Annotated in this window: 33 protein-coding genes and 4 pseudogenes; 18 read left to right on the top strand and 19 right to left on the bottom strand. The window is 69.0% G+C overall.

The window, feature by feature from the left end; all coding sequences use genetic code 11:
- Positions 1-61 precede the first annotated feature (61 nt).
- Positions 62-322 (bottom strand): hypothetical protein, encoded by a 261-nt coding sequence (locus tag ACFVVO_RS37385; RefSeq protein ID WP_390061183.1) that lies wholly within the window; start codon positions 320-322, stop codon positions 62-64.
- A 250-nt stretch (positions 323-572) separates the two neighbouring features.
- Between ACFVVO_RS37385 and ACFVVO_RS37380 the strand changes: the two genes are divergently transcribed.
- Entirely contained in the window at positions 573-1,160 is a 588-nt protein-coding gene (locus ACFVVO_RS37380) for a hypothetical protein (RefSeq protein WP_390061182.1), read from the top strand.
- Positions 1,161-1,551: 391 nt separating this feature from the next.
- Entirely contained in the window at positions 1,552-1,848 is a 297-nt protein-coding gene (locus ACFVVO_RS37375) for a hypothetical protein (protein ID WP_390061181.1), read from the top strand.
- 137 nt (positions 1,849-1,985) lie between these two features.
- On the opposite strand, the gene ACFVVO_RS37370 is transcribed toward ACFVVO_RS37375, so the two are convergent.
- On the bottom strand, positions 1,986-2,354 hold the full coding sequence (locus ACFVVO_RS37370) for a nuclear transport factor 2 family protein (protein WP_390061179.1): 369 nt from the start codon (positions 2,352-2,354) through the stop codon (positions 1,986-1,988).
- A 471-nt stretch (positions 2,355-2,825) separates the two neighbouring features.
- Here ACFVVO_RS37370 and ACFVVO_RS37365 point away from each other — a divergent pair, with 471 nt between their 5' ends.
- Positions 2,826-3,242, top strand: a complete 417-nt coding sequence (locus ACFVVO_RS37365; protein ID WP_390061178.1) for a hypothetical protein — start codon at positions 2,826-2,828, stop codon at positions 3,240-3,242.
- A gap of 226 nt (positions 3,243-3,468) precedes the next feature.
- Positions 3,469-4,155 (top strand): hypothetical protein, encoded by a 687-nt coding sequence (locus ACFVVO_RS37360; protein ID WP_390061176.1) that lies wholly within the window; start codon positions 3,469-3,471, stop codon positions 4,153-4,155.
- Positions 4,156-4,203: 48 nt separating this feature from the next.
- On the opposite strand, the pseudogene ACFVVO_RS37355 reads toward ACFVVO_RS37360, so the two are convergent.
- The 10 genes and pseudogenes from ACFVVO_RS37355 to ACFVVO_RS37310 all read right to left on the bottom strand — a co-directional run.
- Positions 4,204-4,728, bottom strand: a pseudogene (locus tag ACFVVO_RS37355) (transposase); the annotation flags it as partial.
- A gap of 51 nt (positions 4,729-4,779) precedes the next feature.
- On the bottom strand, positions 4,780-6,360 hold the full coding sequence (locus tag ACFVVO_RS37350; RefSeq protein ID WP_390061174.1) for an ISL3 family transposase: 1,581 nt from the start codon (positions 6,358-6,360) through the stop codon (positions 4,780-4,782).
- A gap of 50 nt (positions 6,361-6,410) precedes the next feature.
- Positions 6,411-6,971 carry a winged helix-turn-helix domain-containing protein gene (locus ACFVVO_RS37345; protein WP_390061173.1) on the bottom strand — a complete coding sequence of 187 codons (561 nt, stop codon included), beginning with the start codon at positions 6,969-6,971 and terminating at the stop codon, positions 6,411-6,413.
- Between the two features lie 178 nt (positions 6,972-7,149).
- Positions 7,150-7,914: a methyltransferase gene (locus ACFVVO_RS37340; protein ID WP_390061171.1), complete on the bottom strand. Its 765-nt coding sequence runs from the start codon at positions 7,912-7,914 to the stop codon at positions 7,150-7,152.
- Positions 7,915-8,232: 318 nt separating this feature from the next.
- Positions 8,233-8,937, bottom strand: a complete 705-nt coding sequence (locus ACFVVO_RS37335) for a hypothetical protein (protein ID WP_390061169.1) — start codon at positions 8,935-8,937, stop codon at positions 8,233-8,235.
- A gap of 280 nt (positions 8,938-9,217) precedes the next feature.
- On the bottom strand, positions 9,218-10,012 hold the full coding sequence (locus ACFVVO_RS37330) for an IS4 family transposase (RefSeq protein WP_390061186.1): 795 nt from the start codon (positions 10,010-10,012) through the stop codon (positions 9,218-9,220).
- 260 nt (positions 10,013-10,272) lie between these two features.
- Positions 10,273-10,437, bottom strand: coding sequence for a hypothetical protein (locus ACFVVO_RS37325; RefSeq protein WP_390061168.1), 165 nt, complete (start codon positions 10,435-10,437; stop codon positions 10,273-10,275).
- 255 nt (positions 10,438-10,692) lie between these two features.
- On the bottom strand, positions 10,693-11,862 hold the full coding sequence (locus ACFVVO_RS37320) for a hypothetical protein (protein ID WP_390061167.1): 1,170 nt from the start codon (positions 11,860-11,862) through the stop codon (positions 10,693-10,695).
- Positions 11,863-11,892: 30 nt separating this feature from the next.
- On the bottom strand, positions 11,893-13,575 hold the full coding sequence (locus ACFVVO_RS37315) for a DnaB-like helicase N-terminal domain-containing protein (RefSeq protein ID WP_390061166.1): 1,683 nt from the start codon (positions 13,573-13,575) through the stop codon (positions 11,893-11,895).
- A complete protein-coding gene (locus ACFVVO_RS37310; protein ID WP_390061165.1) occupies positions 13,572-13,940 on the bottom strand; it encodes a hypothetical protein in 369 nt (122 codons plus the stop codon). Before ACFVVO_RS37310 ends, ACFVVO_RS37315 begins: the two co-directional genes overlap by 4 nt.
- A 585-nt stretch (positions 13,941-14,525) precedes the next feature.
- On the opposite strand from ACFVVO_RS37310, the gene ACFVVO_RS37305 reads away from it, so the two are divergent.
- Entirely contained in the window at positions 14,526-14,978 is a 453-nt protein-coding gene (locus ACFVVO_RS37305; protein WP_390061164.1) for a hypothetical protein, read from the top strand.
- Positions 14,979-15,267: 289 nt separating this feature from the next.
- Positions 15,268-15,420: pseudogene (locus ACFVVO_RS37300) on the top strand (sterol-binding protein); the annotation flags it as partial.
- 61 nt (positions 15,421-15,481) lie between these two features.
- Here the strand turns inward: ACFVVO_RS37300 and ACFVVO_RS37295 are convergent.
- The 3 genes from ACFVVO_RS37295 to ACFVVO_RS37285 form a co-directional block, all read right to left on the bottom strand.
- A complete protein-coding gene (locus ACFVVO_RS37295; RefSeq protein ID WP_390061163.1) occupies positions 15,482-16,018 on the bottom strand; it encodes a hypothetical protein in 537 nt (178 codons plus the stop codon).
- Between the two features lie 373 nt (positions 16,019-16,391).
- Positions 16,392-17,108: a hypothetical protein gene (locus tag ACFVVO_RS37290; RefSeq protein ID WP_390061162.1), complete on the bottom strand. Its 717-nt coding sequence runs from the start codon at positions 17,106-17,108 to the stop codon at positions 16,392-16,394.
- A 47-nt stretch (positions 17,109-17,155) separates the two neighbouring features.
- Positions 17,156-18,253, bottom strand: coding sequence for a M23 family metallopeptidase (locus ACFVVO_RS37285; RefSeq protein WP_390061160.1), 1,098 nt, complete (start codon positions 18,251-18,253; stop codon positions 17,156-17,158).
- A 383-nt stretch (positions 18,254-18,636) separates the two neighbouring features.
- On the opposite strand from ACFVVO_RS37285, the gene ACFVVO_RS37280 reads away from it, so the two are divergent.
- The 8 genes from ACFVVO_RS37280 to ACFVVO_RS37245 all read left to right on the top strand — a co-directional run bounded on the left by ACFVVO_RS37280 (position 18,637) and on the right by ACFVVO_RS37245 (position 26,979).
- Complete coding sequence (locus tag ACFVVO_RS37280) at positions 18,637-18,939, top strand: hypothetical protein (RefSeq protein ID WP_390061184.1); 303 nt, start codon at positions 18,637-18,639, stop codon at positions 18,937-18,939.
- A 92-nt stretch (positions 18,940-19,031) separates the two neighbouring features.
- Positions 19,032-19,739 carry a hypothetical protein gene (locus ACFVVO_RS37275; RefSeq protein WP_390061158.1) on the top strand — a complete coding sequence of 236 codons (708 nt, stop codon included), beginning with the start codon at positions 19,032-19,034 and terminating at the stop codon, positions 19,737-19,739.
- A complete protein-coding gene (locus ACFVVO_RS37270) occupies positions 19,729-20,100 on the top strand; it encodes a hypothetical protein (protein ID WP_390061156.1) in 372 nt (123 codons plus the stop codon). Before ACFVVO_RS37275 ends, ACFVVO_RS37270 begins: the two co-directional genes overlap by 11 nt.
- Positions 20,101-20,102: 2 nt before the next feature.
- Positions 20,103-21,365, top strand: a complete 1,263-nt coding sequence (locus tag ACFVVO_RS37265; protein WP_390061155.1) for a hypothetical protein — start codon at positions 20,103-20,105, stop codon at positions 21,363-21,365.
- A 46-nt stretch (positions 21,366-21,411) separates the two neighbouring features.
- The gene (locus tag ACFVVO_RS37260; protein ID WP_390061154.1) at positions 21,412-22,902 is read left to right on the top strand and encodes an SCO6880 family protein; all 1,491 of its coding nucleotides are present in this window, start codon (positions 21,412-21,414) and stop codon (positions 22,900-22,902) included.
- 6 nt (positions 22,903-22,908) lie between these two features.
- Complete coding sequence (locus ACFVVO_RS37255; RefSeq protein WP_390061153.1) at positions 22,909-24,267, top strand: ATP/GTP-binding protein; 1,359 nt, start codon at positions 22,909-22,911, stop codon at positions 24,265-24,267.
- Between the two features lie 163 nt (positions 24,268-24,430).
- Entirely contained in the window at positions 24,431-26,293 is a 1,863-nt protein-coding gene (locus ACFVVO_RS37250) for a type IV secretory system conjugative DNA transfer family protein (RefSeq protein ID WP_390061151.1), read from the top strand.
- Between the two features lie 110 nt (positions 26,294-26,403).
- Positions 26,404-26,979 carry a hypothetical protein gene (locus ACFVVO_RS37245; RefSeq protein WP_390061150.1) on the top strand — a complete coding sequence of 192 codons (576 nt, stop codon included), beginning with the start codon at positions 26,404-26,406 and terminating at the stop codon, positions 26,977-26,979.
- Positions 26,980-27,370: 391 nt separating this feature from the next.
- On the opposite strand, the gene ACFVVO_RS37240 is transcribed toward ACFVVO_RS37245, so the two are convergent.
- Both ACFVVO_RS37240 and ACFVVO_RS37235 read right to left on the bottom strand, forming a co-directional pair.
- Positions 27,371-27,877 (bottom strand): 2'-5' RNA ligase family protein, encoded by a 507-nt coding sequence (locus tag ACFVVO_RS37240; protein WP_390061149.1) that lies wholly within the window; start codon positions 27,875-27,877, stop codon positions 27,371-27,373.
- Between the two features lie 390 nt (positions 27,878-28,267).
- Positions 28,268-28,644, bottom strand: a pseudogene (locus tag ACFVVO_RS37235) (fic family toxin-antitoxin system, toxin component).
- A 1,025-nt stretch (positions 28,645-29,669) separates the two neighbouring features.
- Between ACFVVO_RS37235 and ACFVVO_RS37230 the strand changes: the two are divergent.
- The 4 genes and pseudogenes from ACFVVO_RS37230 to ACFVVO_RS37215 all read left to right on the top strand — a co-directional run bounded on the left by ACFVVO_RS37230 (position 29,670) and on the right by ACFVVO_RS37215 (position 41,101).
- Positions 29,670-33,170 (top strand): hypothetical protein, encoded by a 3,501-nt coding sequence (locus ACFVVO_RS37230; protein ID WP_390061147.1) that lies wholly within the window; start codon positions 29,670-29,672, stop codon positions 33,168-33,170.
- Entirely contained in the window at positions 33,167-39,028 is a 5,862-nt protein-coding gene (locus ACFVVO_RS37225) for a toxin TcdB middle/N-terminal domain-containing protein (RefSeq protein WP_390061146.1), read from the top strand. The genes ACFVVO_RS37230 and ACFVVO_RS37225 overlap by 4 nt, the downstream gene beginning before the upstream one ends.
- A gap of 229 nt (positions 39,029-39,257) precedes the next feature.
- A pseudogene (locus ACFVVO_RS37220) lies at positions 39,258-40,496 on the top strand (IS4 family transposase).
- Positions 40,497-40,999: 503 nt separating this feature from the next.
- A complete protein-coding gene (locus ACFVVO_RS37215) occupies positions 41,000-41,101 on the top strand; it encodes a transposase family protein (RefSeq protein ID WP_390061144.1) in 102 nt (33 codons plus the stop codon).
- A gap of 405 nt (positions 41,102-41,506) precedes the next feature.
- On the opposite strand, the gene ACFVVO_RS37210 is transcribed toward ACFVVO_RS37215, so the two are convergent.
- Positions 41,507-41,986 (bottom strand): hypothetical protein, encoded by a 480-nt coding sequence (locus ACFVVO_RS37210; RefSeq protein ID WP_390061143.1) that lies wholly within the window; start codon positions 41,984-41,986, stop codon positions 41,507-41,509.
- Positions 41,983-42,291, bottom strand: a complete 309-nt coding sequence (locus tag ACFVVO_RS37205) for a transposase (protein ID WP_390061141.1) — start codon at positions 42,289-42,291, stop codon at positions 41,983-41,985. The genes ACFVVO_RS37210 and ACFVVO_RS37205 overlap by 4 nt, the downstream gene beginning before the upstream one ends.
- Positions 42,292-42,509: the final 218 nt, after the last annotated feature.

Genomic DNA, 42,509 nt, shown 5'->3' with positions numbered 1-42,509 from the left:
CGCCTCACCGGTGAGAACACCATCTCCTGGCGCGACCCGACATCACCGGAACAAGCCCGCATCACGGGATAAAACACCGGGATAAAACGACCTCTAAAGCGGTGGCGGGCAAGCCGGAGAGGTTCTCAAGTGCCTGGCGGGTGGCGGATTTGGGCCATCGGACCCGGCCCGCCTTCCAGTCCCGGACGGAGGAGCCGTCCAGTCCGCCGGGCCGCCCGGTCAAGCGTCCCAGGGCGTTGTTCACCGCTTCGGCCAGGCTGTTGGAGCTGTAGCCGTGTTCATCCATCCACGCCTCGAGCGCCTCGTTACGCGTGGCCGTCATAGGCGCACCGTAACGAGATGCCGACCATCCGTCACGTAAAGCGAGTGTCAAATCACCCTAGGGGGGTCTGCGAAGTCCGTGCTCGATCGCCCTAACCAGGCAGCAACGGAATGGAGTTACCTGGCTACTGGCCAGCCGTTCCCGTGCGGTCGACCGCCGACCCCGCTCGATCCCTCACCTGTGGGAGCGAGCGGGGCGTCGAGGCGACCGCCTGCGTGCCCGATCGAGCACCAACACCAGGGAGTCACCTGTGAAGCCGCCAGAGCAGAAGCGCACCGTCCCGGTGAGCCAGCCGAGATTCCTCGCGCCGATGCCGACCGGAGAGGCCCGGATCCGCCGGGCGCAGGCAGAGCAGTGGATGCTCCAGGCCACCGACACACCTAACACGGCGGCCATGGAGTGGACCACGCACCAGGTGGCCCTGCTGACCGCAGGCCGGGCATGGGACACCGTCCGCTTGCCATACGCCCTCCTGCATCCCGCATTCGAGCGGGGCACCCGCCCGGAGGAGCTGCGCCGCCGCGTGGCCGAGCTTCAGGTGGAAGGGGCCATGTTCTGCGACCCCTACCGGCCGTTCCTGTACGTCCTGGTGCCACCGGGCAGAGACCGCCACTGGCCGGACGACCTGACCCCGGCCGGCGTGGAATGCATGGGCGGCACCGCCCCCTACATCCGGCACGTGGGTGTGCCGCGCCTGGACCGGTTAGCCCCGCCCGGCCTGTTCTGGCTGGCGCCCCCGGACGGCGGCGGCCGCCGCCTGGCCGACCCGCAGCACCTGTACGAGGTGCTGCGGGCATGCGCGCCCGAGTTGAGCCGGCCCACGCCACGCACCCCCTGACTGGCGCCGGCTGGGCACGTCTCCCCTGTCGTGCCCGGCTGGCGTCTCCCCCCTTCACCCCACGTGTCCCGCTCTCGGTGCCGGCGAGCCCAGGCAGTCCAGTTCCGAGTCCGAAGCGATCACAATTCTGAGCCAGTCGGGCGCGGGCAGAACCACCGTCGGCAGCAGGGCACCCGGCGTGCTGGAGCGCCAGCTGAACAACCAGGTGCGGGCCGCGAGCACACGTCGCAGTCGCGTCTATTCGGCACTGCCGAGTGAGACAGCGGGGTGCGAAACCACAACAGTGTTCCCGGCTCAGCTATGTCCGGGAACAGGCCATCGTCGCAGGCGCCGGCAACCCTGAGGCCGCCCGGCTGCGTCCGTGACTGCACAGTGAGAGGGGAGCGGAGCCATGTCGGATGGCTTAACGGACAAGGACAAGCCCCAAGTGGTGCCGTTCATGGCATATCTGTGGGCGACGGTGATGATAGGCGGCGGCGCGTTCGCCCTGGTCTATGACAGCACGGGCTGGCATCGCTGGATCTACGTGCTGAGCCTTTTCGGGGGTCTGACCGGGGTTGGCGAGTGCACGAAGAGGGCCCGCCAGGCCCGTGCCGCGCGATTGCCCCAGCCATGGCTGCCGCCGGCGCTTCTGGTCGCGTACGCGGCGGCCGTGGTGGTGGTCCTGGTCGTGCTGGCGGTGCGCTAGCGGTGCGTGTGGGAGGCGGCGTGCCTAGGACTGCCTCGCACAGTGGGTCCTCGCCGGGCTGTGGCGTGAGGCCGAAATCGGCGTGGTGGCGGTCTTGCCCCGGCTTCTGTGAGCCAGGGGGGCGGGGTCTTCGGGTGTCAGGCTTGCGGGAGCCGGTCGAGGAAGCCGAGGACGGCGGTGATCCGGCCGTTCTCGGTCAGGGTGACCACGTCCGAGCCGGCGACCGGCGCCGAGCCGTCGGCGGTGGACACCAGTTCCCAGCTGAAGCGGGCGATGTGGTGGTTGCCGTCCACGTCGCCGGTCAGCTTGAGTTCGAAGCCGGGGAACTGTTCGTGTGCCGCCTGGATGACCGCGGCGATCTGCTCGTGGCCGCGGACGTCGGCCAGCGGGTCGGTGTAGGTGCCGTCCTCGGACCACGCGGCGGCGACCGCCTTGGCGAGCGTGTCGGTGTCCGAGGCGTTCCACGCCTCGAAGTAGCGGGCGACGGCGGCAGCGTAGTTCGACATGGTGGGACTCCCGTTCCGATGAAGTGACTCGTCTTTCAGGCCATGGAGCCGGGTTCGGGCCGGAGTGCGCCGGCCCGAGCCCGATGGCTCCCATTGGCTCCCATCAATGTGCCGTGCCGGCAGGCTGCCGCTCGCGGTACGAGGACAGTCGTCCCGCCTGGTGGCCTGCGGACCGCGTGCAGCGTCCCGTGTCGCGGAGCCTTGCCATGCCCGGGCGATCTGGGAGCAGGAAGTGGCCGACGTCCACGCCTGCTACCGGCCGGGCCCTCCCCCGCCCGGTGCCCGCAGGTCACGGCACAGATCGGCCGTCAGCCCAGTGACGCTAGAGCGCCAAGGGCGGCTGGTGAGCGGGACCGCCCATCCACCCGGTCACCGCGCGGCAGAAGGAGTGGCCAGGGCAGCACCTCGGCCCGGCAGCAGACCACCGATACACTATTGCGATCAGCGCAATCTTCTGCGATCGTCGTAACCATGCATTCGATTGAGGAACTGGCCGCTCTGCGCAACCCGATGCCCGAACCGGGCGCCGTCGCCCCCGAGGACTGCTACGCCGACGCCTGCGACCAGGTACTGGAGCAGCGCAAGAACGACGCCCTGGGCTTGGAGGCCGCGGGCGAGGAACTGGGGACGGATCCGCTGCTGCTGGCACTCGAGGACCTGAAGGCGAAGAAGGAGGCTGTCGACGCACAGATCCGGCAACTGCTGGCCTGGGGCCGGGAGTTCCACGGCAACCGCCCCTACGGACTCGAAGAACTCGCAGGCCGCGCCGGCTACAGCATCTCGGGTGTGCGCACCGCCTACGGCCACACCGAGATCAGGCAGGTCGCCGAACAGATCGGCCGCCAGCCCAACCGGCCGCGACGCGAGAGCGCGAAGGGCGGCCGGTGAGCGGGACCGTCCATCCACCCACCTGCCGCCGCACCGCAACGGCTGCATGCCGTCTACTGACCTTCAAAGCGTGGTGTCGTGAGGGGGCGGCGGGGCGTGATCTCGGTGGTCTGTTCCAACCCAGGCGGTAGGAACTCGATCGCTCTGGCTGTGGTCGGTGCGCTAGAAAGGGCCGGTGACCTTGACTGTTGAGCGAACAGACGCACGCACATGGCCTGATGAGCACATGCAGGAGCTCTTCAGTGAGGGCTTCCCGGAGTTCATCTCAGCCGATCGGCTGGCCAAGCAGTACATCGGCAGGATCAGGGAGTGGTTCGCCGACCTTGATCTCATGCTGGTGGACGACCGCGGTGTGCCTGTCGCGGCCGGCTGGGGTATCCCGATCCGGTGGGACGGGCGAACGGAGACACTCCCCACTGGCTACACCCAAGCCACGATTCGCGCTGTGGAGGGCCGAGAACAAGGCATCGAACCCGACACCCTGGTGATCTGCGGGGCAATCGTCACCCCGTCGCGCAAGGGACGCGGCCTGGCCGGGGAGACCCTCAAGGCACTGCGCCAGCTCGCCGAGGATGCAGGATGGCCGCGCGTTATAGCGCCGGTGCGCCCGACGTTGAAAGCCCGCTACCCGCTGACGTCCATCGATGCCTTCATGAGGTGGACCCGCGAGGACGGTATGGCCCTGGATCCATGGATCCGGACGCATCAGCGTCTGGGCGCCCGCGTTCTCGCAGCGGCTCCCGAGTCGCAGACTATGACCGGCACGATCGCTGAGTGGGAGCGTTGGACCGGCATGGTGTTTCCCGAAACGGGTGGCTACGTCATCCCTGAAGGGCTGAGCTTGCTACAGCTCGACCGTTCTGCTGATCTGGGCACCTACGTAGAGCCCAATATCTGGATGCAGCACGTCTGAGTCCCGAAAGCGCTCGCTTACCACGGCGTTGAGGGCGTGATGTCGTCCTGGTGGCCGGCGTTGCAGGCCGGTGCCGGTGAAGCAGCCGTCGAGGACGTCGTGGCGATACTGGAGCCGGCGCAAGCCGCGCCGGACGGCGGTGATCAAATCATCGGGATCGGCGAACGCACGGTTGGCTGTGGTGGTGCGTCGCAGGACGGACCAGATGCCCTCGACCGGGTTGAGGTCGGGCGAGTAGGGAGGCAGTTGGAAGACGGTGAGCCAGTCGCGGTCGGCGATGTAGCGGCGCATGCCGGCCGTCAGGTGGGTGTTGAGGTTGTCCCAGACCAGCACGATCGAACCACCGAGCTGCTGGTGGGCGCTCTGGATCAGGTCGCGGTAATCCTTCCAGGAGAAGCTCTTGCGCCCATCGGGCCGGGCGTCCGGGCAGGGCCTGTAGATCAGCCGAGGTCGCTCGCCAGTCTTGTAGCAAGCCAGGGCCGCCACCGATAAGCGGCGGCGCGAGCGGCCCCGTACGCGGACCACGGGGGTGTGGCCGCGGCGGGACCAGGTGCGAGTGGTCGACGGCGTCATCGAGAGGCTCAGTCAAGATTTCCGTGACGGGGTTACGGAGCGTGACTTGAGTCAGGAGAGGAGGACTCGTTTGCGGAGTAGCGCGAAACCGGCTCTCCCATACATCTGTCGCTTCAGCATCTTGATCCGGTTGACGTGGCCTTCGACAGGGCCGGAACTCCAGGGCAGCGTAAGTCCCGCGGTGACAGCCTGGTGATCACGCTGGAGACCGTCGGCGAAGGCGTGCAGGGCGGGCAGGTCATCGGCGTGGACGGCGTCTGTCCATGCTGGCAGGCTGTTTCCACCGAGGTCGCAGACCATCCGCGCGAAGGCATGCACGTGGCTGCGGGCGGCAGTCAACTCCGGGCACCGGCCGAGTACTTCACCCAGTTGGCGCTCTTCGTCGTTGCGCAGGTGCTGGGGGTTCCACATGATCCAGTTGGTGACCTGCTGCGGTTTGATCACCGGGGCCGGCGACCGGATGGAGCCGAGGCCGGTGCGAAGCGGCCGGAGATAGCGTCGCACCGCTTGCGGGGTTCGTCCCGGGTAGCCCTGGGTCTGGATCTCCCGGAAGAGGCGGGCAGCATCGGTGCATCCTTCGTTCCATCGCCGGATCAGGTACGGCTTGTAGTCGTCCAGGCGGGTGGTGCGAAGGGCGCCTTCGATGAGGCCGTCGAGGTTCTTGCAGTGGGCATAGCGTTCCGCGGTGTGCCGGGCAAGGCCCAGCTCCCGCGCGATGGCGCTGATCGTCCATCCGCGGGCCAGCAGTCGGTGAACTGCCTTGTGTCGCTCCCGTGTTCGGGTGACCAGCCATTTTTCCGTGCCGGTGTCCGGATTGAGGGTCGAGGGCGGAGCAGCGGCCATGCGCCGGGCCGACGGGGTGCTCACCTCAGGTTCTTGCAGACAGGGCCGGTGAGCGATCACGGTGCGTTCGACAGCGGTGGTCAGGTTGTCCCATAAATGCCATCGGTCGGCGACCTGCAGCGCTCCCGGAGCGCCTGCGCGGGCCGCCTCGGCATAGGCGCCGGCCCGGTCCCGGCAGATCACCTCGATCCCCGGGTGTCCGGCCAGCCAGACAGCCACAGGTTCCTTCTCTCTGCCGGGCAGCAGGTCGAGGACGGCATGGGACTCGACGTCGACCAGTACCGTCCCGTATCTGCGCCCACGTCGGGTGGCGAAGTCATCCACCCCGAGCACCCGTGGTGAGGGAGGGCACGGGTCGGGCAGCGCCATCAGCACATTCAGCAGCGTCATCCGGCTGACGACGATGTGCAGCATGGCGGCGAGCCGCGCACCGGCACGGCCGGCCAGCGCCAGGGCAATGGCCTGGATCAGGGTAGCCAGCACGACAGTGCGGCGTCCGTACCGGATGGTGAGTCCTTCGACCTGCTCAACGAAGGTGCGACGCGCACAACTGGCGACATCGCAGAACAACCGCCGCACCGACAGGTCGATGGCCACGGGACGCCCGCCCACGGCGGCATCCGCCAGACACCGTCGATACCAACTGTGGACCCGGACCGAGGAAACGCCGCAGTCGGGACACGCAAGAGAACCGTCGCGGGTGCGGGCTTGGACCCGCACCACGCCGTCTTCCACGCGCACTTGCTCCACCAGCACCTTCTCCAGGTGCGGAAACACGATGTCCAGCAAGTCGTCACACACTGCGGACCATGCCACCGAAGTGACGGTCGGTCACCCCATCACGGAAATCTTGACTGAGCCCATCGAGAAGCCGGCCTCGTCCTCGAAGACGAGCCAGGCATCGAGCGCCGCCACGGTCCTTCCACCTGGGGCCAGGTCTCCTTCGCCCAGCCGTCCACCAGGGTCTCGTCCCGCTCGATCGCCCGCCGGGCCGGCACCTGGCAGCTCCAGCCGTGCCGCTTGAGCAAGGCGGCCACCCCTTGCGCGGTGTAGCTCTTGTGGAAGCGGCGCCCGATCAGCGTCTTGATCCGTGACAGGGTCCAGGTCTGGTCCGGCCAGCCGTGTGCCACCGATCCCTTGGCCAGCTCACGCTCCAGCACGGCGAACAGTTCGTCGCTGAGCATCGGCAGCGATGCCGGACCCTTCGAGGCCAGGGCTCTCGTACCACCCTGCGACCAGGCCTGGCGCCAACGCTGTACCGACCGAACGCTGACCCGCAGGTCGTGACCGATGACCGTGTTCTCGTCGCCCTGGCTGAACCGCTCGGCCGCCTCCCAACGCAATTTCTCGCGGAAGGACCGCCGTTCGTCGGTCAGCCCACCCCCTTGCGGATACCTCATGCAGTCGGCGTACCGCAGGGATCACGAAACGTCAGCCCCTACGACACCACGCTTTGAAGGTCAGTAACGGTACGGTCGGCCGCGCTACCGCCTCCCGGGCCGGTGTCGCGGACCGTGGCCGTGCGCGGGGCAAGGGCCGCAACCAGCGCGGCGTGCCGACCCGGGGCCGGCCGGTGGGTCAGGCGGCGTTCGGGGTGCGCAGGCCTGGGTGGTGGAAGTCGGCGGACACGACGGTCACCCTTGGAGTGGGGCCGCCCCACTGGTCGCGCCATGCGTCGGCATCCATCCAGGTGGTCTTCAGCTCGATACCGGTCTCGCGGGTGAAGCGCAGGCAGCTGGTGGTGCGTTGGGAGGGGTGCTCTTCGTGGACCGAGGTGCGGGGGACGATGAAGATTCCGCGCCGGGCGACGCGGGCCGCGGTAGCGATGGCGTGGTACTCGAACTGCCGGGGGCGGTAGGCGGCGCTGTCGCGGCTGCGGCTGATGGCGCCGAACGGCGGGTTGGAGATCGCGCAGTCAAAGAGGCCGAGGTCCATGTCGGCGGCGTCGAGCAGGTCGTGGCACAACCACGTCGCCTCGGGCAGTACGCGGCGGCCCACGCGCACGTATTCCGGGTTCTTCTCGACGCAGACCATCTCGCCGAGCGGCAGGTCCTCCCTGTCACGCCAGTCGGCGTGGACGGCTTCGAAGGCGAGGCGGCCGATGCCCGCGCCCAGGTCGATGATCCGTTCGCCCGGCCGGTCGCCGCCGATGTCGTAGGTGGCGAGCTCGCGTGCCATCTCGCGGGGGGTGAAAAACGCGCCGTCGAGAGCCTGCGTGGTGGACGCCGACGGCTGGTAATGATCGAGAACGAACTCCTTCTCCTTGCGGGTCAGGTCCCGGTCGGCAGCGACCAGGTCCATCGCTTTGTGGTGGTTGCGGGCCTGCTCACGAGTGAGGGGCACAGTCGTCTCCAAGCGCTGGGGTATGCGAAGGGGCGGCCCGAGAACGTGGGGTGGTGGTCACCGCTCAGCCCGGGTCGTCGCGGACACTGGCGCGGTGGCTGGCAAGCGGCGCAACCCTGCACCGCCTACGCCAGGCCGGGTGCGGGGCAGCTTCAGACTCTTGTGAGGGCGGAGATCGGGGGCCTGGAAGGCGCGGGGAGGGTGAGGGAGCGGCCTTCGGCACGATGCGACGTACTGGCCCGGCCCGGGGTAGAGAGCGGCCCCCGGCACCGCGACGGGCGGCGCCGGGGGCCATGAGGTCAGGCGGGGTGACGGTGTTCAGCCTGCGCTGTGGCCGCGGCATTCCGGCTCGCTGCCCGCGTGGGCGTCCAACCAGCATGCGGTGGCCGTGCCGGGTGCGCCGGCAGCGCGAAGCAGACCGACCAGCGCGTCGATCTCGGTGCACGGCAAGGCAGCCGCCACCTCGCACGCGGTGTCCTGGAGACTGAACACGGCGGCGAACCGGGCGGCGGCCTCCTCGAGCGGTGCGCAGGCGCCGGTTTGGACCATCGGCTGCTCGGCGGGGCCGTGATGGCACACGCCGGTCTCGTCGTGGTCGATCGCGGCGCCCCTGCAGTACTGTGCCCCATCCTCCGCCGCGTGTTGCTCGCGCTCGGCGCCCTCGGCTTCGGCTCTCAGTGCGCGAGCTACTTCGGGGAGGCGGCCGGTGAGCACGACGACCGGCACCGTGCCGGCCGGCTCGTCATCTTGGCGCGAGTCACGTACGAAGGTGAACCGGGTCCAGTCGTCCGCGGTCTCGACGCTGAGCGTGTTGCCGACCACGTCGACGAACTCGTACCGGTCCCGCCGGTCGAGGTGGTCGGCCAGGGCGCGCGCCTTGACCGCGGGCAGGAGCACGGTGACGGTGTCGCCGCCCCGGGCGAGGTTCTCCGCCTCGCAGGACACGTAGGGCCCGCGAGGACGGGTGGTGGCGCGAAGCTCCACGCGATGGCTCTGTGGGTCGGTGTAGCTGTACGAGGACACAGGTGCTCCTGTTAACGGTGGGATGGTCCAGGGGTGCGGCCGGGCCGGAGCCGACCAGGCTGTGACGGCACAGTGGTCTGTGGGGGGTGTCATGGTTGGTGAACCCGCGTGGTTCTTCCTGAGGCGGGATCCCGTCAGTCGGTGTGCTGGGCGGGGCTGCTCCGCGGAGGGGCGGGGCTGCGGAGTGGACCGTGCGCGGGGTGTGGCTTAGCTGCGCAACCTGCGCTGTGCTGACCGGGATGCAGCGGATCGGGCGCGGCAACGCGCTCGGCCCCGTCCCTCAACGGGGGCGGGACCGAGTGGCAGTAAGCGTGACTGAGGCAGGGACGGGCAGGGCCGGTTCAGGTGGCGGCTGGGGCCGCCGCGCTGTCGGAGACGGCCGCGGGCTTGGTGGTGGTCTGCTGTTGGCCGCGGTGAAGGCCCGCCACAACGGCACGCCGAGGAACTCGCGGTCCGCCAGGACCAGTTCGCCGGGCCCGCAGGAGCGGGGCAGGCGGCTGACCAGGGTGACTTCGCCGGTGCGGCAACCGGCCAGTTCGGCATCCAGGACGAGGTGGGTGCCCGCCTCGACCAAACAGGCCATCCGCACCTGGGGAAAGCTGGACTTGTCCTGACCGCGGCTGTTTCCGGGACGGCCGAAGGCGGCCTCGTTCGCCGGGCTGTCGGCGACGTCCCAGCAGGTGCCGTCCACTGCCAGCAGCCGCAGCCCGCGCCAGAAGCACCCCGGTGTGGCCTCGGTGCCCATCGGTTTTACGGTCGTGGCAAACAGCACCCGCAGCGGCTCCGAGCCCAGGCGCTGGCGGGCCCGGAACAGGGACGATTTCGCCGGGATGTGCCACTCGCCCAGCAGCCCCTGGCCCCGCAAGCCCTCGACCAGGTGCCGCATCACCTCCAGATACGGCGCCGGCGAGAACAGGGCAAGGGCGAGCACGAAGTACACAACCAGCCGGGCCGGCAGCAGACGTCTGCGCTGCTCACCACGACCACAGGCAGCCACCACACGATCCACCAACCCGGGCCGATACACCCAGGTCAGCAGCCCTAACCCCGATAACTCGCCGATATCCGCAGACACCCGCACCACCCCCGGGAAGCACTACGCAGCAGCGTACGCCCGCGGACTAAAACAACGGCATTGGCCTTAAGCGGGGTCATGCCGTCGACCTGCTCAATTGCTTGACAAGGGCAGATAATCCCTCAGGAGCCGCGAGGAGTGCATCAGCGAGTTGCTGCCGGGTTCCGAAGGGGCTGGGGCGGTGCTCGCTGATCAGATCGCGGAGCCAGCCCGGCCAGCTCCCCGGGTCTTTGAGATCGGCCTGGCTGACGTACGCGACCTCACCGTCGCAGGCGGTGAGCCGGACGCCCGAGAATGGTGTCGGTGAACGCGAGAGTAACTTGGGCGATGGGCCGCTGCTCGCCGAGCATGTCGATGAAGGGCTGGTTGCTCGGGAGATCCACAGTGATCCGTCGTCGTTCATTCGAGACAACTGAGTTGATCATGAAGTAGGTGCTCCTTGTCCGCTGCGGAGCGGCCTGTCCTCGGCCGCTCGCCGAACGTCGTGGACGGAGCAGTTAGGTGGGCAACTACGTGGGCGAGAGGTCGGCGGTCAGCACTGTGCCGAATGAGGACGAGTCCCGTAACTCGGGGCTACTTGCCGCTGGGGCGTGACGTGGTCACGGTCACGACGGCCCGCGCCCTACTGAAAGGTCACGCTGCACGAGCCGTCCTTCCGCAGCGCCGGAGCCGGCCGACATTCAGGGCGCGGCTCTGGGCGTGGCGCCTCCGGGGTTCTGGCCAGGGGTGGGCGGCTGCTGGCGTTGAGGGCGTTGCGGGGTGGGCTGCTTATGTGATGTCGCAAGAGTGCTGGCCGAACGCAGAACCCTGCTCATGTTGGCGGACAACTGACCGAACGCATTGACGACTTTGGCGACGCGCTGGGGATCCAGCGCGGTGAAGGGGGACGGGCCCTGGGCCGGGTCGAGCGTGGCCAGCGTCTCGCTGAGCTCGAGCAGGGTGCGGGTCCCGGGCGCCGCGGCTTCCACAGTTCTGGTCCGATCTGGCGCGGCCGCGCCGTCTGCTGCGACCCACTCCTGTACCGCTCGTGCCCGGGCGGCCGCAGTGGCGGCGGTGGCGAGCCGGCCTTGCCGGGCGAGCTCTACCAGGCGTGCCTGGTCGCCTTCGGGATCGGGGTGACTGCGGCTGGGGATCACCGCGGCGACGGAGACCAGGAGTGGCTGAGCGCGGATGACGCTGGCGTAGATCTGCGCGGCGTGCTGCGCGGTGGCTTCCATCCAGTCGTGGTCGCCGGTGCCGGTGACTCGAGCGGTGAGCAGTTCCAGCACGTCCTGGGCACGTTCGGCAGCCGCGGGGAGGCCGGGGCCGCAGGCTACGAGCCGGTTCCAGTCGTCGATAAGGACCTCGTCCGGAGCGTTGTCGTACGGGTAGAGCAGGTCGGCCCGGCTGTAGGCGGTGCTGGTGCTCCGGGCCTGGTTACGGATCTCCTCGGCCGCGCGCATGGAGATCCCGGTGTGCTCACTCACTTCGGCGAGTACGGCCTGGTCGGGCAGGACATCGGTGTGGAAGGTGATCAGAATTCCCCAGGCCCGGCCGGCTTGTTGTGCGCTGTCCAGGGAGGGTGGTTGGTGGTGGCTCGGCATCTGCCGGATGAGCCACTCGGCCTGCGCACGGGCGAGAGCCTGGGACTGCTCGGAGACACGGCCGTCCAGGAGTTCGTTGATCTGAACGTCGAAGCGTGCCGATTCGAGAAGCCGTCCTGGAGCGACCGCGCCGTCGGGGTGCTCGATGCTCTGGCGGGTGCGGGAACGGTCTTCCGTGAACCACGCGATGGCGTTGTGGACGTTGTCCCCCGAGGGGCCGGCGGCGTCTCCGCTTGCCCCTGGGTTTTGGGGCTCCTCAGCAGCCACGGGACGCTCCGTTGGTTGCGGCAGTCGGGATCACGCGACGTTCGCCTGCTGCGCGTTGGAGGGGGTGGGCTCCGGCACAGACCGCTCGTGGTACCGCAGCGCCTCGCGGGTGGCCTGCTGGAACTGCGCGCGGCTCTGGTCGATGAGGGCGCGCGGGTCGAGGGTCTCTCGCGCCGCCGCCTCGACCGCGGTGCTGGCGTCGCGCGCAGTACGACGGACCGTCATGGTGACGAGATGACTGGCGCCCTGGTCGGCGGGGGCCACCTGCAAGGTACGAGCGGCGAAAGCGATGTTGCTGAGCTCTTGGGCGTCCAGCGCGGGCGCCCCGTCATAGCGGGCCAGCTGATGGGCCTGGTTGGTCAGCAGCCAGGGGTCTTGGGCGGCATGGGGAGGTAGGGACTGGATGGCTTTGAAGATGTAGGCGTGCTCGGGCTGCGTGAAGTCTTGCGCAGCCAGAGCCCTGGTCGGGCCACTGTGCAGCTGGCTTGGGTCCTGCATGAGCGAGATGAGGACGCGGCGCTCGACTGGGCGAGAGGTGTAGCTCGGCTGTCCTTCGGTTGGCTCGGGCGCAACCGTTGGCGCCTGCTGTTGTCCGTAGCCGGCGAGAGTACGGGGCGAAGCGTCGAGGCGCTCGGCGAGCTGGTCCAGGGCGTATTCGTTGGTGCTGAGTTCGATGGCGACCTGGTCCAGGGACACGTCGGCCAGTCCGTAGTCGCGGACGCGGCCGGCCAGGTACTCGACGGCGGCGGGGATGCTCGGCTCGAGGACGAAGGAGACCGCGTACTGGGCCGCGTTGTCGGGGTTCGGACTGTAGTCCGGTGCACTCGCTCGCACCAGGTAGGCGGCGATGACCTGGTTGGCGTTGGCAGCACGGCGGGCCCTGGCTGCCTCGTCGCCGATGGAGCGGTGGTAGTCGTTGTAGTCCAGCCGCAGAGTGATGTGCTGGATCACGGCTGCGGCACGCTGTTCCGGCGTGAGGACGGGGTCTGTCGCTGCCGGGAGCGCGATCGCAGGGTCGGGCCCGGTGACCAGCGCGTCCCAGATCTCGGCGGTCGAGGGGTCCGCAAAGTCCTGGGGCTGGAGCCAGTAGGGCGATGCGTCGGGAGAAGACGGGGTGTACCGGAACTGCCGCGAGCGGGCCGGGTCGTTGAGGACGGCTCCGATGACCGCCAGCTCCTTCAGGAGGGCGTCGTGGTCCACGCCCCGTGGGCGGCTCAGCTCGAACGGAACGTTCTTGGTAGTGGAGGGGTGCTGGGCTGCGCGGGCGGTGACGTAGGCGTCGTGCCGGGCGTGCTCTGGGGTGGCCGGCCAGGTGGACCGCGCCATCTCGCGGATGGCGCCGTGGAGGCCTGCCCAGAAATCCGACTGGGTGTAGTACGCCTGGTTGACGGCCCACTGAGCGTTGGCATCGCCCGCCGCGGCGCGCTGTTGGTAGAGGGTCATCATCCTGGCGGTGACAGCGTCTGCTGTGGCCTGAGCTCGGTCGGCACCGGGGTAGGCCTGCAGCCGCTGCTCGATTTCGTCGAGCCCGCCGGACAGCAGTGCCTCGTAGGCGTCGCCGAGCCAGGCTGTCTGGAAGTGGTCGGGTTTGAGCCAGTAGTCGGGCTCGCTGCGGTTCCAGTCGACGAGCTGGCGCACCGTCGAGCGGTCGCGCAGCAGGCTGCTGACGACGTTGAGTTCGTGCTGCGGCGCCCCGTACTGGTCGTTGTTCACTCGGCCCCCGCTTCGGGCCGGACCAGCGGCGCCTCGGTCGGCTCGGCGACCGCCTCCCGCGGCGCCCCTTCGGGAGCGGTGGCCGCGGTCGCCGCCCGGTAGCGCTCGGCATGGACGTCGAATTGGGCGGACGCGGCATCGTCGAGCGCCACCCACCCCAACTCGTGCAGTCGCCACCACCGGTCCAGGTAGCGCACCGGGCTGCCCTCGAACCGGCCAAGGGCATCGGCCTTACCATCTGCGATGAGCTGCTCCATGGCGGCGGGAGGCATCGGTGCATTCAAGACCCGCTGCTGTGCCGAATCCTTGAGGAGCTCCATTCGTTCGGCCCAGGTGACTGTGGTGGTGCTGCCGGGCGCGGCCATGGTCGGCTCCCGTTCCGATGAGGACGGTGGACTCCAGGCAGGCTGCGTCGTGATTCACCGGCCAACAAGCCGAATCCGGGGTGCGGTCCAAGGGGTGAGTTCAATGGGCGAGGAATGTTTGTCCTACGTCCCACCCGGCGGGACTGAGCTCGCGCGAGGGGCCTTCGGCAGGAGGTCGGTGAGACCCGATCACGGTGAGGGTGAGAGCTGGCTGCTTGACCGTCGGCGCGGAATGTGTGCTTAACTGGTTCTTGAGACCAGCCATCTTCAAAGCTCATCCGACGAGTTGAGCATGTTTAATCTTGCACCTTCACGGGTGCAGGTATGGCTGGTCTCTCCTCTTGTAGGATCCCTTTCCCACCGGCGATGTCCACCACGTGGCCAATAGGACACGGGGCTGGAAATCATGCCGCGTGAGCGAGCAGTTCCCCCTTCGTGTACAGGACCGTCCCTGGTCGTCATCCCCGTGCGTGACTAGGGCAGGCGCCTATGACAGACCGATGGCAGCGGGGGAAGAGGCAGCATGGTCACTGGTCGCAATACCCGTTGCCGGCACTCAGCTCGGCAGGCTGCCACCATGCTGAGATGGCCCACGACATCGTGTTCTTCCTCGCTCCGGACGACGAGAGTGCCGCTGCGACGCGCCGACAGGGACCTGGTCCGGCGTTTGAGTCTGTGACCTGCCGTTTCATAGAGCCGGACAGTGCCATAGCGGAGTGGGACATGTACTTCGAGGAGCCCTCTGCCGAGGTCCCGCCGATCGAGCAGCTCCTTGCATGGCCGTGGCCGGAGTGGGTCACTGCCCCCTTGAACGATGGTGTTGAGGTGTTCGCTCTGCCGCCGCGGTTGATCCGGGCATTGGCCGACGCCACCTCCGTTGAGCTGCAGGAGCTGGCAGATCGCTGGACCGCGAGGCTCAGGTCCGCCGACGGGGACGAAATGACCGACGATGATCTGCTGGCGGTCCTGCAGGCAGTGTCCCGGCTTGCGGCGTCTGCGGTGGCCACGGGCGGCGGCCTCTACAGCTGGAGCTTCTGACCGTCCGGTGAACCTCTCCTTGGGCGGCGGCGTCGCCGTTTCTGGCTGGGCGAGCCAGGAAAATGACACGGCGCTGGGAATCCAGCACATGACATGGCGTGGGAAGTCCAAGAACCGTCGAGGTCAGAGGTGCGGCAGATGACACGGATCGCGGGAACCTACACCTCTTTTCGGCGCTGGCCCACACCGGCCGGGGCGACGAAGCTGCCACAGGTGCCGCTTGCGTCCGTTGCCGGCTGAGTTGTGGTCCGGCCTGTCGGGGCCTGCCATCGAGTGTGGAGCGGTTACGGACTGCACCATCCTCATCGAGCCGGTCACGTTTCTCCTGATGGCGCTCGGGCGCCGGGGCCAGTGGGGTCCCCTCGCTCAGGGCCGCATCCTGGTCGGGGGGCGCAAGCCCTGGCTCGCTCCGCGTTTCCCGGCTCTGTTCAAGGCGCCCTGAGCGCGACGGGCCGCGGCGGCCCGACGGGGGCCGGCTGCCTGTGGTCGTACGGGCTCGGTGGTCACCTGGGTTCGGGGGCGGTGACGGCCGGGGCGGCGCCGAGGAGGCCGAGGAGCGTCTCGCGGTGGAGGTCCGCGATCGGGCCGAGGAAGTCCGGGTGGCGCAGCAGGGGGGCCGCGCGGTGGTCGCGCGGGCTGGGGATGGTCAGCCGGCGCGCGTCGCCCACGCTGTCGGGGCCGTGGTGGGTGGCGGCCAGGCAGGCGGCGGCCAGGGCGGCGAGGTCGGCGTCGGCCAGCAGGCAGGCCGCCCAACTGACGACGGTCTCGTCGACCTGGGTGCGCCAGGCGTGGGTGGCGTCCGTCAGCGGGGGTGAGTCGGCGCCGGTGACGAAGTCCAGCCGGCCAGAGCCGCCGGGGCCGAGCAGGTCCAGCAGTTCGGCGTCCAGCGCGGTGGGGTAGCGCAGGGCGGCGGCGATGGTGGCCGCATGGCCTGCCTGGGCTTCGGCCAGGGCCTGGTTCAGCGGGCCGGTGGCCGGGGGGAAGGCCGCCAGCAGCCAGCGTGCGGAGGCGGCGATGACGGGCGAGAGCGCGGTGGGCATGGTGGACCGTCCTGTGCGTATGCCCGCCTGTCCTGGGTGTTCCGGTGTGGGTGATCCGGTCGCGGGCACTGCGCGCCCGGGCGGGGAGGTGCGGACAACGGTACGGCGGCCTCCCCCGGGGGCGACAGGAGCTGCGTCACAGCCGGGGTCGGTGGGGCGTGGCCGGGCGCGGTCTAGCCGAGCATGTCCGCCCCTGGATGATCTAGAGTTCCGGCGGCGGCAGTCGATCCGCCGATCAGATACTGGACTCAGGGGTGGGGATTGATCACTGCAAAGTCTGCTGCTGTGCAGCGGAGAATTCCGGCGACCGTGCGGCGGGTAGCAGCGCATTGATGTTGTCAGGTTGTCAAGACCCGGTGCGCATTCGCTGTGACTAGTTGCTCGGCTGTCCGAGTCGCTCGGCGATCTGTGCGCGCATGGTTGCGGTGCGCTCCGGGGCAGCCACCTCCAGGAGCATGTTGACCAGGTCGGAGGCCAGAGGCCCTGCCTCGTGCGGGGGCAGTTGCATCCATGCCTGGGCGGCGTTCTGCGCTGCCACCTGGGTGCGCCGTTTGCCCGGTCCGAGCCGGTCGAACCAGGCGAGGGCGAGCCAGGTCCAGGAGGCGGTGGCGAAGGCGTATTCTCCGCTCAGGTATGCCAGGTCGGCGCGGAATTGTGCCGCCTCGAGGGTCGCGGCCGCAGTATCGCCCTGCTCCGCTGTGAGCTGCTGCAGGATCTCGTCAGCGGCTGGCATGGCCGTGTCGAAGTCGTGGGCGCGGCCGGCGGCCTGGGCGGCGGCGAGCCGGTCGGAGAGGCTGCCCAGCTGCTGCGGAGGCGCGGCCGGCACTGGTTGTGGAGCATCGGCTGCCGGGGTTGCCGGGGCCTGTGTGGTTGCGTCGGGCATGACCTGCATGTCGAACCGGGAGCTGGTGCGTTCGTCGTGGACCTGCACGAGGACCGGGAGGCCGCTGCCTGCTGCTTCGATGTGGAGGATCTGGATGACGACTTGTGAGGGGTCGACTCCGTCGGGGACGGCCTGCGGTTCGCTGTCGATGTGGAGTTGGCCGTCGCGGCTGATGTGGACTTGGTAGCGGGTGCTGGTGTTGTTCATGGTGTGCGGCCCGCGGCGTGGTGTTGCGGGCCCTCCTCCTTAAGGGGTCAGAGCGAGAGGCCGTGGCTGCGGAGGTAGGCGCTGGGGTCGATGTCGGATCCGTAGGCGGGTCCGGTGCGGGCTTCGAAGTGCAGGTGTGGGCCTGTGACGTTGCCGGTGGCGCCGGAGAGACCGATCTGTTGGCGGGCCTTGAGGGTTTGGCCTGTGCTGACGGTGATCTTCGAGAGGTGTGCGTATTGCGTGTATTTGCCGTCGCTCATCTTGATGACGAGGTTGTTGCCGTACGCGCCGCCCCATCCGGCTTCGACGACGGTGCCGGTGCCGACGGCTTGGACGCGGGTGCCGGTGGTGACGGGGAAGTCGATGCCGGTGTGGTGGCCGGAGGACCACATGCCGCCACCGGAGCGGTAGGGGGTGGTGACGCGGGAGTTTTCCACGGGCAGCGCCCAGGCGCCGTTGTTCTTGGCATCGGTGGAGTGGGCGGCGTTCTCGACGGCGTCGCACCCGGAGGTGGTCGTGAGTACGGCCTTCTTGCCCCAGCTCTTGGCGACGAGCTCACCTGCGGCTTTCTCCCACTTGGCGTACGCGTCGGGGAAGCCGCTGCGTTGGACGTTCTGGGCGGTCTGGGTGAGCGGTTTCGTCTGCCATTTGTCCACGTTGGCCAGGCGCTCGAAGAATGAGTTCGATGCGTGGATGGGGTCGGTGACTTGTGCGAGGGTGCCCCAGCCTTGTGAGGGGCGTTGTTGGAAGAGGCCTTGGGAGTCGTGGTCTCCGTGGTGGATGTTCTTGAGCATCGACTCTTGGATCGCCGTGGCCACGCCGATCACTGCGGCGCGGGGTGGCAGGCCACGACTGCGCGCGACGTTGGTGATCACGCTGGCGTTGCGCTTCTGCTCCTGCGTCCAGTTGACGCTCTGCTGCTTTCCCTGAGGGTTCAGGGGCACCGTGACCTGTCCCCCGGGCTCCGCAGCCAGTATCTCCTGCTCCTTGCTGGTCGCTTGCATCGCCGAGTTCGCGGGTGTGCAGGAGTCCTCCCAGTTCGGTCCGTCGTCCGACTTGCCGGCGCCCAGCATCAGCGGCAGGCAGAGCGCTCCAGCGCACATCGCCGCTATCCCACCCCCGGCGATGCCGATGGCTTTGCTCATCTCTCGGTCCCCAGTCGTCGATGCGCATCCCGCCACGAGGGACGGAAACCGCAATTCCCGTGCCATGGGGTGAGCCAGACCAGCTAGGCGTCCCAGGGCTGCGAATGCGCCATTACGTAGCCGTGCGATGCACGGTTAGCGTCTGCGCCGAGTGAAAGCAGCAGGGAATCGACAACTTGCGCTGGATTCTAGGGCATTGAATAGCGGGTGCGTCAACGCATCTGCAGAAGAGGCGTTTAAGTTGCCTCTCCATATTCGGCTGGAGGCGTTTGGTGCGATGCGCGAATGCCTTGCTGTCGACGACCGGTTGTCCGGGTCCTTCACGCGGACTGGGGCAGGCTTTCGCGGCCTGGGAGGGATTTGTGCAGGTAACACAACAGGTGATGCAGCTCGCCGCGGACGGCGGTATTGACGGCATCACGAACGGAATCAAGCCCGACTGGAATATCTTTGGCGCCATCGGGACCAAGGTGAAGATCATCGTCGGCGTGGTTATGGCCGGCGCCGTTCTCTTCCTGCTCGGAAGCGCCATTGTCGGAGCGGTTCATATCCGAGTCGGGAATCAGCAGCACAACACGATGGAGACGAAGAAGGGGCAGACGATGGTCGCCAGCTCCCTCCTCGGCCTGTTCGCGGTCGCCTCCATGTCCACTCTCTTCGGCATCGTCTACGGGTTCGCAATCTGATGGCCGGCAACCAGAAGCAGACCGGAACCCGGACCCTGACGGCCAAGGCTCCGGAGCCCCCCGGCTCCGCAGTAGCGTCCGCGTGGCGCCGGTTGAAGATCGGCGCGATCATCTTCGGACTTGTGCTGGCCCTCGGAATGGCACTGACCCTGTTCGGCGGGAAGGCGGGCAAGCAGGGCAAGGAAAGTGCCGAGACGCCCTCCAACTCCACCCCCACCTCCCAGGCCGGCGGCAGCGGTCCCGGCCTCAAGGCGAGGGCCGTCAAGAGCGGTGTCCCTGTGGGCTATTCGCGGACCAAGGACGGCGCCGCGGCGGCCGCGGTCAACTATCAGGTCGCCCGGTCCTCGCCGGGGTACTTCACCGACCGTGTGCTGCGTCACCAGGTGCTGAAGACGGTGATGGCGAGTTCTGCGCTGGCCGGTCAGCAGGCGCAGGACGACCAGACGGTCAAGGGTCTGATGGCGGCGCTCGGCGTGAGTGAGCAGAGCGCGCCCGAGATGGTCATGCGGGCCGCCTCCCTCGGCACGAGCGTGCGTTCGTTCTCTCAGGACTCGGCCACGGTGCGGGTGTGGATGAGCGAGGTCGTCGGGGTGCCCACCGACCAGTCGAAGATGCCGGTTTCTGGCACCTACTCGACCTACACGCTGATCTTGCAGTGGCAGGACGGTGACTGGAAGGTCGCGACGATCGACCAGGCGGACGGCCCGACTCCGCTGGTCGCGGCCGACCAGTCGGCGTCGTCCACCGACGAGATGCGCCTGGCGAACAAGGAATTCCAGGCACCGCGCTATGCAGGCTGAGGTCGTGCGGCGCGTCGCACAGTCGATGGTCGCCGCCCTGTTCGCTGCCTGTCTTGCGGTGGCCGGCCCCGCAGCCCTCAAGGCACAGGCTGACGACGGTCTCGGCTCGCTCAGTCCGTGCAATTTGCCGGGCGGGAAGTTTGTCTGTGATACGGCGGATAAGGGGAGCAAGTGGCTGTACGACAAGTCGGGGGCTGACACCGTCGTCGACACTGCGAGCGGAGCCATCGATTTCGCCACTGACCCGCTCGGCTACCTGGAGCAGAAGCTACGGTCCGGGACGAAGGGCATGTTCTCCGCGTTCGGTGAAGAACTCACCGGCAAGAAGCCGTCGTCCCCCAAGAACGGCAAGGGGAACTAGTCATGATGGAAATCGACTGGGGAAACCCCGGCTTCTTGCGCCTGTACGGTCTCGTCTTCGCTCTTGCCGCCGTGTTCACGATGGTGCAGTGGCTGATATCGGTGGTGAAGCGGGTGGTGCGGGGTGTGTCGATCGCCCAGGCCGCCATGGAGAATGTCGGCTACCTGCTGATGTCCGTGGCCGTGGCGGCTTTCATGCCGCTGGCCGTGGCGTACGCAGTCGGTTTCATGGACAGCGGGGCAGAGGCCATCCTCGGGGACTACATCGACGAGGTGTTCGTCGGCGGGCTGGCCGTCTTCACCGCGCTGAGCGCCATCTCCGTTCTCGCGCCTGGGGTCGGCATGGTCATCGCCATCCCGATCGCCCTGATGATCCTCTTCGCGGTGTTCGGCCTGTGGGTGATGCTGGTCGTGCGCAATGCGCTCATCCTGCTCGGGCTGATCTTCGGACCGCTGGTCTTCTCCGGTCTGGTCGACAAGGACTTGTGGGGCCATACCCGCAAGTGGGTCGGGGTCATGGCCGGCGTCATCGCCAGCAAACTGGGCATCTTCCTCGCCCTCGCACTGGCCGGTGCCCTCCTGGGCGGCGTCGGCGACAGCGGCCACCGCATGACGTGGACGCAGGCCATCGGTACCTGCATCACGTTCACGGCCCTGCTGTTCATCGCCCTGTTCATGCCGTTCCAGGTGGCGAAGTGGCTGCCGCCCTTCGGGGATGAGATCCAGGCCATGGCCCAGGTCAAGGACGAGGCGGGCCAGCGCGCGCGGGCCGTGAGGCAGAAGCACGACGACATGAAGGCACAGGCCGCCTCCAAGAACCCGGCTGGAGGCGGAAGCGGAAGCGGTGGAAGCGGCGCCGGTGGCGGCGCCATGGGCATGGCGAGCAAGGCCGCTCCGCCTGCCGCCGCCGCAATGGCTGTCAAGGAAGTCGGCGACCAGCTGCGAGATCAGACCATCCAGGCCGCTAAGGACGGCGTCAACAACGCCTCCGGAGAAGACGGCGAAGGCGGAGGCCAACAGGGCGGCAGCCCCAGCAAGGGCAAGAGCCCCGGTGGGCCGGGCGGCAGCCTGCATGGTGGGGGCCGCGGCGGCTCCGGCGGCGGTGAGGGCAGCGGAACCCGCCGACCGGCACCCGTTCCGCCCCCGCGCCCCAGCGCTCCCGGATCCCGATCGAGGGGCGCTCCCCCGCCCCCGCCCAGGCAGGGCGGCCAGCCGCCCCCGGCCCCCGCCCCTTCTCCCCCGCCGCCTGCGCCGCCCGCGAGCTAGCGGCAGCTGTTTCTTCCCGCCTTCACGCTTTGAGAAAGGAGCGCCGATGGACCGCGTCTTCAGCTTCCCCCGCCCGCGGCCGCGCGGTCTGCTGGGGCGTCGCTTCGAAATGGACGAGCAGCTGGTGCTGCTCGCCGGGATCGTCCTGGCCGTCGGCTTGCTGGCCGGCCTGCCCGGGATCCCCCTGAAGGTCCTGGGGGCTCTTGGGGCCGCCGGAACGTGCATCTACGTCACGGTGGTCCCCTACAGGGGCCGCACGTTCCTGCGCTGGTACGAGATCCGCCGCTCCCACCGCCGGCTGCTGCGTGACGGCAAGCTCCTGTACACGTCGACGGCCCCGCTCGCCGGGCGGCGCCGGGACGGCACACCGGTGCCGGTGGCCCAGCCGGTGGGTGTACCGGAGTCCCTGGAATGGATCAGAGCGAAGACCGCGTACGGGGACATCGCCGTCCTGCTACAGCCCTCCGAGTCCATGTTCGTGGCCTGCATCGAGGTCGAGGGTGCCAAGAACTTCGGCGGATTGGACAGCGCGGACAAGGAAGCGCTGATCTCCGCGTACGAGTACCTTCTCAAGGAGACCGCGGAGTCCGGCGGTCGCATCCAGTACGTGCAGTGGCTGGCCCGGCTACTGCCCACCGACCCCAACGCGCACGCCCACGATGCCGCGGCGCGTCGGGACCCGGCCGCACCCGCCTGGCTGAGCGACTCCTACGACCAGTTGGTCGACATGGTCTCGGTCTATTCCGAGGACCGGCGGCTCTTCCTAGTGCTGGGCATCCCCTATGCCCAGGAGCTGTCAGCTGAGGCCCTCACCTACAAGACCCTGCACGACGGATACGGCGAGGTGCTCGGCAAGGAGATCGAGCAGTTCATTCGCGGTCTGGGCGGCGCCCAGCTGCGCTGGGTGCGCAACCTCGACGAGCCCGCGCTCGCCTCGCTGATCCACCACGCCTACGCACCCGACCACTGGATCAACGACACCCGGGGCATGGACCGCGCGACGTGCTGGCCCGCCGAGATGGACGCCCGGGAACCCACCCGCATGGCGGCCCGCAGCTGGGAGGGCGCCGATCCCTGGTACACCGCTACCGCCTGGATCAAGCAGTTCCCCGTATTGCCGGTGGGCGTCAACTTCATGGCACCGCTGCTGCTCTACGTCTCCGACGTCATCCTGACGGTCGGGGTGACGATGCGGCTGCTGCCCACCGACAAGGCCCTCGAGGACGCCATGGCGGACGTCACCAACGAGGCCGGTCAGGCCGACACCCACCCAGGAAAGATCACCGACCCGCGCGAGGAGCGCGAGCTGGGAGCCTCCGCCTCCACCATGCACGACCTCGCCAACGGCGCGGCCGGTGTGAGGTTGACCGGATGGGTCACTGTCACCGCGCCGGATCCCGAGCTGCTCGTGCAGCACCGCAACACGGTGCGGGCAGCCGCGGTCAAGAGCCAGCTGGCGTTGGAGTGGTGCGACTCCGAGCAGTACCGCGCCTTCACCAACACCTTGCCCATGGTCACCGGACTGCTGAAGGACTGAGGCGCCATGCTTGAACTCATTCGCCGTCAGTCCCAGACCAGACGGCGCGCTCTGCGTACCACCACCGCCACCGCGTCCGGCCTCTACCCGGCGGTCGGCGCCCCCTCCTCGGACCCCCGAGGGGTGATCATCGGCCGGGAGATCTACTCCGGCAAGGCCTACATCTACGACCCGTTCATCCTCTACGACCCCTCCGCTCGCGAACGGCTCCCCAGCGGTCACGCGCTCGTGCTCGGCAAGTCCGGGTTCGGCAAGTCCTCGCTCGAAAAGTGCTATGTGCTGCGGCAGTTGCGCTTTCGCGACCGCTCGTTTTGCGTCCTGGACGCGCAGGGCGAGGACGGGGTGGGCGAGTGGGACGGCATCGCCCGCGCCTTGGGCGTCACCCCGATCCGCCTGGTGTATGGGGGTGAGGACGGCGAGGGGGTGCGGCTCAATCCGCTGGATCCCCGGATTCCGTCCCAGTATCAGTTCAAGATCCTCTGCTCGATGGTGGAGATCATTGGCGGGCCGCTGAGCAGCGAGAGTGAGTTCTCGCTCTCGGTCGCTCACGCGGCGGCGCAGGTGCGGGCTGCGGCCGAGGATCGGGTGGCGGTGCTGTCCGACATCCACGATGCGCTGACCAACCCCGAGCCGGCCATGCTCGGCCGGCGTGAGGTCGGCGTCGAGGACATGGTCGAGTGGGGTCAGCCGGCCAGCCTTGCGATGGATCAACTGTGCAGCCCGACGCGGGATCTGGCCGGGTTGTTCAACGGGCCCACCACGCCCGGCATCGACCTGGACGCGCGGCTCATCGTCTTCGACCTCACCTGCCTGCCGCGTGAAGGCGAGGCGATGCCGCTGCTGATGAGTGTGATCGGCCCGTGGCTGCGCTACGCGTGGATCAAGCTCGGTGACAGCATCAAGCGCACCCTGATCGTCGAAGAGGCCTGGCACATTCTGTCTCACCGGCCCGTGGCCAGGCTTTTTGAGGAGTTCGTCCGATACGGACGGCGGCTCGGTCTGTCGTTCTGGGCGATCTTGCACCATCTCGGCGACCTGATGGTGGAGGAAGCGCCCGAAGCCGCTGCGATCTTGAAACTGACCGCCACCCGGGTGCTCTACCACATGGACAAGGCTGAGGCCGATATCACGGCGGACTATCTGCAACTACCCGATTGGGCGCGCGAGGCGCTGGTCGACGGCGCCAGCCGCTGCTCACCCGGCCGGGCCGTGTGGCAGGTGGGCAACCGGATGCACCTGGTTGAGCACATCCGCAGTGCCACCGAGTCGGAGCTGACCAACACCAACCGCAAGATGACCGAGGCCAGCTCTGGGAGCCAGGCGCCCGTGGCACCGCTCATCTCGATGCGAAAGAGCGCCGCCTGATGGCCTCCTTCAACCACACTGACTGCGCACCATCGCGGCACACCAGGCCCCCCTCCACTCGGCAGCAAAACCAACCGCATCGCGGCATCGTCGCGAGTGTGCAGCTCACCACCAGTCGGCCGGTCAACCGCGGCTCGACATCTATCGGTGGGGGTGCGCAGTAGTGGCCAAGGTCGTCACCCCGCACTCGGGCAACCGCCTGCACGTCTACAAGGACGCCTGGTGGATCGCCCTGTGCATCACTGCCGTTTTCCTCACCTTGTGGGCCTGGGTGGCCGCCGTCGTCTCCGGTCTGCTCGCGCATGCCTCCCCCGCCCGGGTGTCGTGGAACGAGACGGCGGCCGCCATCCCCGCCCTGCTGACCCATCCCCTGCAACCGCAGGACATGTACCCGGCGGGGTCCGGGGTGGGCGGGCCCTTCGCCTTCTATCCGCCCTTCCTCGCCGTGGCGGCCGGCACCTGCTGGGGAGCCCGGGCCGGGTGGCGGCGCTGGCTCTCGATGCGTGACGAGGGCACCGACGGACTGGCCACCACGGGCCAGCTCGAAGAGTCGATGGGCGAGGCCAAGGCTCTGTCCCGGCTCGGCGCGCTGCGCCCGAGCCTGGCCGCACCTCGGCCCTCCCTCGACAAGACGACACCCGCCCGCGCGCTGCCCTGGCGCTCCAGCGCACCGCCGAAGGTGACCGACGCGCCGGTGACCGAGGTCGCCGTGTTCTGCGGCACCGCGATCCCGACCGGCGTGAAGCTGTACATCCCGTTCGAGGAAACCGTCCTGATCGTGGCCCCGCCCCGTGAGGGCAAGACATCACAGCTGATCATGCCGTGGATCCTCGACTTCCCCGGCAGTGTGCTGGCCACCTCCTCCAAGACCGACGTGCTCTACGCGACGGCCAAGAGCCGCGAGAAGTACGGGCCGGTCATGGTCCTCGACCCGACGGGCCTGTCCAACTGGCCGCTCCAGCTGCAGTGGAGCATCGTGGACGGCTGCGAAGACTTCACCGTCGCCCGCAAGCGCGCCGAAACCCTCACCGGCACCACCAAGTCCGATGAGGGAACGAAAAACGGGGGGTACTTCGTCATGAACGCCCAGATGCTCATGACGTGCTGGCTGCACGCCGCCGCGCTCGAGGGCCTGAGCGGAATGGACATCCTGCGCTGGGCAACCGCCCCCACGGAACGGCAGCCGGTCGACATCCTGGCCGCCCACGGCCAGGCGAACCTCGCCCGCGCCCTGGCTGCCCAGCACGCCGCGGCGCCCGAGGAGCGCTCGGCGAGCTGGCGCACTGCCGAGCAGTCCGTCCTCGCCCTGTACGACCACAAGGTCGCGGCGATCTTCGGCAAGTCCGCCCGCGACGAGAAAAACTTCTCCATCGCGAAGTGGCTCACCGAGGGCGGCACCGTCTTCCTCATCGGCGAGGAAGACGAGGGCTCCAGCCTGGCGCCCGTCCTGGCGGCGTTCTCGCGGGCCATCCTCGACACCGCTAAGGTGATCGCGGCCCGGATGCCCAACGGCCGCCTCGACCCGCCGTTCGCTCTGCTGGGCGACGAGCTTGCCAACGTGGCTCCGCTGCCGCAGATCCCCAGCCTGATGTCGGTCTCCGGATCGCAGAACATCTTCATGGTCGCCGTGTTGCAGAACTTGGCCCAGGCGCACGAGAGGTGGGGGGAGCTGGGCGTAAGGAAGATGTTCGCGGCTGCGACCATCAAGGTGATCTTGGGCGGTGTCTCGGACGAGCAGGAGCTCAAGACGTACTCCCAGCTCGCCGGCGAGTTCGAAGAAGACACCGAGTCGGTGAGCGACGACGGAGACCGCGCCTCCATCAGCATCTCCACCCGGCGCCGGGCCGTGCTCGAGCCCGGGGACATCCGGCAGATCAAGGAACGCGAGGGCCTGGTCGTGCACCGCCGTACCCCCGTCACGCGGGTCAAGTTCGAGCGGATCCACGAAGGCCCGCGCGCCAAGGAGATCAGTGAGGCCACCAAGGAAGCACTGAAGAAGGTGAACAGCCATGCCGCCAGCCACTGAGTGGTCCATAGCGCAGGTCCTCCCCCGGTTGCCCGGGTTGGTGAACGCTCCGGCCACCGCCGTGGCGGTACGCGGGGGACGCCTTCGCCGGTCGCGAAAGGCGGCGTCGCATGCCTGATCCACTCGGCCCACTCTTCGACGCGCTGGAGTCCATCAACGGCGAGCTCACCGGATTCGCCGCGCGCCTGGCTCGGCTTGAGGACGCTGGAGCGGTGCGAGGTGCGGCGAAGACAGGTGGCTCCGGCGAGGAAGGCGGGAGTGACAGCGGCCGCGTCCGTGGCGCTCCCGTCGTGTGGCACAAGGTCAAGGAGGAGGAACGCGCAGAGCTGTGGGGCGAGTTCACCGCGTGGGTGATCCGCATGGCCGACACCTACGAGCTGACCACCGAGCAGCTTCCCCATGCCTGCTGGTGGGAGCACGGAGCCGTGGTGGCCGAACTGACCGCGCTGTGGACTGGCTGGGAGTCGGCTTACGGCAACGAGGAGGACGCGGCGGCCGGCCCCTATCTGTGGCACGACGCCTGGTCCCGCGGTATCGAACGGATCGGGCGCTCGTGGCTCGGCGAGTGCACCAACGGATATCACCAAGCCAAGTCGCGCACTGTTTGGGACACCGACCCCGCCTACCGCAAGAAGATCATCGAGGCCGGGCCACCCGGCGTGCGTGGAGCGTCTCAGAATGAGTGACCTCTTCTCATTTTCCGTGACCCCTGTCTGGCCCATGGGCCACGGAAGTGCAACGAACGGGCGTCCGTTGGTTCGCCTGGGCCCGTGCAATTTCAGTGCCCCTCTGTACTGGCCCAGTGCTTCCCAGGGGCCGTCGGGGTGAGTCGTCGGCCCACCGCACACGCGCCCTCGGGAGTCGCATGTCTGGTGCCGCCATCTGTCTCAGTGAGCATGCGCCGTGTTGATGGTGCGATCGTGTCGTCGACTTGGCCTCATGCGCGCATCGATATGACCTGGAGACCTCGACTCCGTGGCGGACGTTCCGCTGGCGCCACGGGCAGAAGCGCTGCTCACAGCGGCTGACCGGCGGCCAGCAGCGGAGTTAACCGAGCGCGAACGACGCCCGCTGCTGCTACCGCGATCCGTCGTGGACCATGAGATCGACCGACGATACGCGCGCAATAACGGGAAGCCGGCCGTGCAGGTCGGCCTCGGCCTCCTCCAGGACTGCATCCCCTTGTCCCTGGGCGATGGTCAGATGCGGGACGACGTCGATGAACTGCCCGCCGAACGGCGGGGTCTCCGGCCACCGGTCCGCAATCGCCTCCGTGAGCCGGCGGAACGATGCGTCCGGTTCGGGGGCGAGATACAGAACCCCAGGGAACCGCCCGCAGTGCTCGAACCGGGCTTCGAAGGCCTTGTGACGCCCGATCACCTCACTGATGGCTGCACAGGTGTCGCTGTCTATACGGCTCTCGTCAAGGAACGGGAAGAGCACGGTGACGTGAGCCGGGACTCCCGCACGAGCCGAGGGGTCCAGCCGGCCACGCCATGCTTGAACAGCAGGTTCCGCCTCAGGGACTTTCACGATCAGTCCCGACTGCCCTGCCTGAAATTCGCTGGAGCCGTCGCCTGCCATCGCCCACATGTACCAGTGGGCCCAGACGGCAGCGACCGATTATCGCCGTGAGTGACTACCGGCAATTTCGCATCGGCAGCCGACAAGTCCTCGCGCCTCCTGAGTTCCAGGGCAGGGTGAGCCCGGCGGTGACGGCGTCGTGGTCGTGGTCGATGCTGTGTGGAGGCTGGGCAGGTTGCCCTGCCGGACGCCGTCAATCCAGTCGGGCAGGCGCTTGCCCTGACGCTCGGTGGGCATGACCGCGAGGGAGCGGACGTGCCGGGTGAGGACGTCGAACTCGGGGTGCTGGGCGCGGCCGGCCTTGAGCTGGAGCTGTTCAGTTCGGTGAGGGTGTCGGGGCGTCTGAGGACCCATCCGGCGCCCGGGCAAACGGAGCTTGACCTCCAGGGGTCAGGTTGCGGTGGGCCAGGTCCGCAGCACAGCGGCGATTTTCCCGGTACAGGCGAGGTCGAGGAGCAGGTCCTTGAGGGCGATGGCGTCCTCACGGGCGGGTTTGACCGTGATTCCGGCGGCCTCGAGGTACATGACCCCGGTAGCGGCGACGACAGCCATGTTGGAGCGCTCCAGCCAGCGGCACTGGCCCAGGGTGTGTATCAGGGCAACGGCCTTGGCGTAGGGGCCGTCGTGAACGGACTGCTCGAACAGCTCGGCCCTGTGGCGGGCCACCGCCGAGATGGGAACGCCGTAATGGTCAGGGGCCGGACGTTCGCCCCGGCGGCCTCGGCGACCCCTGCAGAATCGAGCTGACAATTGAGAGTCTTGATCATTATGGGCGACATCGCCACCGTGCGGGGTAGACGCCGGATCGCCCTGACTGCGACCCGGCTATCCCTGCCCTGCTCCGCAGGAGACCGATTCCTCCCCGGCCTGAAGGCCGGGGCATCCTCGGAGGAACCCGGTGAAGTGGTTCTGGCTCGACTTCTGTGGTGCGTGCACGCTGAGTAATGAGGTGGGGAGGACGGTCCCGGCTGGCTAAGGGTTGTCCCGCGAAGTCGAGCAGTGGCACTGGTCCCAACTGGCAGGCGGCCGAGCGGCATGACGACCCGCGTGACCAACGCTGCTGACCTGCACCCCGACCGCAAACCGGGCTACCACGACGGCCCCTTCGCCCGACACCCCGACTCCCTGACCGGAGGCTGTTCAAGCACGGACACCTCTAATCCTGCGCTCAGGGCAACGCGGGCAGGCTGCTGTGGGGCGCCGATTACGCCTGGGCCGGCACCGGCCTGGTCACCACAAACGGCCGACCGGGCACGCTCTCCTCCCAAGGGAGCCGAAGCGACGGCACCGCCTCGGCCGTCCTGCGGGAAACGGTGACCCGGGGCCAAAGGCAGGACAGCTGCACCTCCTGGGCACCTTTCGGGGCAAGGGCCACTACAGGGCACGAGCCGAACTGTACATCCCCACTCCCACCCACCGCGCCGTGACCACCCGCCTCACATACGACTGCCCCTGACCCACCCGTCAGCCGTCGGCGCGGACATGGCCCGGACGGCATCGGCAATTTGGCCCGGGGCGCCACCGGGTACCGCTCGGACCGCCCCCGGAGCGGTCGGCGCACCAGCTTCGGACGAGTGTCCAACTGCCGGTAGCAACAAACGAGTTTGCGACTCGAGCGGGGTACGCGACGCGGCGGACCGAGGCTAGACATTCGGGTCCTTTCGCACGCCATTGCCGAGGAGTTGCATTGACAGGCCCAGCCCGCAGGCGGGAGGTTCCACGTACCCGGGCAGCCCTTCACCATCCGCATCCACCCGCCGAACACCCCACTGTCTCGGCGCGAGGAGGGACCATGAGCCCAGACACCGCTGTCCTTCTGTACTCCGCCCACCCACTGGTCGCAGCCTCGGCAGGAGAGGCGACGATGGCCCCGGGGTCACCGCGCACCGCCGTGCTCGACGAGATCAAGGCAGGACTGGACGCCGCTCATCAGCTGATGCAGGCAGGGGACTACGTTGGGGCCGTCCAGGCCTACCAGTCCCTGCGCAACCGCATATTCCGTCTCCTCAGCAACGGTGGGTCGGCGCAGGCGGCGGCCGTCGACCCTCGCTTCGGTGCTCCGCACGACATTGCGCATCTGGAGGAAGTCGTCCGAGCCGGCACGGTATTGCTGGGCGACCTGGTACCTCGCAAGCCCGATCCGCCCGTCATCCAGGCGGACATCGACCGGACCACGCTGGGCGGCTACGGGGAAGCCGCCAAGGCGCTGCCCCGGCCCGATACGGACGGGGACTCGCCGTTCACCGACATGGCCACGCTGGGCATGGTGGCCTTCGACAGGGGCGAGTACGACCTTGCGGCCAAGAGGCTGTCGGTGGCGGCCGACCAGGCCAAGGACGACAGGGTCGCCCGGGCGAGCCTCCTGCTCAACGCAGGAGCCGCGGCCGCCCAGGCGGGCCTGAGCGATCAGGCCCTGGAGCTCTTGAACGCCGCGGGTGACGGATTCCGTGACGCCGGGGACACGCTCGGTTCCGCGCAGGCCATGCACAATCTGGCGGTCGTCGTGGCGACAACCGGTGCGGCCGCCAAGACCGATGAGGTGCTCAAGCAGACCGACGCGGCGTCCGGGAGGGCAGCGGGCCCGGTGGGGCAAGCCCTGGGCGTCATGCGGTCGCTGGGCCGACTGGGCACCGCCGGTCAGACGAACAGCAAGGGCGTGGCCGGTCTCCTGGACGGTGCAATGGACTATGCCGTCACTGGTGTCGGTGTCGGTGTCGGCATCAGCGTCGGCGGGCTGCTGACGGACGGGGTCGACGGCGGCGCCCGGGCCGTCAGCGCCGACGTCCAGAAGGCGCTGGGCCAGGGCATCCGGCTCATCGTCCGCGACCCGCTGATCCGCACGGCATGGCGCAGCGACCCCCTCGTGGGCACCCTGGAAAACGACGACCGCGAGGTTCGCTACACGGCGGGGTTCGCAATAGGCTCAGAGATCAGGACCGTCGGCTGGCGGCGGGCCGCCGCGCCGTCGGTCGAGGAACTCCTGTCGGCCGCGTACCGGATCCGGCCCGACGCGAAGACACATGTGGAGCTGCGCTGGTCGGTCCTGACCGCCGTCGACCTGTCCGTCCAGCTCGCCCATCTGTTCTACTACGTGATCCCGGTCGGCCTCGCGGAGGCGTACGCGGGGCTCGGCGACTGGGCCGACGCCCGTCTGTGGCTGTACCGGGCTGCCGAGTATCCGTACCTGAACCGGCACCTCGAGGCACCGGTGCTGTGGCTGCGGCTCGCGCACACCTACCTCGGCGAGGGCGACGCGCTGTACCGTCAGGGTGAGTTCGCCGAAGCACTGGCCACCTACGGTGCGGTGGTGGCTGCTGACGGGACCCGCGGCAGTGCCGACCTGTACATGATGCCCGCGCTCGCCGAGGTCGGCGCCCTTGTCGCCACCCTGCTGGACGACACACAGACACTGCCCGGGAACCTCGATGCCGGTCTGGGCGCGGTCGTGCTCGACATCGCCGCCAAGGTGGCCCAACTCGCCCGGAATCTGGACTGGTTCGGGGTCCCGGTGGACTTCGTGCCGCCGTTCACCTTCGACTACCTGCAGAACGCAGCCCGGTTCCTCGGCCAGCAGGCCCAGGCCGCAGAGCGGGACTTCATCCAGTTCATGGAGCGTTACGACACCGGGAAACTGACACGGCTGCAGCTGCATCAGGCGGTGGCGGCCGCGACCGCCGACCGGGCCGTCGCCGACCAGCAGGCCGCCGCCGCGCAGGAGGAGGTCCAGCTCGCCCGGACCGCGCAGGACCTCGCCAACCAGCGCCGGGCCCACGCTCAGGCGGCGCGCGACGCCTACTCCGCGATGTCCGGCGAACAGATCGCGCTAGAGACACAGACGGCCTGGTACAGCTCGCAGAACACCTGGGAGCTCAACAACCCGATCCCCGGGGACGGACGGCAGATCCACGAGGTCATCGCCGCGGACCGGCACCGGCTCGGCGTGATCAACCGCGACTACGAGCTGCTTCGGATGCAGCAGAACATCGACGAACTCGCGCTCGCCGCCCAGCAGTCGAGCGACCAAGTGGCCCTCTCGCAGGCCCGGGCGCAGGCGGCAGACCTCGCGGCGCAGGCCGCGAGGCTGCGTCGGCAGCAGGCACAGGATCTGGCGAGCGGGTTCGAACAGGGCTTCTTCACCCCGGAGGTGTGGCGGCAGCTGGCCGGCTTCATGCGGGCGCAGGCGCAGCGCTACCTGTACTGGACGACCCGGATCGCCCGGCTCATGGAGCGGGCCTACGAGTTCGACTACGACACCACCGTCGACCGGGTCCGCGCCGACTACACGGCCGGCGCCGTCAACGGGATCCTGGGCTCCGACCAACTCCTCGCCGATATCGAGTACTTCACCTACGACCGGATCACCCGCACCTCCCACAAGACGCTGCGCGCCGGCTTGGTCGTCTCGCTGGCGGAGAAGTTCCCGTACGCGTTCGCCGGCTTTCGCACCACCGGTCAGATCTCCTTCAACACCCTGCTGTCCGACCTGGAGCGCGACTATCCCGGCTCCTGCAACCACCGCATTCAGGCTGTCGAGGTCGCGGTGATCGGGCTGGTTCCCGAGGGCGGCCTACGCGGCACGCTGGTCAACAGCGGAGCCTCCCAGTACCGGGCGCTCGACGGGACCGTCAAGTGGCGGCTGCAGAACGTCGACACGATGCTGCTCAGCTCCTACGGCCGCGACGACAGCGTGCTGTTCCGGCCGCGCCCGGAGCTGCTCAGCGTGTTCGAGGGCGTCGGCATGGCCTCCGGCTGGACGCTGCGGTACCCGCCGGACATCAACGACGTCGACTTCCGGTTCATCGTCGACGTCCAGGTGACCTTCCACTTCGAGGCGCAGTTCGACCGATCCCTCGCCGAGACGGTCGCTGCGATTCCGCTGCCTGCGGAGGCGCTGCGTGCGAGCACGTCCTTCAGCCTCGGCAGCGACTTCCCGGACCGGTTCTTCTTGTGGCGCAGCCAAGGCACGGCCACCCTGCTCGTCGGACCCGAGTACCTGCCGCACCAGCATCTCGCCCCCGTCGTGCGCTCGGTGTCGCTGCAGCTGCTCGGCACCGACGGCCCGGCCCCGGCCGTACCCCTGACGATCACCGCACCGGGCGGCGCCACCGCCGATGTCTCTCCCGACGGCACCGGGCGGGTGCCCTCGACCACACCGTCCCTGGCCGCACTGCGGGGCGCTGCAGTGCTGGGCGACTGGCAGTTGGCCACCCCCGCGGACGGCCCCGACCGCGCCACCGTGTACGACGTCCTGCTCTTCGTGGAGTACGGCTACACCCAGCGAGGTGCGGCGTGAACGGCACCACTCCGGACGTGCTCAGCCTGCCCAAGGGCGGTGGCGCCGTGGGCGGGCTGGGTGGCGCTTTCACCCCCGACCTCAACACCGGCGGCGGAGGCTACGCCGTCCCGCTGGACCTCCCGCAGGGCGTCGACGGCCACACTCCCAAGCTGACCCTCCAGTACGCCACGGGCTTCGGCGACGGGCCGTTTGGGTTCGGCTGGTCGCTGCCTGTCCTACGGGTCGAACTGTCCTGTGACGGGCGGCTGCCGCGGTACGACGGAAAGGATCCGCTGGTCCTCCCTGGCGCCGGACCCCTGGTCGAGGTGCCGGGGGGTGCGGGCCAACTCGTGCCGGAGACCGACGGGCTGGGCTGGCGGATCCGGCGGCAGGGCGACGGCTTCGAACTCGCCGACCGCTCCGGTACACGCCACCTGGTCGGCACTACGGCCACCGCCCGGATCGCCGATCCGGCCGACCCGGGCCGGGTGTTCGCCTGGCTGCTGGAACGTTCGATCCGGCCGTCCGGCGACGAAATCGTCCACACCTGGACCGCGGACGGGCTGCCGGAGTCGGTGTCTTGGGCGAGGTACCGGCTCGAAATGCACTACGAGTCCCGGCCCGACCCCATTTTCGACGGCCGTTCCGGATTCCCCTTGACCACCACCTGGCGGTGCACATCGATCGAACTGCACGCCCCATCGCAGGCCCCGAGCCTGCTGCGCCGGTATACCCTCGATTACGCTGCGGGCCGACCGACCGGGCACAGTCTGCTCGCGGGGGTGACCCTTTCAGGGCACACCGCGGACGGCGGCACGGCCACGTTCCCGCGGCTCGCGTTCGGCTACACCACCGGGGGCGGGTTCGCCGTGCAGGCGGTCAGCCCTGACGTCGCCCGGGTCTTGGCGGCACCGCAGGGCACGGTCGCCGACCTGAGCGGGGACGGGCTGCCCGACGCGGTCGCGCTCGGCCCGACGCCGACCGTGACCCGCAACCGCGGCGGACTGGCCTTCGCCCCTCCGCGCCGCCTGGCCCGCACCGGGCTGCCCGGTGCTCCGCCCGGCGCCACCGTCTTCGCGGCCGATCTGAGCGGGCGCGGTCGCGTCGACCTGGTTACGGTCGGCCGGGGGCTCAGGCACCGCTACCCGATGGACGGCACAGGTGTGGTCGGCGCTCCGGTGGTGAGCGCCTACGCGCCCACGTTCACGCCCTGGGACTCCGACGTACGCCTGCTCGACCTCGACGGAGACGGCGCGGCCGACCTGTTCAGGCTCGCCGACGGCGTGTTGGCCACAGTGTCCACGGCCGGCGGCGCCGAGGACTGGCGGCGCGTGGAACGCAGGGTGATCGGCAGTACCGATCCGCTCTCCGACGTCGACCTCCGCTCGCCCGACATCCACGTCGCCCCGATGACCGGCGACGGTCTGGCCGCCCTGGTCGAGGTACGCAGTGGGCGGGTGCGGTACTGGCCCAACCTGGGCAACGGCCGATGGGGGCCGGCCCGCACCATGGCCGACAGCCCGGTGCTACCGGCCGGCTACCGCACGGACCGGCTGCTACTCACTGACGTCGACGGCGACGGCTGCGCCGACTTGGTCTACGTCGACACCACCGCGGTGCGGATCTGGCCCAACCTCGGCGGCGCCGCGTTCGGCTCCGAGATCACCGTCGCTCCTGTCCCGGGCTTCGCGGCCGAGCGGGTGGAACCGGTGGACCTGCGCGGCACCGGCTGTGTCGGACTGCTGCTGACCACCCGGCACCGCACCCGTCCCACCGCCTGCCTGGTCGACCTGAACGCCAAGCCCTACCTGCTGAACCGGATCGACGACGGCCTCGGCCACGTCACCGAGATCGACTACGGCACCTCGCCGGCCGAGGCGCGGCGGGACGCCGAACGCGGCCAGCCCTGGTCGACGTCACTGCCGTTCTGCCTGCCCGTGGTGACCCGCCTGACGCAGACGGCACCGGCCGCGGCCCCCCGCGTGAGCAGGTTCTCCTACCACAACGGGCACTGGGACCCCGCGCTGCGCCGGTTCCTGGGCTTCGCCCGGGTCGACGAGGTGGAGGAGGGCGACGACACCGTCGAGGCACTACTCAAGCGCACCGAGTTCCACCTGGGACGCACGCCCGAACGCACCGACCGCCCGCCCACCACTGCCGAACGGCTCGTGGCCCAGGTACTGCGCGGCAGGGTGATCCGCTCCGCCGGCTACCCGGCCGGAAGCGACCCGGACACCCAACCCCCGCTGTTCGAAGTACGGCAGACCTGGCAGGCACACCTCGCCGACGTGGGCGGCGTCACCGTCGCCTCCCCCCGGCTGACAGAGCGGCGGGAGGACCACCTCGACGGTGCCGCCATTGCCTGGCGCACCACCGTCACCACCACCCTCGGCTGGGACGACTTCGGCAACATCACCGAGCAGGTGCAGCGCAACACCCTCGCCAGCGACCCGGCGGCAACACAGGAACTGCGCACGGCCACCGCCTATGCCACCAACCCCGACGGCTGGCTCGTCGACCGCCCGGCCCGGGTCACCCAGACCGACGGCACCGGCACGGTCGTGGACGCCCGGGTGCTGCGCTACGACGGTGAGCCCTTCACCGGCCTGCCGGAGGGTTCGGTGGCACTTGGTCACGTCACCTCCGAGGAACGGCTGGTGCTGCGCGACGACCAGGTGATCGCCGTGTACGGCGGCGACCCGCCCGACCTAGCCGAACTCGGCTATCACCGCAGGACGGACGAGGGCGGCTGGTGGGTCTACGTCCGCCGCTACGACCGCTCAACGCCCGGCACCCTCGTCAGCCGTGACCCCCGCGGAACACCGGTGACCCTGGGCCTCGACACCGACCGGCTCTTCCCGGTGCGCCGCACCGACGCCCGGGGCAACGCCGTCGAGGCCACCGTGGACCACTACGCCCTGCGACCCGCCACCCTCACGGATGGCAACGGCGGGCTTCGCCGCAACTCCTACGACGCCCTCGCCCGGCCGGTGGCCGAGTTCCGTCCCGGCGACGAGTCCGACGCGCCCACTGTCGTCTACCGGTATCTGCTCGACCCGGCCGGAGCGGCGGTGGAGACCGTCGAGTACCCCCGCGCCGACCGCGGCGACACGGTCACCTCCCGTCGGCTGGTGGACTCCGACGGCCGGGAGACCGGCGTGGCCCGCCTCGACGGCGACGGATCCTGGCTGGTGACCGATGCGGTGTGGCGCAACTCCCGGGGGCTGGTGGCGCGTCAGTACCTGCCGTACCGGACGCCGGTGGGATCCGATCCGCAGCTCCCGACCCAGGCGCGGGCGCATCTGGCGACCCGCTACGACGCACTCGGCCGGCCGCTGCGGGTGGACCTGCCCGACGGCGCGTTCCGGCTCGGCACGCACGCCCCGGGCCGGTCCGACCTGTGGGACGAGGAGGACACCCGGGCCGGCGGCGCCCACGAGGACACACCGACCAGCTATCACCTCGACGCGGCCGGCCGGGTCGGCCGGGTGGTGTCCCGGTCCGGCACCACCGAGGTCGTCACCCGCTACCGGTACGACCTGCGTGATCAGCCTGTGGAGATCACGGACGCCAACGGCAGGGTCACCGCCGTCACCTACGATCTGATGGGCCGGAGGATCCGGGTGGACGACCCGGCGACCGGCACGGTCCTCTTCGTCCATGACGCGGCGGGCAATCTGGTGGACCGGCGCAACGCCGTGGGCCAGCACGCCGGATACCGGTTCGACGAGCTCAACCGGATGGTCCGCAGCACTCAGGACGGACAACCCGACGTCGTCTACCACTATCTCGACCAGGCCGACGTCGTCGACGGCGTGGCCCCGGGACGTCGCATCGGCCGCCTCGCCTCGGTCGACGACGTACGCGGCACTCTCACCTTCGACTACGACGTGCGCGGTGAGGTCGAACTGCGCCGGGTGAAACTGACCGACGGGACCGTACATGCGCTCCGGCGCCGCACGGACCGGCTGGGCCGCGTGTGCTCCATCGAATACCCCGGGGCCACCCCCGACACCCCCGGCCCGGTCCTGACCTACCGGTACGGCCCACGAGGACTGCTGAGCGCCATTCCCGGAGTGGTCGACTCGATCGACTATGATCCGGCCGGCCGACCGGTGAGGACCGTCTACACCGGCGGAGTCCGCACCACACAGCGGTACGACGTGCTGTCCCGGCTCATCGCAAGCGAGGTGACGGACGCGGCCGGACGGCTCCTCGACCAGGAGACGCTCACCCGCGACCGGGCCGGGCACGTCCTGACGGTGTCCGGAGCGACGCCCGCCGACACGTGGACGTACAGCCACGACGACCTGTACCAACTGACCCGTGCCCAGCCCGCGTCCGGCCCTACCCTCGACTTCGCCTACGACCCGGCGGGCAACATCCTCTCCCGTACCGACGTGGGCACCTTCCTCTACGGCGAGCGCGGCGCCCCACCAGTGTGCGTCACCACGGCGGGATCGCAGCAGTACGACTACGACGCGGCCGGCCGCCAGACCAGCAGCCGCGCCGGAACGCTCAGCTATGACGGACGCGACCGTCTCGTCGAGATCACCGGAGCGGTGGGCGCCCAGGTGTCGTACGGGGCCTTCGACGAACGGGCCGTGCGCGAGATCAAGACAGCGGGCCGTACCCTGCGGACGGTGCTCCTCGACGAACTGGTCGAACTGCACGATGGGCAGTTGCTGTGCATCGTGACGGACGGCCGTAGCCGGATCGGGCAGTTCGTCCCGGGCAGGTCACTCACCCGCTGGCACACCGACCACCGGGGCTCGGTCCGCCTCATGACCACGGGCATGGGCACGGTCCTCCAGCGCATCGCGTACGACCCGTTCGGCCGGATCCTCTCCCTGCAGCCCGGAGACCGGCCGCGAGACACCTACGACGGGTACGAGCTGCTCGAAGAGGTGAGCCTGTACCTGTCCCCGAAGCGGCCCTACGACCCTGTGCTGGGCCGCTATCTCGTTCCCGACACCGTCGCCACGGACCTGTGGCAGCCGGTGGGCCTCAACCGCTACGCCTACGCCGCGAACGACCCCGTCACCCTGCGGGATCCCACGGGCCGCGCCTGGTGGCAGATCGCCCTGGCGATCGTGGCGGTCGTGGCCGTCGTCGTACTGACCGTCGTCACCTTCGGGGCCGGACTGATCACCCTGGGCGCCATGATCGGGGTCTTCGCCGCGATGGCGGTCGGCGGCGCGGTCGGTGGCATCGCCGCAGCACAGGCCGGCGGCGACATCGTGCTCGGCATCCTGCTCGGGGCGGCGCTGGCCGGAGCCGCGGCGCTGGGCGGCGCACTGGCCGGGGCCGGTTTCGCGGCCGCGCTCGGCGCCAAGTCCCTGGCCACGTTCCTGCTCTCCGGGGCGGTCAGCGGGGCGCTGCTCGGTGCCAGCACCGGGTTCGCGGCCGGGTTCGCCGGCGGCACGGGCTCGCTCGGCCAGATCTGGGAGAAAACCTGGCAGTCGGCGCTGGCGGGATTCGTCACCGGCCTGGTGTTCGGGGCGGCGAGCTACGGATTCGCCCAGGGCTGGTTCGGCACCGGGAACATCGATCCCCGGTTCCCCACCGGCGCCGAGACCCGACACGCGCTCGCCGAAGGCGCCAAGGCGGCAGGACAGGCGGCGAACACCGGCGCCGGCGCCTCCACCGCCATCGGCCAAGGAGCGGCGAGCGCCGCCACCAGCCTCGCGGGCACCGCACTCAACTTCGGCGCACCCACCGGCTTCAACGTGTTGCAGACCTTCGTCTTCAACCCCGTCGCCGGGACCCTGCTCATCGAATCGGTGGCGGTCCTGTTCGCCTTCGACCTGGTCGACGACGTCATCGACCTCCTCAAGGAGAAGAGCGCCAAGATCTCGGTCAGCGGCACGTTCTGAATCCGGGAAGCGCGGTCGAACATCTTCGGCGGGCGGTCCACGCGTTATCTCGTGGACCGCCGACGCCGATCGGCCTCCGGTTCGCGCACCATGAACACGTCCACCGGATCCTCGGTCTCGAGTGTGAACCCGTGCCGCTCGTACTTTGTGAGGCAGGCCCCAAGTAGAGCGGCCAGAAGTCGGCTAGCGGCAATACCGACTTTGTTGGGGTCTGGTCGTTGGATGGGTTGTGCCAAGGCCGGGTCAGGTGAAGTCGTCGGGGGTTGGTCGGTTCTCGGATCGGATCGCGTTGGGGTGCTGACGCGGGCGTTTCCGCCGGAGCTGGTCGATGAGGTGGTCGCCGGGTGCGGCAGGGTCGAGCAGCGGACGCGGCTGCTGCCGGCACGGGTGGTGGTCTACTTTGTCCTGGCGATGTGTCTGTTCTTCGGGCAGGGCTATGAAGAGGTGGCCCGGCTTCTGGTTCAGGGGCTGGAGCGCGAGGGCCGGTGGGCGACCGCCTGGCGGGTGCCCACGACGGCGGCGATCGGGCGGGCCCGGTTGCGGCTTGGGCCGGAGCCGTTGCGGGCCCTGTTCGCCCGGGTGTGCCGGCCGGTGGCGGTCGCGCGGACGCAGGGTGCCTGGTATCGGCGGTGGCGGTTGGTCGCGGTGGACGGCACGGTCTTCGATGTTCCGGACACCGCGGCGAACGCTCAGTTCTTCGGTCGTCCCGGTACCAGTCGTGGGCAGGGCCGCAGTGCGTATCCGCAGGCGAGGGTGGCGGCCCTGGCCGAGTGCGGCACCCATGCCGTGTTCGCGGCCGAGGTCGGACCACTGGGGGTCCACGAGACCGCTCTGGCTCAGCGGCTGTTCCCCGCGCTGACGAAGGGCATGCTCGTGCTCGCCGACCGGGGCTTTTGCGGTCTCGACCTGTGGCGGGCGGCGAAGGCGGGCGGCGCGGACCTGCTGTGGCGAGTCCGCAGCACCGTGGTGCTGCCGGTCCTTCAGACCCTCGCCGACGGCTCCCACCTGTCGCAGATCGTCGCCGCGCGGGACCACTACCGGCGCGCGGACCCCGAGCGGGTGCGGGTGATCGAGTACACCTTCGGCCCACGCGGCGGTGACGGCACCGTCTACCGGCTGATCACCACCATCCTCGACCCCGAGCAGGCACCGGCCGAGGAGCTTGCCGCCCTCCATGCCCAGCGGTGGGAGATCGAGAGCACCCTGGACGAGATCAAGAACCACCAGGGCGTCCCGGGGCTGGTGCTGCGTTCCCAGCACCCACACGGCGTCGAACAGGAGATCTTCGCGTTTCTGCTGGTCCACCACGCGCTGCGGGACCTGATGCACCAGGCTGCCCTCAGGGCCGGGCAATCCCGACCGGATCTCCTTCACCCGCACCCTTCGCGTCGTTCGCCGCCACGTCACCGGGCAGGCGGCGCTTTCCCCCCTCCCGACTGGCCCGGTCCATCACCCAAAGCCTGCGTGAGATCACCGAACGGCTGCTGCCCGCACGGCGGTTGCGCTCCAACCCCCGCATGATCAAACGCAAGATGTCCAACTGGGCCCTCAAACGAACCGAGCACCACAGCCCACCACGGCCACACCCCCCGACGGTCCGACTGGTCGGGCCAACCAGAGCCACCTCGACCAGCCGGAAAACAACCTAAATCACCGGTATTGCGGCTAGCGGGGCTATCCGGGACAGCGCCGACGACATGACCAACCCAGCCACGGCAAGTCCATCTCACCTGTAACTAGGCACTACGGGACGGCCCTTACGAGCTCGTGCACGGTAGGCGGTGAGGCGTCGAGTTGCTGACCGTGGATCATGGTCGTGTGGTGGGGAACGTGTCTCGTACAGCGATCATCAGTGACCGGAGGATCACGGGCCTGTCGGCCGACGTGATTGCTGAACTCGTCTCTGAGTTAGGCCCGTTGTGGCATGAACGGCACCAGGCCAAGCTTGCATCCAGGCCGCGGAAGCGTGCGGTGGGCGCCGGAGCGAAGCACCGGCTGGTCTTCGTCGACCGGCTCCTGGCCACCCTCGTGCACCTGCGGCACGGAGTCACGCACGACGTGCTCGCCTGCTGATTCGACGTGGACCGCTCCACCGTCACCCGTGCCATCGGCGAGATACGACCGCTGCACGCCGAGCGAGGCTGCACGGTCAGCCCTGGCCTTCGGCTGTGGACTCTGGCCGACGTCGTCAACCATCTCGGCGCCAGCAGGAAGACCGGCATCGTCGACGGCACCGAGATCCGGGTCCGCCGACCGGCCGCCGGCCGCAAGGACCGGGACAGGTTCGTCTCTGGCAAGAGCAAGCAGAACGCAGTCCCCGCCGGCACCGGCTCCCGCGCACCGCGTGAGCGCCGGGCCCGCCGGATGCGCGGACATCACCCACGCCCGCCGCGATACGCGATCGCTGTGCAGAATGCAGCCGTCGACGTCTCCACACCGAGCCACGGCGTTGTCCAGGGCGGTCACGGCCAGGCGGGACTACATCCGCTCGTCGATGGAGTAGCCCACGATCCTGTTGCTGAAGGCGTCCTTGATCGCGCAGAGGTAGAGCTTGCCTTCGCCGGCGGCGTGCTCGGTGATGTCGGCGAGCCACAACCGGTTCGCACAGGTCGCGGTGAAGTCACGGCGGACCAGGTCGTCGTGCACCGGCGGGCCGGCCTTCTTGCCCTTGCCGCGCTTCTTGCCGAACACGCTCCACCAGCGGTTGCCCCGGCAGATCCGCCATGCAGTCCGGTCCGCCATCACGGCCCCGGCGCTACGCGCTTCATCGGCCAGGAACCGGTAGCCGAATTCCGGGTCGTCACGGTGAGCGTCGAACAGTGCGTTCGCGCGATACGACTCCTCCAGCACGGCGTCGGCCACCGGCTTGTCGAGCCAGCGGTAGTAGGGCTGTCTGGCGAGCTTCAGCACCCGGCACGTCACCGTGACGGGCACCCCGTCCACGGCCAGCTCCTTCACGAGCGGGTAGATCCTTTTCCCGGCAGATGCGCCTGCGACAGATAGGCCGCGGCCCGGCGCAGGACCTCGTTTTCCTGCTCCAGCAGCTTGATGCGCCGACGCGCTTCCCGCAGTTCCGCGCTCTCCTGGCTGGTCACCCCGGGCTTGGACCCGTCATCGGTGTCCGCCCGGCGCATCCACTTCCACAAAGTCATCGGGTGAACCCCGAAATCGGTGGCCACCTGCTCGACCGTGACACCCGGGCCGCGGTTCCTCGCGACCCGCACGACGTCCTGGCGGAACTCTTGTGGATAAGGCTTGGGCACAGCGACATCCTTCCCACCCGCCTCACAGGGCAAGCCAGTTCAGATGTCACCCGATCGTGCGGCAGACCCAGGTCGCACGGCCCCTCCAGGCGAGGGGAGGGCACCCCGTCGCTCCTGGACGATGCCCGAGCTCCCGCAGGGACCGAGGCCCGTGGGACGAGCTGGTGCCGCGAACAGCTACTGAGACATCCCACGCAGGTAACGCGTCAAGCGGCTTG

Source organism: Streptomyces sp. NPDC058145, from assembly GCF_042884245.1.
Taxonomy (GTDB): domain Bacteria; phylum Actinomycetota; class Actinomycetes; order Streptomycetales; family Streptomycetaceae; genus Streptomyces.
The sequence above is the reverse complement of the archived record's forward strand: the minus strand, read 5'-3'. Positions and strand labels throughout refer to the sequence as shown.

Coding starts and splice junctions, on each gene's coding strand:
- ACFVVO_RS37385 (WP_390061183.1), bottom strand. CDS start 322: ATGACGGCCACGCGTAACGAGGCGCTCGAGGCGTGGATGGATGAACAC.
- ACFVVO_RS37375 (WP_390061181.1), top strand. CDS start 1,552: ATGTCGGATGGCTTAACGGACAAGGACAAGCCCCAAGTGGTGCCGTTC.
- ACFVVO_RS37370 (WP_390061179.1), bottom strand. CDS start 2,354: ATGTCGAACTACGCTGCCGCCGTCGCCCGCTACTTCGAGGCGTGGAAC.
- ACFVVO_RS37365 (WP_390061178.1), top strand. CDS start 2,826: ATGCATTCGATTGAGGAACTGGCCGCTCTGCGCAACCCGATGCCCGAA.
- ACFVVO_RS37360 (WP_390061176.1), top strand. CDS start 3,469: ATGCAGGAGCTCTTCAGTGAGGGCTTCCCGGAGTTCATCTCAGCCGAT.
- ACFVVO_RS37345 (WP_390061173.1), bottom strand. CDS start 6,971: ATGAGGTATCCGCAAGGGGGTGGGCTGACCGACGAACGGCGGTCCTTC.
- ACFVVO_RS37325 (WP_390061168.1), bottom strand. CDS start 10,437: ATGATCAACTCAGTTGTCTCGAATGAACGACGACGGATCACTGTGGAT.
- ACFVVO_RS37310 (WP_390061165.1), bottom strand. CDS start 13,940: ATGGCCGCGCCCGGCAGCACCACCACAGTCACCTGGGCCGAACGAATG.
- ACFVVO_RS37305 (WP_390061164.1), top strand. CDS start 14,526: ATGGCCCACGACATCGTGTTCTTCCTCGCTCCGGACGACGAGAGTGCC.
- ACFVVO_RS37295 (WP_390061163.1), bottom strand. CDS start 16,018: ATGCCCACCGCGCTCTCGCCCGTCATCGCCGCCTCCGCACGCTGGCTG.
- ACFVVO_RS37290 (WP_390061162.1), bottom strand. CDS start 17,108: ATGAACAACACCAGCACCCGCTACCAAGTCCACATCAGCCGCGACGGC.
- ACFVVO_RS37285 (WP_390061160.1), bottom strand. CDS start 18,253: ATGAGCAAAGCCATCGGCATCGCCGGGGGTGGGATAGCGGCGATGTGC.
- ACFVVO_RS37280 (WP_390061184.1), top strand. CDS start 18,637: ATGCAGCTCGCCGCGGACGGCGGTATTGACGGCATCACGAACGGAATC.
- ACFVVO_RS37270 (WP_390061156.1), top strand. CDS start 19,729: ATGCAGGCTGAGGTCGTGCGGCGCGTCGCACAGTCGATGGTCGCCGCC.
- ACFVVO_RS37265 (WP_390061155.1), top strand. CDS start 20,103: ATGATGGAAATCGACTGGGGAAACCCCGGCTTCTTGCGCCTGTACGGT.
- ACFVVO_RS37260 (WP_390061154.1), top strand. CDS start 21,412: ATGGACCGCGTCTTCAGCTTCCCCCGCCCGCGGCCGCGCGGTCTGCTG.
- ACFVVO_RS37255 (WP_390061153.1), top strand. CDS start 22,909: ATGCTTGAACTCATTCGCCGTCAGTCCCAGACCAGACGGCGCGCTCTG.
- ACFVVO_RS37245 (WP_390061150.1), top strand. CDS start 26,404: ATGCCTGATCCACTCGGCCCACTCTTCGACGCGCTGGAGTCCATCAAC.
- ACFVVO_RS37240 (WP_390061149.1), bottom strand. CDS start 27,877: ATGGCAGGCGACGGCTCCAGCGAATTTCAGGCAGGGCAGTCGGGACTG.
- ACFVVO_RS37230 (WP_390061147.1), top strand. CDS start 29,670: ATGAGCCCAGACACCGCTGTCCTTCTGTACTCCGCCCACCCACTGGTC.